At 35.2% G+C, this 57,671-nt stretch carries 58 protein-coding genes, 1 pseudogene, 1 riboswitch and 1 other annotated feature (1 of these 61 running past the window's edge); of the genes and pseudogenes, 19 read left to right on the top strand and 40 right to left on the bottom strand.

Annotation, left to right across the window (positions count from 1 at the left end):
- Both dctA and DEX24_RS05245 read right to left on the bottom strand, forming a co-directional pair.
- Positions 1-1,098, bottom strand: partial view of a C4-dicarboxylate transporter DctA gene (gene dctA / locus DEX24_RS05250; protein WP_109305361.1) — the 5' portion only. It extends 174 nt beyond the left edge of the window; 1,098 of the gene's 1,272 nt are visible here — the first part of the coding sequence; the start codon lies at positions 1,096-1,098; the stop codon falls past the left edge of the window.
- A 228-nt stretch (positions 1,099-1,326) separates the two neighbouring features.
- Entirely contained in the window at positions 1,327-2,370 is a 1,044-nt protein-coding gene (locus DEX24_RS05245) for a DctP family TRAP transporter solute-binding subunit (protein ID WP_109305360.1), read from the bottom strand.
- Between the two features lie 286 nt (positions 2,371-2,656).
- Here DEX24_RS05245 and DEX24_RS05240 point away from each other — a divergent pair, with 286 nt between their 5' ends.
- Both DEX24_RS05240 and arsC read left to right on the top strand, forming a co-directional pair.
- The gene (locus DEX24_RS05240; protein WP_109305359.1) at positions 2,657-2,968 is read left to right on the top strand and encodes an ArsR/SmtB family transcription factor; all 312 of its coding nucleotides are present in this window, start codon (positions 2,657-2,659) and stop codon (positions 2,966-2,968) included.
- Positions 2,969-3,022: 54 nt separating this feature from the next.
- Positions 3,023-3,442: an arsenate reductase (thioredoxin) gene (gene arsC, locus DEX24_RS05235; protein WP_109305358.1), complete on the top strand. Its 420-nt coding sequence runs from the start codon at positions 3,023-3,025 to the stop codon at positions 3,440-3,442.
- Between the two features lie 79 nt (positions 3,443-3,521).
- Here the strand turns inward: arsC and DEX24_RS05230 are convergent, their stop codons facing one another.
- Positions 3,522-4,814: an FAD-dependent oxidoreductase gene (locus DEX24_RS05230; RefSeq protein ID WP_109305357.1), complete on the bottom strand. Its 1,293-nt coding sequence runs from the start codon at positions 4,812-4,814 to the stop codon at positions 3,522-3,524.
- Positions 4,815-5,040: 226 nt separating this feature from the next.
- Here DEX24_RS05230 and DEX24_RS05225 point away from each other — a divergent pair, with 226 nt between their 5' ends.
- The 6 genes from DEX24_RS05225 to DEX24_RS05200 all read left to right on the top strand — a co-directional run bounded on the left by DEX24_RS05225 (position 5,041) and on the right by DEX24_RS05200 (position 9,231).
- On the top strand, positions 5,041-6,633 hold the full coding sequence (locus DEX24_RS05225) for an ATP-binding protein (protein WP_109305356.1): 1,593 nt from the start codon (positions 5,041-5,043) through the stop codon (positions 6,631-6,633).
- A 12-nt stretch (positions 6,634-6,645) separates the two neighbouring features.
- Positions 6,646-7,317, top strand: coding sequence for a response regulator (locus DEX24_RS05220; protein WP_109305355.1), 672 nt, complete (start codon positions 6,646-6,648; stop codon positions 7,315-7,317).
- A 127-nt stretch (positions 7,318-7,444) separates the two neighbouring features.
- Positions 7,445-7,939: a hypothetical protein gene (locus DEX24_RS05215; RefSeq protein ID WP_109305354.1), complete on the top strand. Its 495-nt coding sequence runs from the start codon at positions 7,445-7,447 to the stop codon at positions 7,937-7,939.
- A gap of 149 nt (positions 7,940-8,088) precedes the next feature.
- Complete coding sequence (locus DEX24_RS05210) at positions 8,089-8,544, top strand: DinB family protein (RefSeq protein WP_109305353.1); 456 nt, start codon at positions 8,089-8,091, stop codon at positions 8,542-8,544.
- Positions 8,545-8,794: 250 nt separating this feature from the next.
- Positions 8,795-9,025 carry a helix-turn-helix domain-containing protein gene (locus DEX24_RS17810; RefSeq protein ID WP_109305352.1) on the top strand — a complete coding sequence of 77 codons (231 nt, stop codon included), beginning with the start codon at positions 8,795-8,797 and terminating at the stop codon, positions 9,023-9,025.
- Positions 9,025-9,231: a transposase gene (locus tag DEX24_RS05200; RefSeq protein WP_109305351.1), complete on the top strand. Its 207-nt coding sequence runs from the start codon at positions 9,025-9,027 to the stop codon at positions 9,229-9,231. The genes DEX24_RS17810 and DEX24_RS05200 overlap by 1 nt, the downstream gene beginning before the upstream one ends.
- A gap of 824 nt (positions 9,232-10,055) precedes the next feature.
- Here DEX24_RS05200 and DEX24_RS05195 read toward each other — a convergent pair.
- Positions 10,056-10,973, bottom strand: coding sequence for a right-handed parallel beta-helix repeat-containing protein (locus tag DEX24_RS05195; protein WP_246131438.1), 918 nt, complete (start codon positions 10,971-10,973; stop codon positions 10,056-10,058).
- 596 nt (positions 10,974-11,569) lie between these two features.
- Here DEX24_RS05195 and DEX24_RS05190 point away from each other — a divergent pair.
- On the top strand, positions 11,570-12,172 hold the full coding sequence (locus tag DEX24_RS05190) for a hypothetical protein (RefSeq protein WP_109305349.1): 603 nt from the start codon (positions 11,570-11,572) through the stop codon (positions 12,170-12,172).
- A 66-nt stretch (positions 12,173-12,238) separates the two neighbouring features.
- On the opposite strand, the gene DEX24_RS05185 is transcribed toward DEX24_RS05190, so the two are convergent.
- From DEX24_RS05185 to DEX24_RS05135, 11 genes are all read right to left on the bottom strand, one after another.
- Positions 12,239-13,228 carry a DUF4097 family beta strand repeat-containing protein gene (locus DEX24_RS05185; protein WP_109305348.1) on the bottom strand — a complete coding sequence of 330 codons (990 nt, stop codon included), beginning with the start codon at positions 13,226-13,228 and terminating at the stop codon, positions 12,239-12,241.
- Between the two features lie 118 nt (positions 13,229-13,346).
- On the bottom strand, positions 13,347-13,928 hold the full coding sequence (locus tag DEX24_RS05180) for an anthranilate synthase component II (RefSeq protein WP_109305347.1): 582 nt from the start codon (positions 13,926-13,928) through the stop codon (positions 13,347-13,349).
- Entirely contained in the window at positions 13,925-15,316 is a 1,392-nt protein-coding gene (gene trpE / locus DEX24_RS05175; RefSeq protein WP_109305346.1) for an anthranilate synthase component I, read from the bottom strand. Before trpE ends, DEX24_RS05180 begins: the two co-directional genes overlap by 4 nt.
- 72 nt (positions 15,317-15,388) lie before the next feature.
- Positions 15,389-15,594, bottom strand: a binding site (T-box leader).
- A 38-nt stretch (positions 15,595-15,632) separates the two neighbouring features.
- Positions 15,633-16,376: a hypothetical protein gene (locus DEX24_RS05170; protein WP_109305345.1), complete on the bottom strand. Its 744-nt coding sequence runs from the start codon at positions 16,374-16,376 to the stop codon at positions 15,633-15,635.
- A 130-nt stretch (positions 16,377-16,506) separates the two neighbouring features.
- Complete coding sequence (locus DEX24_RS05165) at positions 16,507-18,210, bottom strand: S8 family peptidase (protein WP_109305344.1); 1,704 nt, start codon at positions 18,208-18,210, stop codon at positions 16,507-16,509.
- Between the two features lie 116 nt (positions 18,211-18,326).
- A complete protein-coding gene (locus tag DEX24_RS05160) occupies positions 18,327-19,022 on the bottom strand; it encodes an ECF transporter S component (RefSeq protein WP_109305343.1) in 696 nt (231 codons plus the stop codon).
- Positions 19,019-20,680 carry an ABC transporter ATP-binding protein gene (locus DEX24_RS05155; RefSeq protein WP_109305342.1) on the bottom strand — a complete coding sequence of 554 codons (1,662 nt, stop codon included), beginning with the start codon at positions 20,678-20,680 and terminating at the stop codon, positions 19,019-19,021. Before DEX24_RS05155 ends, DEX24_RS05160 begins: the two co-directional genes overlap by 4 nt.
- Positions 20,653-21,534 carry an energy-coupling factor transporter transmembrane component T gene (locus DEX24_RS05150; RefSeq protein ID WP_109305502.1) on the bottom strand — a complete coding sequence of 294 codons (882 nt, stop codon included), beginning with the start codon at positions 21,532-21,534 and terminating at the stop codon, positions 20,653-20,655. Before DEX24_RS05150 ends, DEX24_RS05155 begins: the two co-directional genes overlap by 28 nt.
- A gap of 4 nt (positions 21,535-21,538) precedes the next feature.
- Entirely contained in the window at positions 21,539-22,483 is a 945-nt protein-coding gene (locus DEX24_RS05145) for a DUF4430 domain-containing protein (protein WP_109305341.1), read from the bottom strand.
- 82 nt (positions 22,484-22,565) lie between these two features.
- A complete protein-coding gene (locus DEX24_RS05140; RefSeq protein WP_109305340.1) occupies positions 22,566-24,107 on the bottom strand; it encodes an Ig-like domain-containing protein in 1,542 nt (513 codons plus the stop codon).
- A 137-nt stretch (positions 24,108-24,244) separates the two neighbouring features.
- Positions 24,245-24,429, bottom strand: a riboswitch (cobalamin riboswitch).
- Positions 24,430-24,553: 124 nt separating this feature from the next.
- Positions 24,554-24,712, bottom strand: coding sequence for a transcriptional regulator (locus DEX24_RS05135; protein ID WP_109305339.1), 159 nt, complete (start codon positions 24,710-24,712; stop codon positions 24,554-24,556).
- Positions 24,713-24,943: 231 nt separating this feature from the next.
- Here DEX24_RS05135 and DEX24_RS05130 point away from each other — a divergent pair, with 231 nt between their 5' ends.
- Positions 24,944-28,120 (top strand): DEAD/DEAH box helicase, encoded by a 3,177-nt coding sequence (locus tag DEX24_RS05130; protein ID WP_246131436.1) that lies wholly within the window; start codon positions 24,944-24,946, stop codon positions 28,118-28,120.
- 86 nt (positions 28,121-28,206) lie between these two features.
- Here the strand turns inward: DEX24_RS05130 and DEX24_RS05125 are convergent, their stop codons facing one another.
- From DEX24_RS05125 to DEX24_RS05090, 8 genes are all read right to left on the bottom strand, one after another.
- The gene (locus DEX24_RS05125; protein WP_146192966.1) at positions 28,207-28,800 is read right to left on the bottom strand and encodes a hypothetical protein; all 594 of its coding nucleotides are present in this window, start codon (positions 28,798-28,800) and stop codon (positions 28,207-28,209) included.
- Positions 28,801-28,843: 43 nt separating this feature from the next.
- A complete protein-coding gene (locus DEX24_RS05120; protein WP_170112853.1) occupies positions 28,844-29,545 on the bottom strand; it encodes a YwaF family protein in 702 nt (233 codons plus the stop codon).
- 476 nt (positions 29,546-30,021) lie between these two features.
- Positions 30,022-31,209 carry a thiolase family protein gene (locus DEX24_RS05115; RefSeq protein WP_109305335.1) on the bottom strand — a complete coding sequence of 396 codons (1,188 nt, stop codon included), beginning with the start codon at positions 31,207-31,209 and terminating at the stop codon, positions 30,022-30,024.
- Positions 31,210-31,230: 21 nt separating this feature from the next.
- Positions 31,231-31,977, bottom strand: a complete 747-nt coding sequence (locus tag DEX24_RS05110) for a 3-hydroxybutyrate dehydrogenase (protein WP_109305334.1) — start codon at positions 31,975-31,977, stop codon at positions 31,231-31,233.
- Positions 31,970-32,926, bottom strand: a complete 957-nt coding sequence (locus DEX24_RS05105) for a 3-hydroxyacyl-CoA dehydrogenase family protein (protein WP_109305333.1) — start codon at positions 32,924-32,926, stop codon at positions 31,970-31,972. The genes DEX24_RS05110 and DEX24_RS05105 overlap by 8 nt, the downstream gene beginning before the upstream one ends.
- A gap of 17 nt (positions 32,927-32,943) precedes the next feature.
- Positions 32,944-34,254, bottom strand: coding sequence for a GntP family permease (locus tag DEX24_RS05100; RefSeq protein ID WP_109305332.1), 1,311 nt, complete (start codon positions 34,252-34,254; stop codon positions 32,944-32,946).
- Positions 34,255-34,282: 28 nt separating this feature from the next.
- Positions 34,283-34,912 (bottom strand): CoA-transferase, encoded by a 630-nt coding sequence (locus DEX24_RS05095; RefSeq protein WP_307725578.1) that lies wholly within the window; start codon positions 34,910-34,912, stop codon positions 34,283-34,285.
- A complete protein-coding gene (locus DEX24_RS05090) occupies positions 34,899-35,534 on the bottom strand; it encodes a CoA transferase subunit A (RefSeq protein WP_373863574.1) in 636 nt (211 codons plus the stop codon). The genes DEX24_RS05095 and DEX24_RS05090 overlap by 14 nt, the downstream gene beginning before the upstream one ends.
- A gap of 155 nt (positions 35,535-35,689) precedes the next feature.
- Between DEX24_RS05090 and DEX24_RS05085 the strand changes: the two genes are divergently transcribed.
- From DEX24_RS05085 to DEX24_RS05080, 3 genes are all read left to right on the top strand, one after another.
- On the top strand, positions 35,690-36,289 hold the full coding sequence (locus tag DEX24_RS05085; protein ID WP_109305330.1) for a TetR/AcrR family transcriptional regulator: 600 nt from the start codon (positions 35,690-35,692) through the stop codon (positions 36,287-36,289).
- A gap of 144 nt (positions 36,290-36,433) precedes the next feature.
- A complete protein-coding gene (locus DEX24_RS17675) occupies positions 36,434-36,559 on the top strand; it encodes a hypothetical protein (RefSeq protein ID WP_281288187.1) in 126 nt (41 codons plus the stop codon).
- Between the two features lie 86 nt (positions 36,560-36,645).
- Positions 36,646-37,422 carry a prohibitin family protein gene (locus DEX24_RS05080; RefSeq protein ID WP_109305500.1) on the top strand — a complete coding sequence of 259 codons (777 nt, stop codon included), beginning with the start codon at positions 36,646-36,648 and terminating at the stop codon, positions 37,420-37,422.
- Between the two features lie 83 nt (positions 37,423-37,505).
- Here DEX24_RS05080 and DEX24_RS17670 read toward each other — a convergent pair whose 3' ends face one another.
- Positions 37,506-38,405, bottom strand: a complete 900-nt coding sequence (locus DEX24_RS17670; protein ID WP_109305329.1) for a methyl-accepting chemotaxis protein — start codon at positions 38,403-38,405, stop codon at positions 37,506-37,508.
- 469 nt (positions 38,406-38,874) lie between these two features.
- Here DEX24_RS17670 and DEX24_RS05070 point away from each other — a divergent pair, with 469 nt between their 5' ends.
- The 3 genes from DEX24_RS05070 to DEX24_RS05060 all read left to right on the top strand — a co-directional run bounded on the left by DEX24_RS05070 (position 38,875) and on the right by DEX24_RS05060 (position 41,141).
- Positions 38,875-39,723, top strand: coding sequence for a GIY-YIG nuclease family protein (locus DEX24_RS05070; protein ID WP_109305328.1), 849 nt, complete (start codon positions 38,875-38,877; stop codon positions 39,721-39,723).
- Positions 39,724-39,839: 116 nt separating this feature from the next.
- The gene (locus DEX24_RS05065) at positions 39,840-40,079 is read left to right on the top strand and encodes a hypothetical protein (RefSeq protein ID WP_109305327.1); all 240 of its coding nucleotides are present in this window, start codon (positions 39,840-39,842) and stop codon (positions 40,077-40,079) included.
- A 108-nt stretch (positions 40,080-40,187) separates the two neighbouring features.
- The gene (locus DEX24_RS05060) at positions 40,188-41,141 is read left to right on the top strand and encodes an alpha/beta hydrolase (RefSeq protein ID WP_109305326.1); all 954 of its coding nucleotides are present in this window, start codon (positions 40,188-40,190) and stop codon (positions 41,139-41,141) included.
- Positions 41,142-41,509: 368 nt separating this feature from the next.
- Here the strand turns inward: DEX24_RS05060 and DEX24_RS05055 are convergent, their stop codons facing one another.
- On the bottom strand, positions 41,510-42,403 hold the full coding sequence (locus DEX24_RS05055) for an AraC family transcriptional regulator (RefSeq protein ID WP_109305325.1): 894 nt from the start codon (positions 42,401-42,403) through the stop codon (positions 41,510-41,512).
- A gap of 104 nt (positions 42,404-42,507) precedes the next feature.
- On the opposite strand from DEX24_RS05055, the gene DEX24_RS05050 reads away from it, so the two are divergent.
- Entirely contained in the window at positions 42,508-43,416 is a 909-nt protein-coding gene (locus DEX24_RS05050) for a DMT family transporter (protein WP_109305324.1), read from the top strand.
- 178 nt (positions 43,417-43,594) lie between these two features.
- On the top strand, positions 43,595-44,197 hold the full coding sequence (locus tag DEX24_RS05045) for a TetR/AcrR family transcriptional regulator (protein WP_170112852.1): 603 nt from the start codon (positions 43,595-43,597) through the stop codon (positions 44,195-44,197).
- A 102-nt stretch (positions 44,198-44,299) separates the two neighbouring features.
- Here the strand turns inward: DEX24_RS05045 and DEX24_RS05040 are convergent, their stop codons facing one another.
- From DEX24_RS05040 to DEX24_RS05010, 6 genes are all read right to left on the bottom strand, one after another.
- Positions 44,300-45,625: a leucine-rich repeat domain-containing protein gene (locus DEX24_RS05040; RefSeq protein ID WP_281288188.1), complete on the bottom strand. Its 1,326-nt coding sequence runs from the start codon at positions 45,623-45,625 to the stop codon at positions 44,300-44,302.
- A 584-nt stretch (positions 45,626-46,209) separates the two neighbouring features.
- On the bottom strand, positions 46,210-47,025 hold the full coding sequence (locus DEX24_RS05030) for a hypothetical protein (RefSeq protein WP_109305321.1): 816 nt from the start codon (positions 47,023-47,025) through the stop codon (positions 46,210-46,212).
- A 159-nt stretch (positions 47,026-47,184) separates the two neighbouring features.
- Entirely contained in the window at positions 47,185-47,454 is a 270-nt protein-coding gene (locus DEX24_RS05025; RefSeq protein ID WP_109305320.1) for a hypothetical protein, read from the bottom strand.
- A 402-nt stretch (positions 47,455-47,856) separates the two neighbouring features.
- Complete coding sequence (locus tag DEX24_RS05020; protein ID WP_109305319.1) at positions 47,857-48,336, bottom strand: hypothetical protein; 480 nt, start codon at positions 48,334-48,336, stop codon at positions 47,857-47,859.
- Positions 48,337-48,442: 106 nt separating this feature from the next.
- The gene (locus tag DEX24_RS05015) at positions 48,443-49,405 is read right to left on the bottom strand and encodes an acyl-CoA dehydrogenase family protein (RefSeq protein WP_109305318.1); all 963 of its coding nucleotides are present in this window, start codon (positions 49,403-49,405) and stop codon (positions 48,443-48,445) included.
- A 568-nt stretch (positions 49,406-49,973) separates the two neighbouring features.
- Positions 49,974-50,783, bottom strand: coding sequence for a YitT family protein (locus DEX24_RS05010; RefSeq protein WP_109305317.1), 810 nt, complete (start codon positions 50,781-50,783; stop codon positions 49,974-49,976).
- A 971-nt stretch (positions 50,784-51,754) separates the two neighbouring features.
- Here DEX24_RS05010 and DEX24_RS05005 point away from each other — a divergent pair.
- Entirely contained in the window at positions 51,755-52,108 is a 354-nt protein-coding gene (locus DEX24_RS05005) for a hypothetical protein (protein WP_109305316.1), read from the top strand.
- Between the two features lie 20 nt (positions 52,109-52,128).
- Here the strand turns inward: DEX24_RS05005 and DEX24_RS17130 are convergent, their stop codons facing one another.
- From DEX24_RS17130 to DEX24_RS04965, 9 genes and pseudogenes are all read right to left on the bottom strand, one after another.
- Positions 52,129-52,290, bottom strand: coding sequence for a hypothetical protein (locus DEX24_RS17130; protein ID WP_170112851.1), 162 nt, complete (start codon positions 52,288-52,290; stop codon positions 52,129-52,131).
- A gap of 14 nt (positions 52,291-52,304) precedes the next feature.
- Positions 52,305-53,126: a DUF2785 domain-containing protein gene (locus DEX24_RS05000; RefSeq protein WP_109305315.1), complete on the bottom strand. Its 822-nt coding sequence runs from the start codon at positions 53,124-53,126 to the stop codon at positions 52,305-52,307.
- A 453-nt stretch (positions 53,127-53,579) separates the two neighbouring features.
- Positions 53,580-54,152 carry a protein rep gene (locus DEX24_RS04995; protein ID WP_346214703.1) on the bottom strand — a complete coding sequence of 191 codons (573 nt, stop codon included), beginning with the start codon at positions 54,150-54,152 and terminating at the stop codon, positions 53,580-53,582.
- A 30-nt stretch (positions 54,153-54,182) separates the two neighbouring features.
- A pseudogene (locus DEX24_RS04990) lies at positions 54,183-54,404 on the bottom strand (DDE-type integrase/transposase/recombinase); the annotation flags it as partial.
- A gap of 350 nt (positions 54,405-54,754) precedes the next feature.
- Positions 54,755-55,300, bottom strand: coding sequence for a DUF2247 family protein (locus DEX24_RS04985; RefSeq protein WP_170112850.1), 546 nt, complete (start codon positions 55,298-55,300; stop codon positions 54,755-54,757).
- 5 nt (positions 55,301-55,305) lie between these two features.
- Positions 55,306-55,650, bottom strand: coding sequence for a hypothetical protein (locus tag DEX24_RS04980; RefSeq protein ID WP_109305312.1), 345 nt, complete (start codon positions 55,648-55,650; stop codon positions 55,306-55,308).
- A gap of 365 nt (positions 55,651-56,015) precedes the next feature.
- Positions 56,016-56,303 carry a hypothetical protein gene (locus DEX24_RS04975; protein WP_109305311.1) on the bottom strand — a complete coding sequence of 96 codons (288 nt, stop codon included), beginning with the start codon at positions 56,301-56,303 and terminating at the stop codon, positions 56,016-56,018.
- A gap of 156 nt (positions 56,304-56,459) precedes the next feature.
- Positions 56,460-56,726, bottom strand: coding sequence for a hypothetical protein (locus DEX24_RS04970; RefSeq protein ID WP_109305310.1), 267 nt, complete (start codon positions 56,724-56,726; stop codon positions 56,460-56,462).
- Between the two features lie 483 nt (positions 56,727-57,209).
- Positions 57,210-57,512 (bottom strand): hypothetical protein, encoded by a 303-nt coding sequence (locus DEX24_RS04965; protein ID WP_109305309.1) that lies wholly within the window; start codon positions 57,510-57,512, stop codon positions 57,210-57,212.
- Positions 57,513-57,671: the final 159 nt, after the last annotated feature.

The raw sequence follows: 57,671 nt of genomic DNA, 5'->3' as shown, positions 1-57,671 counted from the left end.
TCCTGCAACAGGGATAGCGGGGAAGACGGCTAATGTTGCGGCCAACGTTACAAAACCAGAACCTGTAACACCTGCGGCTCCTTTAGATGTAACCATCAGTACGAGTAGTAGCATTATTTGACTGCCTAATGTCATATCGACACCGTATGCTTGCGCGATGAACATTGCGGCCATAGAAAGATAGATAGATGTACCATCCAAGTTAAATGAATAGCCTGTAGGTACGACTAAACCAACTACTTGTTTAGAACAACCGAATTTCTCAAGCTTTTTCATAATACCTGGTAACGCCGTTTCTGATGAAGATGTACCCAGTACAATTAAAATTTCTTCTTTAATATAGGCTAAAAATTTGAAGATATTAAAACCGAAGAATTTCATAATTCCACCTAGTACTAAAATAATGAATAAAGCCATCGTAATATAAACACCTAACATTAATTCACCTAAGTTTAATAAGGATTTCATACCAAATGAACCAATGGTAAATGCCATAGCGCCAAATGCGGCTAGTGGAGAGATGATCATGACCATGCCAATAATTTTGAAGAAAATTTCAGAAGCGGATACACATACCTTCATTACTGGGGCAGCTGCTTCACCAATTGATGCGGCGGCTAAACCAAATAATACAGCACAAACTAAGATGGGTAACAACTCGCCATTTGCAATCGCACCAAAGAAGTTTGACGGTAAAATATTCATAATAAATGGTATAAAGCCACTTTCTTGTTCAGCTGCGGCTTTCGTAAATGCTGATACTGCAGATGCATCCACATTCGAAGTATCCAATCCTTTGCCTGGTTGTAAAATATGTACAACTATGAAACCAATTGCTAATGAGATTGTTGATACAATTTCAAAGTAGATTAAGGCCTTCCCTCCAATTTTTCCTACTTTTTTCATATCCCCCATGCCACCAATACCAATAACAACGGTTAAGAAAATAATTGGAGCAATTAACATTTTAATTAATTTAATGAAAATATCTGCTAATACTTTTAATTCTACGCCAAAATTTGGAAAGGTAAAGCCGACGATAATGCCAAGTATAATCCCCAATACAACTTGGACTGTTAAGTTTTTTAATAGTTTCATTTGCAACCATCCCTCTACTATGATTTTTTCATCTATTTTGGTACCGCTTACAAACACATCATAATACCTGTGATAGTACAAAGAAATATTTTGGTGATACTGTTCATTTTGATCTTTTTGGTCTTTTTGAAAAAAACTATAAAAAAATCGCATTTAGAGAGAAAAAAATGCTTTTTTTGCTTCTAAATGCGATAATTATAAATTGTCATAGTGAAAATAAAAATGACCTTATTGTTGTAGCACAGACTGTATATCCCTTAAAAAATAGGCGTTTTCCGAATTTTTATATGTTTTATATAGAGGAGAAAAAACTGTTTTCCAGTGATTTATTTGTGTCATAGTAAGTTCTGCAAAATGCATGTTTTCATTTTGCAAAGCTTGATAGCTTAGTTCATTCATTCGTTGTGCATTTTTATAATTGTATGCTGTTGCATCCGCCATGGCCTTTTTAATGGCGTCTTGCTGTTTGCTATTCAAGCGATTGAAAAAATCTTTATTCATAATGACTGCGTAACCCAATAAACCATGATTTGATAATGTAATATGACGATCTTTTTTATAAAAACCTTTGGAATAAATATTGGATAGTGTGTTCTCCATCGCTTTAATACTATTTGTATCAATGGCGTTATATACCTCATCAAATGATGCACGGATGGGTTGTGCTTTCAGCAAGTTAAATTGTTCCTCTAATACTGTACTTGGCATCACACGAGTAACCAGCCCTTGAAAATCACTCGGTTCTCTTAATAAACCGTCTTGTGCAATCATTTGTTTGAAACCATTTTGCCAAAAACCTAACGCGAGCATCTTATCTTGTTGTAACATATTCAATAGATTATGACCGACTCGACTGGTTAACACTTTTTCAACTTGTTCTTCATTATCAAATAGAAAGGGGAGATCAAGCACTTCCCAACTTTTTTCATAAGCAGTCATTTTAGAAAATGTTGGAGCAATCATTTGAACTTTATTGTCTATTAATGCTTGTACTTCAGAATGATCATTATATAACATACCATTTGGAGAGATCTTTACTTGAATTGAATTATCCGAGTATTTTTCAACTAACTCTGCAAATTTAGCTAAAGAACGTCCTTTAGGCGTATCTTCTGCAACGACATGACTAATTGCTAATGTAATTTGATCTTCTAAACCTTGCTGCTCTATATCTGTACTCAACTGTTGTTGTTGAAAGACTTGATTGTCATAACCTATACTAATAATTAGTAGCAAGATCACCGACACGGCAGTTAATATATAGATACGCATAAATCATTCACCTCATTTCCCCATAGAAAATTACTTTCATTAGTATAATATAGTAAGAAAGAAAGGGGAATGAGATTTAATGACAAAGGGACAATTAGTATAATCTTCTAAACGTAACGCTACTTTAATAGCGTACGTAAATACATATTTTTATATTGGAAAAAGGATAGAAAGCAAAGAATTAACAGGTGAATGAGGTCGTTATTCAAGTGTTCAATAGTTGACAGTAGAGGATCTAATAAACGATACTATTATATAAGTAATTGGTTATATAGGGGGTGAGTAGTTGGAGACAATTCATTCAATAGAGCGGCAATTGAAGGCTATTAGTGATTTGAATCGTTTAAAGATTTTAGCCTGTTTAAAAACAGGTGAGCAATGTGTCTGTGATTTAGTAGCGATTTTACAAATTTCACAACCTGCTGTTAGCCAACAGCTACGTAAATTAAAAGAAGCGGGGATAATAGTAGAGAGAAAAAAAGGAACGTGGAAGCATTATCGCTTACATGATAGACAATCATTATATATACAAGCTGTCATCGACGAATTGCCGGCGCTATACAAAGAAAACAGTGAAACATACTATCGTGTCGAGTAATTGACTAAAGGAAGACAATCTATTCACATGATTTTAACTTGAGGAGAATGACAAATGACAAAGACAATTTATTTTTTATGTACGGGAAACTCATGTCGTAGCCAAATGTCGGAAGGTTGGGCAAAAAAAATACTGCCGACAGATTGGCAAGTAAAGAGCGCTGGTATCCAAGCGCATGGTGTCAACCCACAGGCTATAAAAGCTATGGCAGAAGTAGGTATTGATATCTCACATCAGACATCTGACTTAGTCGCTGAAACGCTCTTGAAGTCAGCAACATTAATCGTTACGCTTTGTGGTGACGCTGCCGATAAATGTCCGGTAACGCCTCCTACTGTTAGACGAGAACATTGGGGCTTTGAAGATCCTGCAAAAGCACAGGGGACAGCAGAAGAAAGATGGTTGGTTTTCCAAAATGTTCGTGATGCCATAGGGGAGCGACTGGAACAATTTAGAGCGGAACTAAACGTTTGATAAAAAGGCTATTTACTTCCTGAAAATATAGGAAGTAAATAGCCTTTTTCATTTCTAGGGTAGTTTTATAGACCCCCTCTTAGCAGCACCCGCCTTGATCGCTTGAACAGACACCTGTTTCAGGTAAAGATAACTGAACCTGTTGTGCTGCTTTCATATCTCCGGCTAAATATGCTGCGATGGAGCGGACTTGTTCGTAGCCAGTGGCCATTAAGAAGGTTGGAGCGCGCCCATACGATTTTGAACCAACGATGTAAAAGTTTTTTTCCAGTTGACGCAATTCTTTTTCACCATGTGCGTCCACACTACCACAACTATGCAAATTAGGGTCGATTAAATTTGACAAGGCTGGTACTGCTTCAGTAATAGCATCTACTTCAAAACGTAATTCATGATTAATAGTAAAATTAGGGCGATTTCCTGTATTAACGATCATCTGATCGACTTCAATTCGTTGTGCATCATAACTTTTAATGTGTATTTTATGTTGTAATTCCTCGATCGACTGAATTCGAAATGGCGTGATGACCGTAACAAGTTGCTCTTCAATTATTTTAGCTATGCGCAAACCTAGCTGACCCCTACTCACTAATTGATCATCTCGACCTCCTCCAAAAGCTTGCTCTACTTTGTCTTTTCGTAAAACCCATGTAATTTGTGTATCTGGATAGCGTTTTTTTAGTGCAACCAATTGTATAAGTGAGTTAATAGCAGAATGGCCGCCACCAATAACAGCGATCTTTTTATTTATATAGCGTTCTTTATGCGCAGTAATATCTGGAATCGAATAATCGATTTTTTCGTGTAATGCACGTTCTGCGGGGAGAAATAAACCATTGCTCAGTGCAGGATTAGGATTACCCCAAGTTCCAGTAGCATCTATAACTGCAGCAGCCATAAAAGTTTTTATGTTATTTTCTGTTTTTGTAATAATTTCGAAGGGCATCTGTTGACGATTAGTTGTCTTCATACGATCCGTTTGTTGTCGAGAGATGGCAATCACTTCATGTTTTACATACACATAATCTTTAAATAGCTTAGCTAATGGGCCTAAGTATTTTTCTACTAGTTCCTGACCAGTTGGCAGTTTTTCCTCATTTGGTTGTTGCCAATCAGTTTGTGTTAATAAACGTTGCGCAGCGGCGTCTATATTGTATTTCCATGGGGAAAATAATCTAACATGTTGCCATGATGTTACAGCAGAAGCGACCAATCCTTTTTCAATGATAATAAAAGGGATTTTTCTTTCTTGTAAATGTGCAGCAGCGGCTAAGCCAATGGGGCCAGCACCTATAATTGCCACAGGTAATGATGCACCCTCGTTTGTCTGTTGAGTAGTAGATGAAGTAAGTGGAATTGCTGAATAAGTCATGTGTATGTCTCCTTTTATCATAAAATAGTTGCGCTACTAACTGTAAAATAAACTCAGATAATTTTTAGGTCATTATATAACCAAATGATTATATAAGTGTTTAATTATATAATAAATCTAAAGATGCATTTTGTAAATAATTTTGTTTGATCTATATATGAGTAATCCAAGCGTCGAAAGTTAATGATACAATAAAAGCTGTACATTATAGAAGGGTGCGTAGTCTATGAAGCTAACGATTAATAGACGTATTACAGCATTAATATTCTTTGTTATACTTTTTTCACTGACTGTTGCAGGTATTTTCATACTAGGTAGTGTTATTAAATCAAAGGAAAGTGAATTAACAGAGAAATCTATGCTCGTAGCACGTACAGTTGCCAGCTTACCAGAAATTCAACAAACACTAAATACTAAACAGATGCCGGAAGCACAGAAAATAAAGACAATTAATCGTATTGTAGAAGAAGTAAGAACAATTCAGCAAGCACAGTATATTGTCGTAACAGATATGCATCATATCCGTTATTCACATCCCATACATAGTATGCTGGGCCAAGTGACACAAACACCAGATGATCTCGCTGCATACTCTGAACATTATTATTCCTCTATTGCTAAGGGAGAGATTGGTACGGTGACGCGATCATTTGTCCCTATTATGAATAGTCAACATAAGCAAATCGGCATTGTCAATGTTGGCTATCGTTTACCAACACTTATCGAAATTGTTTTGTCAATGAAGATAGATATCCTTTTTGCAATCCTGCTATCAATGATTTTTGGATTTTGGGGTGCCTATATTTTAAGCCGTAGCATAAAAAAGCAAATGCTTAATTATGAACCGCATGAAATTGCTCAGCTATATATTGAACGTACAGAAACCTTTAATGCGATGCATGAGGGCATTGTTGCGATAGATAATGAACATACGATTACGTTATTTAACAGCAAGGCGCGCAGCATACTGGGAGTTGTTGATCAACAAGTAATCGGTCGTAATATTCGTGATGTTATTCCGGATACACGACTACCGGAAATACTAGACTTGAATCGTCCGCTTTATAATAAAGAACTCTTTGTTAATCAGCATACGATTTTAAGCAATCGTGTCCCCATTATTGTTGAAGGCCAAACAGTAGGTGCAATCGCGATTTTTCAAGATCGTACGGATGTTAAGAAAATGGCAGAGGAATTAACAGGTGTGAAGGAATTTGTACAGGCTTTGCGTATTCAAAATCATGAGCATAAAAACAAGTTACATACGATTGCAGGTCTCCTACAATTAAAAAATTATACACAGGCTTTGACCTATATTGTAGATATTCAAGAAGAACAAGATGAATTAACCGATTTTTTAAATAAGCGTCTTCAAAATCAAAATATAGCTGGTCTTGTATTAAGTAAAATTAATCGTGGGAAAGAGCTGGGCATTCAGGTAGAACTTGATCATCATAGTCAGCTCCAGTTACTTCCTGCAACGCTTGATTTTCATGATTTTGTTATTGTTGTGGGCAATTTAATTGAAAATGCTTTTGATGCATTACAATTAAGTAATCGCCCTGATAAAAAACTATTTATAAGCATTGACCAAGATGAGGCTTATTTATCCATCTTATTAGAGGATAACGGTATAGGTATGAATGAAACATTACAAAAAAATATATTTAATAATGGTTTTACTACAAAGAAATCAACGAATCATGGTATTGGGTTATATTTAATACAGGACATCGTTAAAAAAGCGCAGGGTGTTATAGAAGTAAATAGTATAGAAAATAACGGGACGACGATTTCTATCATGTTTCCGATGGAATAGGGGATACGACAAATGATCACAGTAGTACTTGTTGAAGATGATCCGATGGTCAGACAGGTGAATGAACAATTTTTATCTCAAATAAAAGATATTCACATCATAGGTGTAGCGGCAAATGGTATTGAAGGTCTGCTACAAATAAAAAAATTACAACCACAACTTGTCATTATGGATATTTTTATGCCAAAACAAGATGGTGTCGAGACGTTACAAAAAATTAGAGATCAAGGTTTGCCTGTGGATGTCATTACCGTAACCGCAGCAAACGATCAAAAAACGATTGAAAAGGTGCTGCAATTAGGTGTCTATGACTATATTATGAAACCATTTTCTTTCGAACGCATACAGCAAACAATTAGACAGTATATGCATTATAAAGAACGTATAAGTAAAAAGCAGGAGCTGACACAACAAGAATTAGATGCGATTTTACATCCGAATACTAATAGGTCAGTGGAAGATGATTTACCAAAAGGGCTAAATCGTGCCACAATGAATAAAATATTGCATCTGATGGTGGAGCGGCAAACTGCATTGACTGCAGAAGGCGTGGCAAGTGGTATCGGACTTGCACGTGTGACGGCTCGTCGTTACCTTGATTATTTAGAAAAACAAAAAATAGTGGTCATTGATATTGAATATGGAGCTGTTGGTCGTCCAGTTAATCAGTATCGTCTTCTCTAAAAAAAGCTGATTTTGTCAATCAGCTTTTTTTTATGCTCTACTTTACATCAATTGCCAGTCAAATAAAGTTTTAATTTACTATATTGGGGAATTATCTTGGTAGTTCATTTTATTTGGAGGGGATCCTTTGTTACTATTCGTCATTATTTGCTCAATTATTTTTTTCATTGGTATACCTGTTTGGATGATTGGACTTGGGATTAAGCAGGGAGAACGTAAAATTGATTTGCAAATAGAGCATTTAGAGCTACATATGCCTACTCAAGCAGTCGAAGAAACAAACATCGAGCAACAAACAAAGACTGTAAAAGCAAATGCAGCATCCATTCGTACCACATTAAAAAAATTAGTGACACGTACTAAAAAAATGCCCATTGAAGCGGTTAATGCTACTCAATCAACCAATAAAGGCGATAAAACAACAAGCAAAGAACAGCGGATGATTATTGGGAAACTACAGCAACTCATTGTTGTTCTTCAAGAGTTACCTGTAGCATTGCGTAAAAAATTACCTGGTTATATTTATCCCTCAAAGGATGTTCTATTAGCAGATGAAAAACTCAAAATAACTGCTAAACAAAAATTAATAAAACAGCAAGCAACGCTTAGCTCAGATAAATAAAAAATCGCATTATAAATGGCAATTCAGCTATTTATAATGCGATTTTTTATAGTGTTTCCTAGTTATCGAAAACTACGTTATACTTAAAGAGATGTTCAATAATTCTATTGCTTTCTGAAAATACATATTGAGAGAAGGTGTGATATTTCATGAATGACATTACAGCACAATTGATTATGCTTAAACAATCAATCACAGTATTATTAGAGAATGTGACAGAAGAGACAATGTATAACCGACCCATTCCACATAAAAGATCTATTTTAGAGCTTATTAACCATATATCTTGTATTCCAGCTGCTGATGTTTTACTATCTCAATCGGTTAGTCATCAAGAAATAGATGCTTATTACCATCAAAATTGGCGTATTTCATTGCCTGACATTGTTAATAAATTCCAATGTAATATGGATTCAATGATTCATTATTTTCAAACGCAATCGGTGCTAGAACTTGAAAAAAACTCCACGAGTTATTGGGGTGCCGTTCATAGTCAAAAAGGTTGGGCCCTCCAAATAATAGAACATCTTGTCCATCATCGCGCTCAGCTACATATGTACTTAGATTTTTCTGGTACATTAAAGAAAATTCAATTATTCGATTAGTTATCAGTGCATATGACTAATAACTGTCAATAAAAAGAGAGATCGCCAACAAATACGATTTCTCTTTTTTGTTGCTTTTTCGGTTCTATTCTATATGTTGGGGTATTAAAATGATTCATGTTTTAGACAATTAGAAATAGCGATTGCTTACTACTTGTTTTTCGGCAGGAGTCCTCGCCATTTCTTTTAATCATGATGAACATACCTAAAAATAGACAGAAAAAAGCACATAAAATGGTTTGAACGACTTATGGTTTTGTATTATAAGCGTCGACGCTATGTCTGTTCTTGTGGAAAACGTTTTTCAGAAAAAACTTCTTTTATTGAACGTGATCAACGCTTTTCAAAAGAATGGCATCAAGCGATTCAAATGCTATGCGTTAAATCACCTACATTCCAATCAGTTGCTGAGAAAATGGGGACATTTAGTTCAACTGTTATTCATCGTTTTTTTTTGATCAAGTCGCAGAACAACAATTAGTGTCAGGTGTCACGCTACCAAAAGCGCTCGCAATTGATGCATATAAAAGAGAGACAAATGCAGGTGAATTCCAACTAATCATTGCCAACGCAGAAACACATGAACCGATTGCTATCTTGCCAAATCGTCGAAAAGATACGATAAAACGGTACTTGCAAAGGTTCGGTGATCAAGTAGAAATCGTTGTAATGGATAGGAATCAATGAAACGAAATGCATAGGGTTGCATAGGGTTATAAACGATTTGATCGATTGAGAGCGAAGATCTTACTAACATTAAAGTATAAAGAAGTGGGTTTACATCTGACACAGAGCCACTTTTTTAAACATCTATTCTTTTTATTTTGGTAGGGTCTAATACAATAGAATAGGGGAAAGAGGGCGGAATACCTCGTTGCAGTGGATGATCGCTTCTGGATTTATTCTAGTTTAATATTGCTAGCTATAATGCCACACAAGACCCTATCATATAGAGCTTATTACAGCAGGAAAAGGGATTAGAATACCGAATCGGTTTTACGTAATAATACAGTTTAGAGATTGGTTATACTTGGATTACACCAATATTAGCACATTATTGTTGCGAAGAATTACACTATAGACGAACGCAATAAAATGTTCTTGCACAGTAATTGCTCGACTAGATGCAGTACGTGAAGGCGTTTTAAGATACAATTTGATTTGTCATGATGGCTTTAAACATAGTCCAGTTGTGTTCAGTATAATTGCGGATGATGAACCACAGACTAAATAATATATAGAAAAATTAGTAACAGCATCTAATCAACAACAAGAAATTGTTTTTATTCTTAAATATCTCACTATTACTAGTATACTTAAAAATGAGATACAACTTCCTATAATTTATATTATGTAAACTAAAAAGAAGTTATAACAAAAAAGCTTTCATTCTTTCATTAGATCCTGCACTTCTTCTTATTTGAGCAATTATTAAAAGCAAGCGTTTAAACGATTCTTTATGCAGAAAAAACCACTACTAGTTAATTGTAGTGGTTTTTCTGTACGAGTCTTTATTTAGGTGTACTAATATGAATTTCATTGTTTTCTAAAGTTTTTTTGTTACCGTTGCTAAGCGTATTATAGATAGGTACTGTTGTACCACCATTTGAATTTTTCCAAACGATGAATTGCATGGCGCGTGGAATATAATTAAAGCTATTTTTTTGTATTTTTGGATTGCTAGCGCCGCTCAATAATATACCTCGTGTGTTACGTGTTAATTCAGCATCTTTTGTCACAGAAAATAGATTATTTTCAATAATTGTATTTGACCAATTCATAACACGAATACTGTCAGAAGACATATTTTTAATCGTGTTATTGCGGATTATCACTTTATTATGCAATTGATTTTTCGAGTATTTATGTGTGCCAACTGCACGATCTAAATGATCAAAAAGATTGTTTTCAATTGTTATTTGATCATTTGCTTGATTATCGTATTTACTCCACTTTTGCCCCCACCCCCCTGTTTGACGGTCTGGAGTATCCAAGTTAATCCCCTCCTTGTCATGCCCTTTTACATGTAAAGATTTTTTAAAAGAAGAATTTTTAATCTGCACCTTTTGTGAGGCGTCCATTTCAATAAAGTGACCACCATTCATATTTTTGAAATTAATATGATCTACCAAGATATTTTTATTGTGGCCCATAATAATAGCAAATGTTCTCGGTAGTAATTTCAAATCCATTGTGACAGTCCCTTTACCAATGAATGAAATATTTTTTTCTCCATTAAATTTGCCATAAACGTCTGTTTTATTTGCATAACTAGGTCTGATTAACTGAAATAATGTACTCGAAGGCATAAATGATGCATTACCTGTTGTAGAACCTTTGACAATCTTCACACCATCTGCAAATTCTATTGTACTATTGGACGGTATATACAAGGTATTTGAAATAGTATATGTTCCTCTTTTGAGCACTAATTTACCACCTCTTGTTTTTTCAAGTTGTTCTAAATATGACCGTAGGATGAAAAAATGTTTTGTATTCTTATTATAATTTTTACTATTCATGTAGATTGAATCGAATGTTTTGGACGTTGGTGTAATCGTGTATATAGGTTTAGCTATTGTTTTTGCATGTACGTTAAACGTATATGCGGTAGTCACAACTAGAAAAATTACGATGAATAAGGTTAATTTTATCTGTGTTTTTCTGCGATGGCCCATAGGATTATTCACTCTTTCGTTAATATAAGATTATTTCAATATAACTTCCTCTGTTCATTTAGCCTACAATAATTAGAAATTTTTAACAAGTGATTGACTGTACAACTAATGAATGGAATCGTGCAGTATATATCACTGGCTATAAAAGGGCATTTTCAAATGATTGATTTTATTAAAAAAACATCTATTCTATTCATTATTTAATTTTTTTGAACTATTTTTACTAAATATGCTATTTTAGCTACATAAGAACAAATGTTCTTTTTTGTTAAAATAAAAAGTATTTGTCGTAAACTCGCTTTATTCGTTATACTAGTTTAATAACATATATGAAAGGATTTGACGTTATGGTATCAATCGAAAAATTAGTTGAAATAGCTGAGGAAGCAAAAGAGAAAGGTGATTACGATCAGGCTTTGACTGTCTATGCGCAAGCCATTTCTATTGAATCTTCAAATAGTAATCTGTATAGAGGTTATGGGCAAATTGCCTATTTAGTAGGTCAGCATCACTTTGCCGTTGCAGCATACTTATCTGCTCTACATATTGAAATAGCAAAAATTGAACATTTTGGTTTCACAGATGATACACAAAAAATGTATGAGGAACTTCCACAAAATCTACGCGACCAACTGCCTAAAGTTGGTGGGTTCATCATGTATTATGATACGAATACATTGCGTCATTTAGCACATGCTCTTATCGATTTTGATGAAGATGCCATACAAGCAGATGCCAAGCTACTAGCCTTTAAAGAGATTTATGCTGCAGAACTTGCTGGCAATGAAGCACTACATACAGAGTTGTTAGCAATGTTTAATCGTTCTTCAATGGATGCTGTTGAAGAAGATGCATCATTCTATATCCAAATTGGTAAAGAGTTAGCATTACATTGGATTAAATGGCATGAGTTGCATAGTTTAGATGTCGGCAAGTTATATTTTCCTTAAGTCGACCACGATAGTGCCAAATAAAAGCAGCCACAACCTAGTCATTTGACCGTGTTGTGGCTGTTTTTATATTTCGCTTAAAATAAAATCACCAGATGTCGTCTTAACATTCAATTTATTTGTGGCTGCACCGATACTATTCGTTGACTGTTTACTATTTAGTCCCTTGATATCGAATTGCTGATCACCTGATGTTTGAGAAGAATGAATACGTAAATTGTCTATTTTTCGATTTACATGTAATTCAAAATCACCAGACGTCGATTCTGCTGAAATATCTGACAATAGTTCTTCCGTTTGAACCACTGTATCACCAGATGTACTCATGAATTGTGCTTTTTCTCCATCGCTAATATGAAGCGAATTGCTACCGCTTGTACTGTTAATATCAATGGCATTTGCGGTAATATTATTGATTATCTTATCACCGGATGTTGAATTGGCAGTAAACTGTTGTGCGTTGAGATGGTCGCCTTCAATAGTGCCAGAAGTTGAAGTCAAATGAAGTGCATCCGCAGCTGTATTATCAATATCTTGTAAACCAGAAGTTGACTCAAGTGTTAATTGATCTGCTGTTGTATTTGTCATTTTTATATTACCTGATGTTGATTTGAAATTGATTTCAGTACTTTCTAATGCCTCGGCATTGATATTTCCTGAAGAAGCTTCCACGATTATTTTCGCCCAGTCTTTGCTCGGAATTAATATTTGTAATTTCAGAGAAGCATTCGAAATACCAGAAGTAAACGGCCATTTTTCATCGCCCATCTTATAACTAAGCGCTAGCAAATCACCTTGGGTTTTAGCATCAATTTTCAAGTTTTCTACATAGGATTTTTTCGCCTTGCCAACGATTCGAATCGTCAATTGTTCATTATCAGTAGGCTGTATCTCAACATCCAGAGATTTAGATACAATCGCAAGTTGCGACATTGTTGATACATCAATGTCTTGTGTTAAGTAAACATCTTTCTTATTCATAATATTCAATGAGACATATGCAATAATTGCAAGAAGAACAAGAATACTTATAAATAAAGTAATCACTCTTTTCATTCTTTCCCTCCCGTTCTAATGTGTATAGATCTAGTATATATATAAATAAGGCTATCTGCCAAATTTATGAAAAAAGCAATAGATCATCGAGCTTCCTCGTCATCTATTGCCCTTCGATCTATTTAATAACGGTTAAACTGTGTAAAAAGTTGCTAATCATTTGATCCCCCTCTGCAGTACCGAAGGATTCTGGGTGGAACTGCAGTCCATATACTTCTTTCGTCCGATGTTTAATGGCCATTATCTCACCATCTTCAGCTGTTGCATGAATGAGTAAATGACTATGTGGGAAACTTTGTTGCTCAACGACAAGTGAGTGATAACGCATAACGCTTGATGAGGCAGAAACTTGTGTCAATAAACCCGCTCCATCATGCTCTAAAGTTGATGTTCGCCCATGCATAATTTGCTGTGCACGGACGATTTTCCCACCAAAAGCTTGTGCAATTGTTTGATGACCAAGGCAAATACCAAGAATCGGATAATCATCGGATAAATAGGTTACAATATCTAAACAAATTCCAGCATCATCTGGTGTGCCAGGCCCAGGCGATAAGACGATGGCGGTAGGATTAAGTTGGCGAATAGCTGCTAAGGACAGCATATCATTTCGAATGATTTGAACTTCTGCTCCGAGCGCACCAATTTGCTGTGCTAAATTGTACGTAAATGAGTCATAATTATCGATTAATAAAATCATGCCATCACCTCCAGTAGAGCTTTGGCTTTATTGACGGTTTCTTCAAACTCCTTGAGAGGTTGCGAATGATAGACGATGCCCGCACCAGCTTGGACATAGGCATATTGATCTTTTAGTACCATCGTACGGATAGCCAATGCCAAATCCATATTACCAGTTGGCGAAATATAACCTACAGCACCAGCATATACACCTCTTTTTTGTTTTTCGAAACGATTGATAAGTTGCATGGCTCTTATTTTTGGTGCCCCCGAGACAGTTCCAGCCGGCAAACAACTTGCGATTACATCTAATGGATGAATCGTATCAAGCAATTCACCAGTTACTTCTGATACGATATGCATCACATACTTATAACGTTCAATCGCCATGTATTTTTGAACAGTTACCGTTGAAGTTTTTGATAGCTTGCCAATATCATTACGCCCTAGATCAACAAGCATACGATGTTCAGCTAATTCTTTGTCATCGGCTAACAGCTCTTTTTCATAGCGTAAATCCTCTTCTACTGTCGCCCCACGCGGTCGAGTACCTGCAATTGGATTTGTCGTCACAATACGATTCTCGACCTTTACAAGGCTTTCTGGTGATGTTCCAAGTACCGTATAATCAGCAAAATCTAAGTAATACATATAGGGTGATGGATTTGCTTTACGTAACTGACGATATAGATGCATCGCATCACCTTCATAATGTGCTTTAAATCGTTGCGATAGGACAATTTGAAACAAATCACCCGCTTCGATATGTGCTTTAGCATCGACAACAAGTTGACAAAAATCTGCTTGTGACATCATCGCAGTAAACTGTGGCGCGTGCTCCGTGCTCACAAGTGGCTGAATCGGTTGGATCAATTGCTTTTCAAGTACCATCGTGCGTGCGCGTAAGTCCGCTTGTGATAACCCCACATTAAAGAGGTCAATACTTGCAATATATAGTTTTTGTTTTAAATGATCAATCATAATAAATGTTTCAAAAAATAACATATGCATATCAGGCATATCAATCGGGTCTTCCAAAAAGTCCCCGATTTGTTCATGATAAAAAGCCGTTTCATAACCGATATAACCAACGGCCCCCCCGTAAAATGAGAAAGGCAGTTCACTATTATCAATCGGTAATAATTCTTTTAGGCGATGAAAAGGATTAACCGAGGTTTCAACGCTTTTTTGTCCCTTATCGATAATTGTAATTTCTTTATTCACTGCGATAAACTCCATTGAAGGGTTCGTAGCGATAAATGAATAACGACCGCTTTCCTCGTGTTTAGCAGAGGATTCAAATAAAATTTTCTTCTGGCCACTTAAAGCGTGATAGATAGAAATGGGGGTATGCATATCCCCCTCCATTTCTGTTTGATAATATGCTCTTGTCGTTGTTACTGTCATTTTTTTTGCTCCTCTCAGCTCTACTCAACTCATTTCTTGAAACAAAAAAGCCCCCATAGAGAAAAAATCTCTATGGAGGACGAATAAATCCGCGGTACCACCTCAGTTGTGACCTTTGTCACCACTCGCAAGTAACGGTTGCCGCCGGATGTCTCTACTAAATTTGTTTCAAGTCATCACTCAAAGGTCCATTCCAATTCCCTACTTTACTAGCTCACAGCACCGCTAGCTCTCTTTAAAAGCATAAAAACTGTACTACTCCTTCTCAAAGTGTTGTTTGTATTATACGACGAACAATTTATAAATTCAAAGGTTTTTATTGAGGTTGACGTAAAAATTGCAGCATATATGTTAAAAAACGACGATTAGCTGTTATTTGCGCCGTTAAATCAGTAGCAATTTGTTGCTGGAATTCAGTAGCAGCATCCGTACTCTTTAAATGACGTTTTGTACGTTTTTCATCTGGCCACTCTCCGATTAAGTACCCCTTCTCCTCTAATTCCGATGAAATCGTATACAGATAGCTATTAGAAGGTGACCAGCCAAATAAATCTTCTAGCTGAGCAGCAACATCCGCCATTGAAAAAACAGTACGCTTTTGTCCTAGTTTAAATGCAATATAACGCACGGCATCTTTCACCGAAATGAGTTTTGAAAAATAAGCGCGAAATTCTTCTGGTAACGCATGGTTTGGTTTAGGTGGTTTTTCCCCGTTGCGTGTCAGCTCGAAATAAAAGCGATTTAACACAGTTACGATTTCGTGAAAACGCTCATAATATAATTCTTCATATCGTATTAAACGTTGCCTTCCCTGATCCGTAATATCATAATACACTTTACGTTGCTGAAGGGAGCTAGTAAGAATAGCCTCCGCCTCTAATTGTTTAGCAACGCGTGCGACATATTCATACCCTACCTTCCGTCCGGGAAAGTTTTCGATAAAACGTTCATAAATTTCAACGGAATAACAAGGTTCCTTTGCTGTTTCATGTAGCCAATATAAAGCAAGCGTATCTTTTACGCTAAAACCAACAGCCTGTTGAAAATTTTTTTCTGCCATAGAGAAATCCCCCCTTCTTTTCATTTAATTTTACCATTTTTTAAGGATTATATGGATTTTTAGTACGAATCATTGCTTCATGAAATAAAAACGTATAGTTGAAAGAAATTTTTTTCAACTATACGCTCGATTAACGCAAACGAATTACTTTTATTTGAGTGGCTTTAGAGCGATTCCCCTCTTCATCTACAGCAATAAGTTTATATTGATAATGAATTTTTTTCTTTAATACCGTCGTTGAAATGAATTTAGTATTTACGGTTTTTCCAATATAACGATTATTCTCATAGATTAACATATGACTAAAATCAAGATCCACAGGTTTCTTCCACTTAAGTTGTACCACATTTTTATTGGAAATGACCCCTTGCACATTAGTTGGTATTTGTGGACTTGTTGTATCGCGTAGCGTTTTGAATGATACAGTTGATGGTTGTGATACATCTTCGTCATCCGACATATAACGCACGGCCAAATGATGTGTCTTATGAGCTTGCAATTTAGGAATAAGAATCGTCTGTTTTTTTGTATAGTAATGCGTACGATTATTTAATGTAATCACCGTACGCCAATCTTTATAGACATTCGACTTATTGACAGTTAACTTCACGCTATGGTCTGTTATTTTTTGGACTTTTAATGTGGGCGAAGCCTCAATTATTTTTGGGGAGGTACTTATAAAAGTAGGTACACCAAAGCCATAAACTTTATCGCGACCATTGCTGCCTAAATCGATAACGGATTTTTTTAATTTTTCGACAATCATTTTATTTGTACTAAATGGATATCTTTGCTTTAACAATGCAAGAAGTCCTGTTATATGAGGTGCTGAAAAGGAAGTACCGTAGGCGTAAACAAGTGAACCATCTTTATTAATAGCAGGTATTTTTTCGCCCGGAGCGGTAAAATCGAGAGTCGCACCACTATTGGAAAAACTACTGAAATAGAGAGACTTATTAATAGAACCAACGCCAATAACATTAGTATAACGTGCAGGGTAAGTTAAGTTTGTATTTAAGCCATTATTGCCGGCTGAAGCGACGATGAAAATACCCTTGTCAACAGCTTGATTGATAGCTTGTTTGAGTGCCGGATAATCGGTTTGTAGTCCGGAAGATATATTAATAATATCCATCTTATTAGCAATAGCCCAATTGATAGATTTTACAATATTAGATGCCTTACCCGTTGACGCACTACCATCCATATATTTTACAGAGTAAATGCTCGCATTTGGTGCAAGTCCAACAACTGGTGAACGACCAATGAAAAATCCATTTGGTTGTGCAGCGATGACAGAAGCAACAGCCGTACCATGACCGGAACCCTCCTTACCGCGATCGATTAAATCCGACTCATTAATCGATTTTGTAGTTGGATCATCAGGTGAAAATGAAATAGATCCCTTAACTTTTGCTAACTCCTCAACCTTATTGATGCCGGTATCGATAACCGCTATTTTAACCGCTTCACCTGTTATGCCAAGTTTCCAAGCAGTCTGCGCTTTCATTACGTTGACATTCCAAACCGGGGATACCTGAGCAATTTGTGCAAGTAATTCCCTTGAGTTGCTTTGTAAGTTCGTCTGTTTGTCTTCTTCGATTGTATGGCCAAACGGAAGTTTATGTAACTTGGCTACTTGTTGTGGTGTAATCGTTGCAGAAATCAGATTCACTTCTTCAAGTACATCAGCATTTTGTTGAAGGATCGTCATAATCGATGCCAATTCAAACTGATTATCATAATGAATCATGACTTCCTTAGCTGCGACATGCGAAAATGGTTGCAAGATCATGGTCGAAGCAATGGTTATTACTATCATTAGTCGTCTCATTTTATTCTCCTTATCTCATTCTATATAACTATAATTATCCCTATTATAAGTTAATAACCGTGACTTTGGGAATAAAAAAGTATACCATCAACAATTTAACTGTTGACGGTATACTTCTAATGATGTTGCATAATGCCATATTTCACTTTGATTCGCTCCAATTTATCACCAATTGGTTTATACATTAGCAATAGAAAGACGACATTTGATAAAGCATACATAAAGGTAAAAGGTAGTGCTGTACCTGCTGCTGCAAAATATCTAGTCCAATTAAAGGATCCATCGTAAGACATCACCGTCCAAATGTCCATGATCAGTGAAAACAGCACACCTGCGATAATGCCATAGACAATCAATGTCGCCTTATAGTTCATTAAGAAGGTTTTTCCGAGCAAACCCGCAGCATAGCCTAGTATGCCCCAAGTAAACATTTGAAATGGCGTCCATGGACCTTGACCAAATAGGATATTTGAAGTAATCGCTGATACAGCGCCTGTTAAAAATCCAGCCTCTGGACCTAATTTAAACCCGGTAATGGCAGCAAATGCTGTTACTGGTTTAAATCCCGGAAGCCATGCAAAAGCTGCGCGACCGGCAACGGAAATAGCTGACATAACAGCTATGACAAGAATTTCACGTGCATTTGGTTTCCGTCTTTCAAAACTCAAGAAAAATGGAATGCATGCAATGAGCACCACAATGATAGAAATAATAGTATATTTCCCATCATTAAATAAGGTTACACCAACGATTAAGATAAGAGGAATGACAATGAATAGTAAAATCAAGGACAGTAGTTGTTTTTTCTTCATCTGTGTACACCTACATGATGCTGTGTATTGCATAAAGCAGCAATTTGTTCCATCGTAACTGTATGTGTAAAGAGATGACGACTCATGCGATGAGCGGCGGTTGTATAAAAATGATTGCCACTATAAAAAGTCACTGGTTCAGCTTCCGACACGATTTGACCATCAAAAAACATGGCGCATCGTGAGCAATAGGCTGCAGAAAATTCAATATCATGTGTCACCATAATAATCGTAGTTCCATGTTGTTGCAGGTCATATAAGATTGCAGCAAGTATTTTTTTTGAGTAACCATCTAGCCCCTTGGTTGGCTCGTCCAACAATAAAATTTTAGGTTTTTTTAGTAATACTTTACCAAGTGCGACCTTTTGTTGTTCGCCGCCACTTAAATCATAGGGGTGCGCTGTAAGTAAATGCTCAATTTGCAATAACTCAACGACTTGTTTTATATCTTCGGTTTGATTGGTCATTTGCTGAAACTCTAATGCTACTGTTTTCTCTACTAATAAAGTAGTCGGATCTTGAGGTAATAATGCAATTAAACCATTATACAATTCTGTGGCACGATATGTCTTCAGTGCTTTACCAAATAATTTGATGCGACCTCTATGTGCTTTAAGTAGACCTGATAGCAAATTTAATGATGTCGACTTACCAGTACCATTACCACCCAAAATAGATAAAAATTCACCTTCAGCTACTTGTAATTGCAAGCCTCTGACAATATCTTCTCCATTTTTGTCATATCGAAACCAAACATCTTCAGCGTTAATAACAAACGGTTCTTGTGGTTGTTTCTCTACTTCAATAGGGAGTACATCTACCGCTTCATAATGCTGTGACAACCATTGTGCACCTTGACGTATAGTGAGTGGTACTTCATCGTTATGTCCTAATGTATGATGCAAGCGAATCGATGTTGGCAAACCAAGTAACATCGGATGATGTACGGATAACTGCTTTAAGGCTGCAGCAGCTTTACTTGGTGTATCATTTGCTATAATGCGCCCCTGATCCATGATAATGACGCGATCAGCAAGTGGGTATACCTCCTCAAGGCGATGTTCTACTAATACGATTGTTAAACCAAGTTCTTTATTCAATTTATGCAGTATGGCGATAAACTCGCTCGCTGCAATTGGATCAAGTTGCGATGTCGGTTCATCTAAAATAAGAAGTTCAGGCTGCATTACCATGATACTTGCTAAGTTTAAAAGCTGTTTTTGACCACCGGATAAATCCATAGTGTTTTTTCGGAACCAATTTTGAATACCAAAAAAACTAGCCATTTCAGCAACGCGTCTGCGAATTGTCATGGAATCTACACCCAAATTCTCAAGACCAAATGCCAATTCATGCCACACTTGATCTGTGACAATTTGATTTTCTGGATTTTGTAGTACATAACCAATTGCAGAAGCGGCTTGACGTGGAGAAAGGTCCGCTAAGGGAATATCATTAAATAAGATGTCTCCTGAAATTTCACCATGAGGTGTTAATTCGCGTTTTAATTGCTTTAATAATGTGCTTTTTCCACATCCTGATGTACCACAAAGTACCACAAACTCACCTTGTTCTATTTGTAGATTAATCGTGTCTAAACTTGCTATACGCTGCTGCGGATAATGAAAACTTAAGTTGTTGATTTTAATGAGCGCCATTTTAATGCCTCCTGAATTTCGATAATGATAGGTATGCAAACAAGAATTGTATAAGAGATCACTACTAGGATTGTCGGTGTATTCAATTCAATTGCTGTGAACGTTGGATAATAGTCGAAGTGAGTCCAATTTAAATAACTCATCATTACTTGCATAAGAAATAAGACACTTATACAAGCAGTTACAATACCATCATAGCGATCAAACTTGAACAGATGGAATGTCGTCCGATTCTTAAGTCCGTAACCACGTGCTTTCATTGAATCTGCCGTTTCAATAGCATTTTCTAATGCCCATGAAATCAAGATAGATATAATGCGCATCAAAGAACGCAATCGTTGCCATAATGAGCCACTTGTGGCATCCATACCAATTGTTTTTTGTGCATGCGCAATCACCGTTATTTGATGAATAAAACGTGGAATTAAACGCATCGTTACTGAAATGAGTAAGGCAACAGCTGGTGAAATTTTCCCAAATAAATAGAGAAACTTATCAGATGACATTAATTTATTGAAGCTTGTAAACCAAAAAATAACGGCGAGTAACATAATGGACATAGCAAAACCAAATACGATTGCTTCTACTGTAATCGGTCGATGATTGACATAAAGGATGATTAACTCACCATCATGTGTCATAAGTGGATTGATGAGTGCGGCGATGAACATAAACGGTACCAACCATTTCGCTGTTTTAAAAAAGGCTGTTTGATCTATGAACAAAGCCAAAATAATGGATGCGCTGAAACTAATTATAAGCAATACAGGTTGCATATAAAACATCGTCAAACCAATAACGGCGAAAAAATAGAGAAAAATAACGAATGGATGATAGTCATAAAATGATTTCATTTCATCACCAACCAAGGTCCGAACCAGCATTGATACTGTACTGTAGTGAAATGCTGTCGCCATCTTTCAATTTATAAGCTGCAACACCAACCGGTGCTTTCACGCCGTTCACAGCATACATCCAGCCGCTCATCCCACCCGCGTCCTTCTCATAGACATGATTAATACCAGAAATATACATACCAAAGCTCGTTTGACGATAATCAATATGAATAGTATTTTGCTGTGTTGCTTGCAAAATCACATCAAACACCGAATCACCTTTTTCAAACTCCACACGTGAATTCGGTATGACAAGACCATTTGATGGTACGTATTTTTCATTTTGTAAAGCTGGTGGCAGCAGAGCATAATTATCTTTTTCAAGTAATACTTTCATGCCAATCGCAATCGTGGCATACATTTTTTTCTGTGGTTTTTCAACCGGCGGTTCACTTGGTTTACTCGGCTTTTCTAATGGCGGCTTAGGTACCGTCGTATTACCGGTAGGTTTTTGTGGTTTGATCGCCGGTTTTTCTAGTGGTTTTGTCTGAGATGTTGGCGATTTTGTTGGAGAAGTTACCTGTTTTTTCTCTACCTTCTCCTTCGGTTGAGTTGTATTTTTCTTCTCACTTTCTGGTTTTGATTGTATGGGCTTTTGTTTGACAGTTGTAGGTTCATCAACAGTTATAAGTGCTGGAATCGTTGCAACGCTTTGATTTGATTTTTTCTGCGCATCATCTAATGCCGGATTTTTCGCAGATATAGTGGCATCACTAACTTTTGGTTTTTCTTCATTCGTTGATTTTTCTTTCTGTTGATTTTCAACAGATTTTGGCTCATCAACAGCAATAACTTTTCCCTGTTGTTCCTTTTTCTCATTCTCAAATTGTTGCACAGTTTGAATAGTACAACCTGCTAATAAGAATGTTGCACATAGTGCAAGCAAGACAGATTTAGTGTATTTCATAGCAAGACCCCCTTTATATAGCAATAGGGCGTTAGAGTATTAGCTCTAACACCCTATTACGTTCCCCAAGACTCGTTAAAAACTACTTTTTAACAGTGACAACTACTTTCTTACTCGTATAGTTTCCTAATTTCGTATACAACGTTATTTTGGTAGATGCTTTTTGTTTAGGTACTTTAATGGTAAACTTACCCGTCGTTTTACTAGCAGTAGCTGAGTATGTTTTCGACGCAATTTTCGCATATACCTTTAAGCCCTTTGTTGCTGTGCCTTTAACGGAAGTTGCACCAGCTTTTACAGTACTCGCTTTTGGTGTTGCCGGCGTTAATTTATCGATTACTGTATAACTGAATGCTTTGGATTTATTACCTGCAAGATCTGTAATATACACCTTTACTGACTCTTTAGCGTTTAAAGAAGTAGGTAATGTATAAGTGAATTTACCTGTCGCATTAGCCGTTAATGTAGCCACTTTTTTAGAAGCAATGTAAATTGTAGCTTGCGCGTATGGCTCTGCAATACCGGTCACTGTTTTAGCCGTATTTGTAACAGCGGCCATTTTTACTGTTTTTGGTGCAACTGTATCAAATTTTAAATTTGTCGTAGTGGCATCAGATGTGTCAAAGAAAGTGGCTCTTTCCGTTGCATAACGATCATAGGCTACCAAACCAGCAAAACCACTGTATGTTGTATAGTTATTTGGTTCATGATCACCTGGTTTTACAAAGAATCCCCCTGTATTTTTGTCAAAGTTCAAGAGAATATTTGAAATGGCCCAATTTCCCTGTGGTTTAATAAAATCGGATGCTGTTTTAGGATTCCAACCATTTTCTGTTAAAGCGAAAATAACCTGTGCCTGAGAATCGGCACTATTGCCTCCCCATGGCGCATAACCAGCATCCTTTGTTAACTTCGTTTGGATATAATCAAATCCATCACGTACAGACGCTTTGATTTGTGCATCTGCTGTATAATTTGCAAGAGCGATTAGAGCCATCGCGGTCATATCTTCACTAACACCATTTGCTGATTTAGAGTCCCATGAAAAACCACCATTATCAAATTGTGTAGAAGCTAAATGATCAACCAACGATTTATGAGAGACAGCTGCATACTTGTCACTGTCTGAGTAATTATAACTTTTTGACTCTAATGCAATAATGGCATAAATATAGTTGGATACCCCTGTTGAGTTCTTATTTTTTTCAACTAACATTTTATCACCAAGTGTATCAATCAGGTTGTAACCCGCAACATTACGAGGGTCCTTCCCCATCGCACTAACAGCGATTATTTGTTTAGCAAACGCACCAGCAGTTAGTGATGCGAAAGCCCCTTTTGTCTCCATCGCCTCTTTTTCCACTAGTTTATAATAATTGTCGTAATAATTTTTTGCTACTGGATAGTTTGAGCGTGCGAATGCGATCACCGTATCAACATTATATAAGTTCGGTTGTTGTGTAATGAAGTAATTATATGTTTCCGTAGCTTGTAAAGGTGTTTTATAATCAACCTTTTGTACCGTTGGATTTTTTGCCTCTGCCTGCAATGATAAAGCTGGAATTGCTGATAAAGTCATTGTTGCTGCGATTGTTGCGGGTGCTAACCATTTTTTTGTAAACATCATTTTTCCCCCTACTATTTTTTAAGGACTTAGGCGCAGTATATGATTATACAAAAAATAAAAACCTCACATCAAAATCGACGTGAGGGAATATGTATGTATACAAGTAAAAATGCCCCTAATCCTCCCCTCGAAGATTGGTACGGTAAGCGAAAGCAGGTCTCCTGGCTTGATGATCATCTTACTCTGACAACTTCCCGTATATCTTATACAGTGTTGAACGTCATTTCATCCCATCTTACAGTAGCGGGGCTGCATCGGATTTTCACCGATTTCCCTATTATCTAGTGTCTCCACTAGCACTTTCACTTTATCAACTATGAAGTTGTATATATGAAGTATTTCATACGAACTAACGAATGTAAATACAAAATTCAGAAATAATAAAAAACGACAAAATAAAAAGTATAAGAAGACAAGTTTGTCGCTTATACTTTCAACAGTACTTATCGAGCGTCCAAATAGTTCTTTTTACTATGTGCATCATAAGCATGTAATTGCTCCTCAGTTAAATACTTCAGATATAAGTAATACGTCATCGATTCCAACCCGTAATTTTCACAAGCCTGACGATAAATCTCGTAACCTTCTTTGTAATTTTCCATCTATAACCTCTCCTTTGTTGTATAACAGATTTTATATTTTGTTATAATATATAACAGATTATTTCATATGTCAACTGAATTTTCAAATAATTCAGTGTTTGGAATGAATCTATTTCTCTTACATACGTAAATATTACTACATCATTAGGTTTACATAATAATATTATTGTAATTAAAAGTAGTCGAGTTGGTAGATATGGTATGATTGACAGACTAAAGGAGTCGATTAGCTTGGTTATACATACTAAAAATATTAAAGAATTATGTGGTACTGTGTCCTACAAGCGTGGCGAGGCTTTTTTTAATGCACAAAAGGTCTTGATAACCAATTACTCACCTACTTTTACAGAAGCAACCGTACAGGGTTCTGAAGATTTCCACGTCGTTATTCGCATTGATAATTTCCAGACAATTCAATCAAGCTGTAGCTGTCCGACCCTCATTGGTTTTGATAAAAGTTGTCAACATATTGCTGCGGTATTAATCGCCATGAAACAGTTTTCTGAAGATATGACAGCTGTTCATATTGCCGCAATTAAACAGGGTGTCCCCGCAAATCTAGATACTTTATTGCAAATGAAACATACGCTTCCAAGTCATCAACAACTACATTTTGAAAAACGTCCACGTGCTAGCGTACAGTTTATACTAACTGCCCTATTTGCGCCCAATGGTACTTTACTATTTGGCATGGAATTATATATAAACTCTATTCATATTACAAATATCCGCATGTTTTTAGCTGCCATCCATGCAGGTATACCCTATATATTACAAGATGGCCGGACATTTTCTATCGTAGATTACTGTTTTATCGCTTCAGATGATCAATTATTAAAACAGTTACTGCAAATCGTGCGAGATGAGCAGTTATTTGCCGCTTCAAAAGAGGTTGAAGAAGATGCATTATTAATAATTCCGCCCTCTTTTTGGGTACATATCGTGACTTTATTAAAAAAAGCTGTTCATGTGACTATGTCGATAAATAACACATTAATTCAACCGTTTCATATCGTTGCAAAGAAACCACCCTTTGAGTTCTTACTAGATCGACGACATGAGCATTTTTCATTGCAAATAAAAGGTTTTGAAAATATGCGACATTTCCCTGCATATGCCATCGTATTTAACGCAGATACATTGTATCAACTTACGCCTGAAGATAGTATGCAACTAAGTGAAGTAGAGCAACTAATCGCCGCTTCCACTGAACAAGAAATAGAGATTCCTGCCAACCAAATTGACTGGGCATTGCAAAAGTTACTTCCTAGTTTGCGTAATATCGGAACGCTTATTCAATCTGAACGCTTTATAAAAGAACAACAGGAAGTACCTTTAGTTGCCGAATTGTATTTAGACCGCATTCATAATAAGCTATTGGCGAGCATTGAGTTTCGTTATGAGCATTTTACAATTCAACCTCTATCCGATGAAGTATTGCCTACCATGTCTATTATCCGTGATTATGATAAAGAAATGGCCATTTTAGATATCATGGCTGCTAGTGGTTTTTCGAAAACTGAAGCTGGTTATTTCATGCAAAATGAAGAAGCAGAATATCATTTTCTCTACCATATTCTACCTGAAATTCATAAGCTAAGTCATGTTTTCGCCACTTCTGCCGTTCGAAGTCGCTTAGCTAAAAAATCGACCTTTCCAAAAATAATCGTCAAAGTAAAAAAGCAACGAAGGAATTGGTTGGAATTCAAATTTGAAATGGACGGTCTGACAAATAAAGAAATAAAAGAGGTATTGCAAGCAATTGAATTCAAACAAAAATATTATCGCTTAAAAGATGATTCTTTACTCTCTTTAGAAAGTAGAGAAATAGATGAAATAAGGGAATTTTTACTTGCGGAACCGCTGCAAGATGACCATTTTGAACATACATTGGATCTGCCACTTTTGGATGGCTTGAAATATCTTTCATCCGATGACAATCCAACTGTTTTTCAAGCGGATCAATCATTCCGCCAATTACTATTACAAATGGCAGACCCGACTGCTGCTGCGATTGCTATTCCATCAACATTAGCGCCTATTTTAAGAGATTATCAAAAGACGGGCTATAAATGGATGAAACAATTAGCAAGCTTTGGTTTTGGCGGTATTTTAGCCGATACGATGGGATTAGGAAAAACACTACAAAGTATCGCCTATATTTTGTCTGAAATAACGGTTTTGCGTGAAAATAAGCAACAAATCCTCATTGTTTGTCCCTCTTCATTGACCTATAACTGGCTACAGGAAATAATGAAGTTTGCTCCAGCTATTCAAGCTATTGTCGTAGATGGCACACGTAGTCAACGCAAGGAGTTAATTGACAATACAGTATATATTGATGTCATCATCACATCCTATCCACTAATGCGACAGGATTATACACTCTATGAAGCGCATCACTATCACACCATCTTTTTTGACGAAGCACAGGCTTTTAAAAACCCATCGACCTTAACAGCAAAATCTGTGAAGACATTACAGGCAGATCATCGCTTTGCTTTGACAGGTACACCAGTAGAGAATCGTCAAGAAGAGTTATGGGCCATCTTTTACGTTGTCTTTCCCCATCTATTTCACGGCTTAGAAGCTTATAGCCAATTAAGCCGAAAAGATATTGCTAGAAGAGTCCGTCCATTCATGCTTAGACGATTAAAAGAAGATGTATTATTGGAGTTGCCGGCTAAAAAAGAAACTTTGCAAGTATCTGTACTTAATAGTGCGCAAAAACAGTTGTATACGGCCTTTTTAGCCAAGCTTAAACATGATGATTTTAAACATCTTGATCAGGATACTTTACGTAAAAATCGTATTAAAATATTGGCAGGTATTACGAGATTACGTCAAATTTGTTGTCATCCTGCATTGTTTATCGAAGGTTATCAAGGAACCTCAAGTAAATTTGAACAGTTAGTGCAGTTATTACAGGAAGCGAAGCGATCCGGTCGACGCGTTTTAATATTTTCACAATTCACCAAAATGTTAGACATTATTGGTCGTTACCTTACGAATAATGGTGACCCTTACTTTTATCTAGATGGGCGAACTCCTCCAATGGAGCGCGTACAACTATGCAATCACTTCAATGAAGGTCAATGCGATATTTTCTTAATCTCATTAAAAGCAGGTGGTTCTGGTCTTAACCTAACAGGAGCTGATACTGTGATTCTCTATGATTTATGGTGGAATCCCGCTGTGGAAGAACAAGCTGCTGATCGTGCGCACCGCATCGGACAAAATAAAGAAGTGCATGTTATTAAGTTAATTACGCAAGGCACTGTGGAAGAAAAAATCAATGACCTACAACAGGAAAAAAAAGATTTAATTCATGATATTATTGAAGCGGGGCCATCCACTGCAGCTTTTTTAACGGATGATGATATACGAGCCATACTAGATTTTAATTAATAAGTCCACTAGTGCCACGCATTCAAATAGAACGCAAAAAACAGCAACCTCATGTCTTTTTATCGACATGAGGTTGCTGTTTTTGGTTATTGAGTAGGTGCTGCGACACGATCAATAACCGTCGCTTGTTGTATAAGTTGTTCTACACTATATTGTTGCTGGTTTGCATATACTCTTTCAGTAAAATCGGCTGTGGATAGTGTTTTATAGTTCATTTGTAAAATAGCGCGTAATACATGTAACGAAAAGTCATTACCTAATTTAATAATGCGATGGGCTGCGACAATATTACTGCGATTATCAATAAGTATAATCTGCGCCAGAGAACCACTTCCATCGTCTTTTTGTAGTTGCTCTAAGGACTCGCTACTATCAAAATCAATCGAATATCTATCATTTAAATTGGCATAGTAAGCGATATCCATTGGTGGTAAATTAGTCAGACCATCTTGAAAAGTCAATGTGATATGCAAAATATCCCGTAGCACGACCATAGACAGTTGTAGCTCACCATTTTTGATTGTTGTTATTTCTTCTAGGCTCGGCTCATCGTAAGAGATGAAAAATGCATAACCCATTTCTGAATAAGTCATCCATACTTGCTCATCACCTGCTTTAACGAGTATATTTGCCGGTAGCATAAGTCCTTCTCCTAGTATCATCTCTTTGTCTTTTGTCATTGTAATCACCAACCTTTATCTCTAGTTTAGTATGAAGTATTATTCATGGAGCCGTTGGTTTTCGCATGAACGGGAGATACAAAATAATCCAAATAACACAGACAATTCCAATCAAAGCAATTATATAACCTGGATTACCGAAAAGAGCTTCCAAAGGAACTAATGGCGATCCCGGTGACGGTGTATTGATGAACAAAAAATTTGTATGATACATTTTATTAAATAGATAAATAGGCGGTACAATTAGTATCAGTAATAACACAACTCGCCATAGCTGTGTCACAGCAGGGCGATATTTTTTTGCTGCCAGACGCATAACCGGATACATGATTAAAAAAGTATGAAAGATAAAGCTGAAAAATGACATAAAACTCCATACCGGTCGATCTGTCCAGTTAGCAAATAATAACGCTGCAATGCCCGCGGGCAAACAAAGTGAATAAAGAAACTCATTTGTAGTTTTGTCATGAAAATAACTATTCCACAGAATGGCAAACATAGCTAAACTACAGAGGTGAAAAGGAAGATACTCCACAGTAAAGTCCCCATGTTGCCATAAATAATAGTTTTTATAACACTCAAAAAGGATTAAAAACCAAGCGATGCACCGCTCCATAACTGTTTGTAAATGCGGTTGAAGCCTCTTATAAAGTAATGTACCTAAAATGATTAGTCCCGTTATAATTAGTAACCATGTAAAATGTGTCTGGTCATATAATGTAAAGCCGTTCTTTATAGTATTCACTCCCCTAAAATATCTTATTTGCATACTATTCCTTTCTCATACTAACATGAAACAATATGGAAAATAAGGTTCCATTGCAAAGTTTAAACAAACAAAATAAGCTTCTATTTTTTGTATTTTACACTGAAATACCAATCAATTGTTTACAGATAAAAAAATAAAGTCTAAGCAAATGAAAAAATACTTTGTCATTTTAAAAACCTTATTTTTTTACTAATTATACCCTATCATTACTTTAAAGTGATTGCTGATCAAAAAATAAAGAGGGTGTAATTACTGAGTAGTAAAGCATTTTTATCTAGTGTTCTTTAGATATTAAATTTGTACAAGTGGCGATAAAATTAGCAAAGATTTTGAACATATACTATGAACGGTTGCTAGTAAAATTTCCTAGAACAATCGTAAAAGCATACAACTGACACTTCAAAAAACAAACAAAAAGAGAAATTACTTTGGTAATTTCTCTTTTTGTTTATTTAGTTAAAATCGGGATTTTCTAAAAGTATGGCGATACCTTGACCACCTCCGATGCATAAACTGGCTATACCATATTGCAAATTACGTCTTTGCAATTCTAATGCTAATGAATACGTAATACGTGTACCACTGGCACCAATAGGATGACCTAATGCGACAGCACCACCATTGACATTCACTTTTTCTATTGGCAGTTCCAATTCTTTCATAACAGCTAATGATTGTGCTGCAAAGGCCTCATTCAATTCAAAAAGATTAATATCATTCAAAGTTAACGACGTTTTTGCTAAAAGTTTGCGAATCGCAGGAGCTGGTCCAATACCCATTATTGTCGGGTCTACACCAGCAACAGCCGAATCAATTATTTTAGCAATCGGTTTTAATTTATGTTCAATCATATATTTTTCAGATACAATGACCACAGCTGCTGCTCCATCATTAATTCCGCTCGCATTTCCTGCCGTTACCGTCCCATCCGTTTTAAAAGCTGGTTTTAATTTTGACAACGCCTCTAAAGAAATGTCTTCTCTAATATGTTCATCTTCCTTCACTTCAATAACGCCTCGACGTGTCCTAACACACACTGCTGTAATTTCTTCAGCAAAGCGACCACTCTGATATGCTTTTGTAGCACGTTGATGCGATGTTAGTGTAAATTCATCTTGTTCTTGTCGACTAATATTATAGTGAAGTGCTAGTTTTTCTGCTGTCATGCCCATGCCGCACTCAGCTACTTCATCATAAAGTGTACCCCAGAGCATATCAATTACTTGTGGTGCTTTATTTGGTGAGCCAAAACGAGTACCAACTAATGATTGTGGCGCTTGACTCATATTTTCTGTGCCCCCAGCAATTAAAACTGACGCTTCTCCAAGCTTAATTTGTTGAAATGCTGACACGATTGATTGTAAACCAGAACCACATAAACGGTTGACAGTGAGCGCTGTACTGCCATGTGGCAAACCACTTTTCAAAGCGATATGACGTGCTAAGTATGCTGAAGATGTTGTTGTTTGAATAATATTACCAAAAATTAATTCTTCGATGTCGTTTGCTGATATATTTGACCGCTTTAAAGCTTCTTTCACCACTATCGTTCCTAAATCGATATCTGTTGTATTTTTTAATGCGCCGCCGAAAGCACCAAATGCTGTACGGCTACCGTTAATAATATATGCTGTCATAATTGTTCACCTCCCCCTTTCTCATTACATGCCACCTGATACACTAATTGTTTCCCCCGTAATACCTGATGCATACTTAGAAGCTAAGAAATACACGCTATCTGCTATTTCTTCACTTGTTATAAAGCGTTTCATTGCTTGTTTTGGATAAACAATTTCTGCTAATGCTTGTTCTTCACTCAAACCATGACGATCATGTAAATCAGTTAATTGTTTTTCAAGCAGTGGTGTTTTCACTGGACCTGGCAATACGGCATTAACGTTAATCCCAAATGCTGCACCTTCCAATGCAGCGACTCGTGTCAATCCAATAACGCCATGTTTTGCAGCGACATATGCAACCTTTTCGGGCGTTGCCATGACACCATGAACCGAAGATATATTAACAATGTTACCAAAACCCTGCTTTTTCATATGAGGGAAAATGGCTTTTGTCATTAAGAATGGGCCTTTTAACATAATATTTTGTAAATGATCCCACTGTTCCTCTGGAAAATCTTCTATTTTAGCACGATATTGTACACCAGCATTATTGATGAGTGCATGGATTGTATGTTCCTCTGTAATTGTTGCAATCGCGAGTTGAACAGATGGACTACTTGCAACGTCTAATTCAATCGCAGTCACTTTTCCAGGATACAAATTAGCAAGGTTTTCCGCTGCTCCCAAATTTAAATCTGCTGCAAAAACAAAGTCACCTGCTTCTATAAAACGTTTGACCATAGCAGATCCAAGCCCACCAGCAGCACCAGTGATGAGTATATTACGCATTTATTTTCCCTCCATTCATTTCTTTAAATGTTTTTAATTGTTTGATCAACGAACGATCTCTAGCAATCACAAGTTCGTCCAAACCTTTACCTGGATAGTCAAAAAAACCTGATGATGATTTGACACCCAATTGCCCATTGACTACTTTTTCTTCTAAGATATCAAATTTTCGCACATTTGATTCAATTTCTGGTTGCAACTGTGCAAGAACAATTCGCCAAACATCTAAACCACCAAAGTCCATAATTTTTAAAATGCCACTTGAAGCGTATCGGAACCCTGGCCCCGCGAATAACACTTTTTCTAAATCCTCTTCCGATATCACACCATCTTCAAGTAAAGCCAACGCTTCACGCGCTAAGGCTGTTTGTATTCTATTCGCTACAAGCCCTGGTACTTCTTTGTGCACTTCGATTGTCACTTTCCCCATATCTTCCATGAACTGAGCGACTTCATCATAAACAGTTTGCTGAGTTTCATGTCCTTTTAAAAGCTCTACTAAAGGTACAATATGTGCTGGATTGAAAAAATGTGTCAATAAGACTCGTTCCTTATGATGTACCACGTTTTTTGTAATATCTGACAATTTTAAACTAGATGTATTGGAAGTTAAAATTGCTTGCTGGTGACAAATTTGATCTAATTCCTTAAAAATTTTTTTCTTTAGTTGTAAATTTTCAGTAGCAGATTCGATAACTAAATCACAGTTAGCCACTTCACTAATCGTTGTTGTAAAGGTGATGCGTTGCATAATAGCTTCATCCGAATCTTTAAATAAATATCCTTCTTCTTTAAAGATTTTTAAATATTCACTTAATTTTAACTGTGCAAATCGTAAGGCTTGCTCATTTGAATCAACAAGGATTACCTTGGTACCATTTGATACAAGTTGAAAGGCTATGCCAAAACCCATTGTTCCTGAACCTATAACGCCGACTTTTTCAATCATTTGTATACCTCCTCAAATTAATAAAATAATATAGCTGCAATCAACATTGGAATACTTGCCAATAAGGGAGCTATTACAGAAACTACAAAAATATGTTTATATGCGTCTTTATGCGTAAGCTTTGAAGCAACTAAAATTGTGATGACCCCTCCATTATGTGGTAATGAATCCAAGCCACCTGATGCAACAGATGCAACACGGTGCATCGCTTCTGGATTTAATCCTAGCTTTAAATAAGTAGATGATAACGCTTCCATAGCGATTGCTAACCCACCACTTGATGAACCCGTAATGCCCGCTAAAGCCGTCGTTGCGATGAATAACGAAATAATAGGGCTTCCTGGGATACCACTCATCGCATCATTGAAAATACTAAAGCCTGCTGTAATAGCAATGACGGAACCATAACCAACATCCGCACTCGTGTTAATAATCGGCAAAATAGCCGATGTAGCGCCTAAATTAATAGTATCTTTTTTAGCCACAATATAATTCCAAAATAATATAGAGGATAATACAACCACGCCCATTAATGTATAAATAATTTCAAAATTAAATAGATTTAAGGTTAGTAGCAGTGCTACTGGTGGAACCAAACTAATAAATGGATTGGGTAGTTTACGATTTTTATAAACATCTTCAATTATATCCATTTTATCTCGATCTGGATTTTGCATACCTAGATAAGTTTCATTGCGTTTTTCAGAACGCTTTAAAGCATGTTTCATATACCATAAATTAAGGGCAATCACGCATACAGCAGCGATAATTCCAAGCATAGGGGCTGCAGTAACGGTTGTTCCGAGATATTTAGTCGGAATAATATTTTGAACAGATGGCGTACCTGGTAACATTGTCATTGTAAATGTCCCAATTCCAGTAAAAAAAGGGGCCATAAATAAATGCCAAGGTATATCTAATTCTTTAAATAGCGGCTTAGCTATCGGCAGTACAGCAAATATTACAACGAATAAACTGACACCACCATATGTTAGAAAGGCACATATAATCATAATGGCAACTAACACTTTATATTTACTATCTTTACCAATTATACGCAAAAGTAAATTAGCAATTTGGCGTGCAGCCCCACTATCATCCATCATTTTTCCAAACATCGCTGCAAATAAGAAAATCAGAAAGTAATTTTTAACATATCCGATGAACCCACCCATATACGTTTCTTGAAATGTTTCTAGTATTGGTAAACCATTTGCTACCATGACAAATAAACTGACAACAGGTGCTATTATGATAATACTAAATCCTCGCAACGCTAAAACAATTAGTAATGTTAGTGAAATGACAATGGTTATTAAACTCCACATACAGTTGTCTCCCCTATCTCCGGTTCAGCTATTTTGTAAGTTGAACTGGAATTCTTTCTTGTAATTCAGCAAATGATAAAGCCCCATAAATCGCAGTTACATACACTTTTTCACCTATGAAAGAAAAACTAGCATATTCAGTTACAAATTGTTCGACTCGGCGTTCACCACTTGAATCCAATGTTAGCTTTGGTACGAGCTTAGAAGCGCCTGATTTATTGAAGAGCGTACTTGCAACAATAACTTTTTTTGCACCAGCCACTAAATCCATAGCACCACCAACCCCTAATATAGGTTGATTTGGAATAGACCAGTTCGCAATCTCTCCATACTGATCAACTTCCAATGTACCTAGAACTGCAACATCCACATGCTTTCCACGAATCATAGCAAATGAGAAAGCGCTATCAAAAAAGGAAGCTTCTACTGTAGTCGTTATTGGATTTTTACTCGCATCGATTAAATCGATATCGATATCTAGATCAGATGGCGGTGGTCCCATACCTAGTAAACCATTCTCCGTTTGTAAATAGATTTTTTTATCACCAATATATTTCGATACAAGTGTTGGGATGCCCACACCTAAATTAACAACATCACCATCTTGTAATTCATTCGCAATACGCTGAGCAATGATTTCACGACTAGTTGCTGTCAATATAATGCCCTCCTTCTTTTTTGTACGTACTTTGGACGATATAATCGACAAAAATATGCGGTGTAATAATTTCTTCTGCGCGTAATTCTCCAATTTCCACAATCGTATCTACTTCCGCAATAACAATTTTTGCAGCAGTTGCCATCAACGGATTAAAATTGCGGGCCGTCGTATGATAAACCAAGTTGCCTGCTTTATCTGCTTTAGCAGCTTTAATTAAAGCGATATCTCCAGTAATCGCTTTTTCAAATAAATAACGCTCACCATCAATTTCTCGTACTTCCTTTCCAACAGCTAAACGTGTTCCTACAGCAGTTGGTGTATAAAATCCTCCTATACCAGCTCCTCCACAGCGAATTGCTTCAGCTAAAGTTCCTTGAGGCAAAAGCTCAATCGCTAATTGACCGGCTGACCATGCCACGATTGCTTCTGGGTTAATCGTAAAAAAAGAACCAATTACTTTATCGATTTTGCCAGCCGTAAAAACCTTATGCAATCCTTGACCGCTGTCCCCTAAATTATTGCTTACGACTATATAATTGCCCGCTTGAAAAGTTGCCACAGCATCTAAGATAGTGAGTGGTGTTCCTGATAGGCCAAATCCGCCAACAAGTAATTTCATCGAATCTTTAAAAAGAAATTCTAAGTCTTTTACATCTCTAATAATAGTCAAATATACCATTCCTCTCCTAATAGACTAGACTGTGGTCTAATGATATGTTTAATAGTAAGAATAGTCAATTTTTTTAAAAAATACATCTTTAAGGAGAATAAACATTGAATAAAGAGAATAAAACGTCAAAAGGAATACAAACTAGACAACATATTATGGTAATTGCTTTAGAACTTTTTAAAGAATATGGTTACGAAAATGTCTCAGTTGATCGTATCGTTAAAGAAAGTAATACCTCAAAAGGCTCTTTTTATCTACATTTCCCTTCAAAATCTAGTATTTTCATGATGCGCTTTAAAGAGATGGATGAATCCTATAGTGATATTTTTCTGCAATTAAAAGAACAACAACTACCAGGTATTGAATTGTTAACGACGTTTTTCTGTGAAGTATTAATAGCCCTTGAAACAGAGCTTGGTAAAGAATTAATGCGTGTTATCTATTCGGCTACCATCGTTAGTAATGAACATACTTTTTTCACCAACGAACATCGCCAACTATTTGTCATCATACGTGAAATTATCCAAATTGGTTTTGATGATCAATCAATTACTACAGCGCAGTCAGACACCATTTTATTTCAGATGATTATACAATCTATGATGGGCGTTATTTACAACTGGGGCTTAAAACACAGCGGAGAAAAGTTAGTAGAGTTAGGTAGACCACTCATTATGCAACTGGTTCGTACAGTACATAATTAGTGTATATTATGTCGTTAAACATGCTAGTTTATTTGTCAGTTCGACATTTTTTCAATGCATTCTGTGAATAGTATTGTTTTCAATCATCTATTATGTATACACTTGTATAGGGTTTTCCTAAATATATTTGAAAGGAGTTAACTTATGTACTTACTTCCAGCCATTCTTTTACTTGTTATATTGTTAATCGTTACTTGGTTGTTTTTATCACAGTATTTTGAAGTTGTTGGTCGTAAAATTATGAGGTTTTTCAATACATTATTTAAGTAAATTATAAATATATAATGAAATGAGTGGAAAGTAACGTGAATACGAAAAAAATATTAGGCGCTATTGTGATTGCCATTTTATTGGTAATGACAGCAATTGGCATCATTTTAAAAACAGAACGCATCCCTGCTGGTGAAGTAGGCGTTGTCTATAATACCAAAGGAATTGAAGACCAAGTACTATCGACTGGATGGCATATTACAGGCCTACTCGATAAAACGATTGAATACCCTGTTAAACTTCAAACAATTAAAAATAATGATATTAAAGTGTCAACAAATGATGGTAAATCGATTGAAATGGATTTTGCTTATAATTTCACGATTGATCCGGAGAAGGTATCCGATCTTTTCAATAAATTTGGTGCGGTAGATATCGATACAATTACCGATAACTATTTACGTACGCGCTTATGGGAAGCGGCCCGTACGACTATTTCTACGTATAATGTAATTGAAATTTACGGTGAAAAATCATCCGATGCAAGCGCAAAAATTCAAGATACTTTTTCAGAAGATATCCGCCCATTAGGCTTTACAGTAACTGACTTGACAATTGGTGTGCCAAAAGCGGATGAATCTATTCAAAACGCTATTGATGAGCGAGTAAAAGCATCTCAACAGCTTGAAAAGAAAAAGACTGACTTAGCAATTACAAAAGCGGAAGCGGAACGAAAACGAATTGAAGCAGAAGGCCAAGCAAAAGCTAATAGAATTATCTCGAAATCTGTCACAAAAGATATTTTGACACAACAGTATCTAGAAAAATGGGATGGTAAAACGCCATTAGTAACAGGTGATGCAAATTCGATGATTCAAATTCCGATTGATGAAGCTATTCAAAGTAACAAAACAGAGAAATAAAAAATTGTGAAAGTTATTGTTATGAACTCTAAAATTTTTTTAATGCATAGGAAGTGGTCAGGGTTGACTCTCTAGAGGTGGGTTTATTGATTAACAATAATTTTTGATATTTCATCTAATTCTTCTACTTTTGCCATCAATAACTGAAATTCATCTGTCAACCCGCCCAATTCTTCCGTTGTTTGTTTCATATTGACATGAATTTGTTCCGTTCCGACTGCATGCTGATCAAGATTTTTTAAAATATAGGATGTTGTATCTTTCACTTCATTGATAGATTTTGTGACTTCATTTGATAACTTACGTACTTCCGAAGCCACTACATTAAACCCTTTGCCATATGGACCAGCGTGAGCCGCTTCAATTGCTGCATTTAAAGCTAATAAATTGGTTTGACTCGCTATATGATTGATTGTTTTCGTTATGGTTGAAATAGATTGTGCATTAGCAATTAATACTTTAATATTCTCGAAATTTTCTTGTAGATCTTTTTCAATTTGTTTAATCGTCACGAGCATACTATTAATATGATCCGTACGTGCCTTATAATTATCATGCAAATAATCAACAGTATCCTTTAACGAAGATTCGACATGTTTCAGTTGATTTTGTTTTTCCGTCACATCAATAGCAATTTTAAAGACACCTGTTACTTGCCCTTCGGATAATATGGGCATATACGTAGCATCGATCCATGCAATATCACCATTTTTTTTTCGTCGTTGTACGATACCTTTAAAACAATTCCCACCTTTTAATGATGCCCAAAACTGGCGATATTCCGGTGCATTCGCATATTCTGAGAAACAAAGATTCGCATGATTCATCCCGATTAATTCAGCTTCACGATAATCCATTGTTTGAGCAAATGTATGATTTACGAAAACAATTTTTTTGGTCATATCAAATTGTATAACAGCTAAATTCGCAAAAATCGCCTCTGTTAAATCTTGTGAATTAATGCCTGAAGATACATATGTCATTGAAGCTCACCTCTACTATTTAGTTTATTATTTGGCGTTTCTTAGTTTTTGCCACCTTGTATGGTAACTGATTATATTTAACTATAACTATTAACACTGTATGAATAGTATAAAGTACTATATGGAATACATCAAATAGGTATTTATACACTTTAAATGCTATATCTAAATTTTAGGACTGAATAGAATAAAAAGATGTAAAAAATAGCAAATAACAGCTATTTTTTATTTAGATTATTTCATTAAAATTGATTATCTGACGAATAAAGTCATTTTAATTATGTTTTTTTTGGTTTGACCCTCGAAATAATCATAGTCATCTATACCCATAATTTAATAAAATGAATATTTTTTTTAACTACTTAGGTCATTTATTTTAAATAGTTCTCTGTCCTTTTCTTCTATGTTTGCTAGTAGAATATGAAGGGTAAAGAAATACGTTATTTAAATGCCTAAGGAGATGACTAGTATGACTGAACATTCTCTGTATTTAGCAGATTTGTTTCCAAGAGCTTCATTACAAGCATCGCGTGTTAAGCTCATTCGCTATAATCTAAATGATCCGGGTGCTGGTGCTGCCGGTGCCGTCAATTTATTGTTTGAGTACGCTCAATTACAAAAGCCAAAGTTTTATGAAAAAATTGATTACGTCTTGGTCTTTATAACTGCTAAAGGCGATTCCGCGAAATTCATAGGTTGCTATTCAACGACATATTTAGAATTATCGGTATCTGTTGATTTATTTCCTAAAGCTTTTCCGATAGAGCTGTTACGCAACCCTACTAATGTTTTTCACCCTTTAGAGAAAACATCACTTTTTAAAGATCTTGAAAATAGATTGTATATCGACTGGAATACAACGAAGGATATTTGGTATCAGACAGCACTAATTGATAAACCTATACTCTATATTAAAAATAGCGATAAATATGTATATGAAGGAGCGCAATCGATTCTGCTCACCTATAAAGATTTACAAGAAATCCTGTCTGACCCCCTCCTCTATTCCTCTTGGCATAAGGCATTACGAACGATGTCTGCCATTTACTTAATAACGGATTTAGAAGAAGGTACACATTTTATCGGCGCATCCTACGCACCACATAATTTATTGGAAACATGGGCCTATTTTACGGAAGATGTCAGTGGTGGTTTTGATGGAATTAGTCACTATTTGGCCAGTAGACCGCAGCGTTTTAAAAGTTTTCAATTTTCAATCTTGCAAGTACTGCCTTCTATGATTGAAGCAGAAGATGTTCAACTCATAATTGAATTATACAAACGAAAACTTGGTAAAAAAGCGACTGTGATTTTGTGAAAAAAACGCCATATACTTGATCTTTTTATCCTATAAAACTAGCGGAGTACTTGCATCTACTACTAAGCGATTGTAAGATAAGCTAGTAGCCAGTATAGGACGGAAAGAGGTATTTCATGAATCAGCAAGACAAGGTTGCTTACCTTCAAAAAAAAGTGAAACAAATCGGTGGTATTTCCATTGCAACATTACTGTCTGTTGTATTGGCTTTAATTAGTAGAAACTATGTTCATTCAAACGTAGATCATACGCTATGGTCGATTATGTCCATTATAGCTATTGTGGTAGCAAGCCTTTGTGCCATACTATTACTGATTATTGTAATCAAACTTATATTGACAATGTTTAAAAACTAAAAACCTCGTTACAACGTAAATTTGCGTTGTGACGAGGTTTTTTTGTTGTTATTTTGTTATACTATAAAACAGTTACATAATCTTACAAGGTCAGGTGGTTTTTTACAAATGAAAAAATGGGGATGGATTAGTGGGATTATACTCGTAGTACTAATTACTGCATATTTTTTAATTGGTAATTTCTTTTATAATTTAGCATTAAACCCACACACAGATAAAGATTTTATGGAAAATAACGATAATTTAAAGCAGTCAGAATTTATTTCAAAAGAAGCCATTCAAAAACTTGAATCTGATGACAAAGTATTTGAATTAAAACATCCTGCAACGGAAATTTTCATTACATCAAAAGATGACTTAAAACTGCAGGCACTGAAGTATACGCAAGAAAAACAAAGTCATAAATGGATGATTGGTGCCCATGGTTATGGCGGCGAAAATATCTTTATGACAAGATGGAATCGTCATTTTTATGCTAAGGACTATAATATTATCGTGCCTAATTTAAGAGGTCATGGTAGCTCTGAAGGCGATTATATTGGCATGGGATGGGATGATCGTAAAGATATCGTTCAATGGATTGATTTGGTGGTAAAAGAAGATCCTCAAGCGGAGATTGTCCTATTTGGTTTATCGATGGGTGCAGCGACTATGATGATGACATCTGGTGAAGATTTGCCAGCGAATGTAAAAGTAATTGTCGAAGATTGTGGGTATACATCTGCAGCAGATGTTTTTACATATCAACTGGATCAACTATACGGTCTACCACCATTTCCTGTTATAAATGCAGCGAATACGATGGCACAAATAAAGGCCGGTTACTCGATTAAAGAAGCATCTGCTCTCCAACAGCTGAAGAAAAACAAAACACCTATTTTGTTTATTCACGGAGATGCTGACACATTTGTACCATATAAAATGGTAGATACGCTGTATGATGCGACAACAGTTGAAAAAGAGAAACTGATTATTAAACATGCGGGCCATGGCGAAGCAAATGAAATGAATTCTGCGTTGTATTGGTCGTCTATTTGGAAGTTCGTTGATCGATATATGTAAGGTGAATCTTTAAAAATGTTGAGGTGAATGAAATTGGATTTTCAATTTCATTCACCTTTTTCCTTTAGCCCAAATGTACACCAACTTCTTTATACATTAATAGTAAGAAGTTTTCTGCTCCAAATCGATTACATCATTTATAACCATACACATTTCGTTTCTGTTACCTTATGGTAAAACAGGTTCATTTCGTTTTTTAGGTGGTTAATTTTTTATATGCAATCATCATATACTTTAGAGATCATTGACTGACAAACTGGACACATAGCTGAACGCTTGGCCCTCTGTATAAAAAGAGATTATGTGCCTGCTACTTCTTTGATTTTTGTGACTAAAACATCTTTGATGGCAGATTTCCTTTAATTCTTTTATTGACGACGTGTAACAAGAGATTTTCGATAAGTTAGTGGTGTCATAGCCATCGATTTTTTGAATTTTTCTATAAAATAACTGGTACTATTAAAACCTAATTCATAGGCAATTTCAGTAACAGTTAATTCTAATTGCTGTAATAACACCAAACTTTTTTGAATCCTATAGGTAATAACATAGGTTAATGGTGTTGTTTTCAGTGATGTTTTGAAATATCTACAACATTCGGATCTACTTAATTGTCCTACGCTCGCAATTTTTTCTAAGGTGATTTTTTCAGAATAATTAGCATGTATCCATTCAATCATATTTTTTAATCTGGTTTGTTTTACTAGATTCACATCATGTGTTGTTACTTTGCATGCATTTCCGATAATATTTTTCCAAATCAATGTAAAATTTATTGTTAGATCCACCTCATAGTTTAGGGGTTGATTATCCACTAATGATTTTATATCGGCTAGTAAGGTAAGTATTTGCGCTCCCCAATGATCATGCCTGTTAATAGCGATGAACGCTAGATTAGTGGCATGAATATAAGGGGCGGTATGCGTCACATAGAGTTCTTGTGAAATAATAAAATAGGGCGAGATATTCAAACAAATATAAGTGCAATTCGTCCCTGGTTTTTCGGTGGCTGAATGCAAAATACCACTGTTAACAAATAAACCACAACCTTTTTCAACTTCAACTCTTTGGTCATCTATTTGAAAAACAGCAATACCATGTATCACCAAAACAAATTGTAGCTCTTCATGCCAATGTAAAGGTATATAGCCATTAATAGTAGCAGCAATAGTTGTTTCATAACAAGCAAAAGAAAGATTCGTCATTCGATGTTTTGTTAGTTCATGAAAATCCTGATTAATATGAAATTCTTTCCGTTTCATGCTCTCACCTCAATATAGTTATATTTTATCATACATTTTAAGTATAATTGAGCCCTGCACAGATGTATGATAACACTATTATTATATAGTAGGGTGGGCATGAGATGAATCATTCAAAAAGATCGACAGGATTACTCCTCGTCATTTTAGGAGCAGTATTTTGGGGAGTAGGTGGAACTGTTGCACAAAAACTTTTTCAAGACTATGCAATAGATGTAAATTGGCTCGTTACAATCCGATTATTAATTGCTGGATTTTCATTATTAATTTTGCAATTCTTTCTAAAAGAACGTGCCCAAATAGTACAGATTTGGCAGAACAAAAAAAGGGCATGTCATTTAATTATTTTTAGTTTATTTGGTGTATTAGCCGTGCAATATACGTATATGGCTTCAATAAAAAATGGCAATGCCGCTGTCGCAACATTATTACAATACTTAGCACCAACAATTATTGTTATTTATATGTTGTTAAGAAAACAAGAAAAATTAAATATTAGAGATATAATCGTTGTAACCCTTTCACTATTTGGTTGTTTGTTACTATTAACTAATGGAGATATTTCAACCTTATCTGTATCTAATAAAGCTATTTTGTGGGGTGTTTTATCCGGTATTGCTTTAGCTTTTTATACGTTGAATGCTGCGCATTTACTGCGCCAATTTGATTCACTTGTTGTTGTTGGTTGGGCTATGCTAATTGGTGGTTTTCTATTAAGTTTTGTTCATCCACCTTGGCAAATGAATTTTACAGCATTACCTTTAGTAGGCTATTTCTATTTATTTTTCATTATATTTTTTGGTACAATGCTCGCTTTTTGGTTTTATATAGAAAGTTTACAAAGCCTATCTCCAAAAGAAACAAGTCTACTAGGTAGTTTAGAACCACTAGCAGCGGTACTGACTATGGTTTTTTGGTTAAATGAACCATTTGGTATATTTCAGTGGTGCGGGATGTTTTGCCTATTAAGTGTCATGGTACTGCTTGCTTTTGGTAAGAAAACACCTATATAAATGAAAAATGTTTCTACATGTATTTTCAAATAGTAGAACTCCTTACGAGCCGTTCTACTATTTGAATTATTATATGATTTTGAATACAATTTTCATCACACAATTCTACTATCTTAGAATCAAATTACAGTAGAATATGTTATACTAAAAAAAATATATGGGAGAAGGTGCTCTTCAAGTGGTACAAACTGACCCTCGTCAAATTAAAACACGAGAAAAATTACATCGTGCAGCATTACAACTGTTTTCGGAAATGAAGGGCGATCCATCGATAAAAGAAGTGTGTGAAACAGCTCAAATTACGCGCCCTACTTTTTATAATCACCACAGTAGTGTGGAGGATTTAAAAGAGTCGATGATGCTAGGTATGTTAGCGCAAATGAAAGATTCTTTGTCGATTAAAGATCAAGCAAAGATCGAATTTTTAGTTCCAGATGAAATGCCAAGGATTTTCGAAAAACTATTTCAACATTTTGAAAAAAACCTCTATTTTTATAAAACCTTCCTTGTTGAAAGAAAAGAACCAACCATCAGTGACGGCGTTTTAGAGGTTTTAACCGATTATATTTCAAGTGGTATGGCTTTAGTACAACCTGAAAAAGACTATATTGCCCCGGAACAATTAATTATTAACTATGTGGCGGGCGCATATTATCAAACGATTATTTGGTGGATCCAAGATAATAAACCGCTCCCAGCCATCGAAGTCTACTCCAATATGATTTCATTATCATTACATGGTCCATACAGTAATCTATTGGAACAGTTTTCGACTAAATAAACCTCACGGAACAATTCTATTACAACAAGATTTTTAATATCTATTTTTCTTCAAAATAAAAACCCGTTGTTCAATTTACTGAACGACGGGTTTTCTTTAAATTTATTGTTCTTTATTTACTTTTTTTCTGCGTACGAAGAATAAACCCAGTAATGCTGTTGCAACACCTGTAATGCCTAGTCCTTTTGTAATTTCAGAACCAGTTTGAGGTAATAAAGTCGTTGTACCCTCTTCGATAGTAGTCACGATGTCACCATCAGGAGTTGTTCCTGTGCTACCATTTCCACCACCAGTGGTTGTACCTGTCCCATTGCCATTGCCATTGCCGTTTCCATTGCCGTTTCCATTGCCATTTCCACCGCCATTTCCACCGCCGTTTCCATCATCATCAACAGTAAGTGTATATTTGAAATTACCTGTTACAGCATTATCACTATCATTCGGATAAATGCCTGTTCCTTCAGAACGCACACGTAAGTTGATGCTACCTGACTTAATTACTTTATCACCAGAAAAATAATCTGATAATTTAATTTCATTGCCTTTATCATCAAAATAACCTTCAAAAATAAATTTATGTTCTGGAGATAGTTTTCTCCCTGATGCTAGTTCAAGCATAGCTAGCAACTCTTTTTCTGTCAGCATTTCTTTTTTTGAATCAATTGCTTTCATTACTTCTTTTGTATTCCATTGAAGTTGATCTTGTTTACCTACTTTGAAAGATTCATCTCCAACTTTCACAATACCACCCGTTTTAAGAAGGTTGTTTTCAAGCGTTAATTCTTCTACATTTTTCAATTTAAGAAGACTATTAGGTAGACTTGTTAATTGATTGTCATTCAAGTACAGCTCGACTAATTTCGTTAAATCACCTATGCTATCTGGTAAACGAACAATATTATTGTGATCTAAATAAAGTACTTCTAAATTAGCCAATTTACCAACTGAATCAGGTACTTTATTTAACTGATTATGGTGTACTGATAAATGTTCTAATGCTTGTAAATTACCAATTGATGCTGGTAACTCTTTTAGTTTGTTGTCATGGGCCGTTAAACTTGTTAGATTTGATAATTTACCGATTGAATCGGGTAGCTTAGTTAACTCATTATTATGCACATATAATTCTTCAAGATTTTTTAAATCACCAATTGATGCTGGTAATTCTTTCAGTTTATTATTTTGTAGCTCTAGTAGCTTTAAGTTTTGTAGTTTTGAAATATCAGCTGTTACTTTTGTAATGTCATTGTCGTTTAATGATAATATTTCTAAATTTTCTAGTTTTGTTAGCACTGTTGGAACTTCCGTTAATTTATTATCACTTAAGTTCAATTCTAAAAGTTTTTTCAAATCAGCAAAAACATCTGGTATTTTTGAAATGGTATTACCTGCTAATGATAAATATTCTAAATTTGTAAATAATTCAATTCCTTATGTCGATAGGTAAGCCTTTGCTACGCTCCAGCTTTTCCCCCGACCCACACCGTACGTGAGACTTTCACCTCATACGGCGTTCCATCGAGCTAAAAAACCCGACTAGAGCCCATCCCTTCGCCTCTTATTATCAAGGGTTCATAGGTACTATGACTCCGCTCTCACATAGATAAATTAGCTTTAGTAGGCAAGTCGCCATTTATTTGCTAAAACCCGTAGGTTCTATGCTTTCCACGTTCCATTTCATCTATCTTTTTTACAACCCTTAGGTTCCTCCTACAGCCTTAATCGCTTGAATATGCCTGTAACATATTATGGTCACTCATGATATCGACATTACTTGACCACACGATTAATACTACAAATATGTAGCATTCCAACTTCACGGAGATTCGTCTTCCTAACCATAGATTGCTTATAGACACCCAACTTATCTGACTGTTGATCGTCATTCAGTCGACTTCACCGAGCTTCATACCTTCTTATAGGCATGTCGGAGTATTAGTGAGGATGCTTTAAGGCGTTACCCTATCATTTCATCCTTCAATGAAATAGTTCTCTAGTATTTATACTATGTCTTAGCTTTTCACTAAGAAACGTGTCGCACCGATATTGGAAATTCCTGCTTCATCGAATGTAGCAGAGTTAATATATTCAGCCATTTCTTGCGTGAAGATTGTTGAATCATCAATTGGAGTACCATTTACTTCTTCGAGTTCTTCTACTAGTAAGGCAACCACTGCTTTCGATAAATTACTATCTTTAAACGTATCTTTAATCGATGAACCATATGATTTTGCTGCTGCTTTTTTCACAGCCTTCACTACAACTGGTGCTACTTTAGCTTGTGCTTTTACCACGGGTACTTCTTTTTTTACAGTTACTGAAACGGCCGCTTTTTTCAGTGCTACAACAGGCGGTTTGACAGTTGTTTTATCTACTGTATTTACAGCAGGCACTTTAGGTGTCGTTACCGGTGCTACTTTAGCAGGTTCCTCTTGAACGGGCTCCACCTTTTGAGCTTCGTCTTGCACTGGCGGTTGTGTTACCGCTGGAGGTGCTGGTACTTCAACTTCAGCAGGTGTTTCTACCACAGGAGGTGGCTGTGATCCTATCGGTTGCTCCGCGGTCACGTCAGGTGGAGTAAGCTCTGCTGGTTTTGTTATCGGTGCAGTTGTTTTAGAGGGTTCTGCCACCGTTTGTTCAGGAGCTTGAGCTTGTTGAGGAGCATTTGTTACTGGTGTTGATGTGACTTTAGGAATAGCAGGTGAATTTTCTGAAGTTGGTGCTTCTTGACCAACTTGTTCCTCCGCATGTCCTACAAGTGGAGCAGCTGCAATAGCCCCCAAAATAGTAGTAACGAGCAATGCATGTTTATAAACTGATTCTTTCATGTAATACCTCTTCTCTTCTGTAGTAGTATGAACTGCCCAATCATCTGCTTATCTAAGTTTTAGAGTACACCACCTTTTTAGATCGAAAAAAAAGTATAAGATCTAGTTTCCTAGACCTTATACCCCATATTGACATAAATATTAACATTTTTTGAAAATTTAATTATTGGCAGCTTCAATCAAAGCTTGCTTCATATAGCGCATACATACTAATGCACCCAGTAATAATCCGACACAAACAAAGAAAGTCCATGGACCAAATGTATGTGTATAAAATGATATTAATACAACAATTCCAATCATGTAACTAAATATTGGAGTTAGTAAAGACTTGAAACCATTAAGACCCTTTTGTTTTCTCTTAGCAACTAAAGCTAATAAAGATAATACCAATATAGCAATCATTAATAAATACATTGAATCATTCAATTTGAAAAACCCCCTAAATACTTTTACATTATTTAGTGAAGTATAGCATAAAAAAGGATGAAAACCTTGAAAACGTTCGATATTTTCTCTTTTAAATTATAATTTCATTTCAGTGTATTTACTGATACAAATGATAAAATTCTTCTATCATTGCGCAATTTTTATTTTTCCAACGAACATTAATTGTTGGAAAGGTTGTGTTACAAAGTTTCTCAATTAATATGATAGAAGGTAGAATTAGAAAAAACAAACGATTAAGAGATTTCAGATGATTCATTTCATACATGCATGATACAAAAAAGCCAAAGAGATGCAAACCTCTTCGGCTTTTCAGTGACTTATGAAATCAATCAATTACTAAGAGTTTTTGCATAAAGCGTAACTAAGAAATAGCAATACTTTTTAGTTTTTAACGTTGCAACAGAACCATTGGAAAGTTTCTTGATTCATTGAGGTAATTCGAGTTATTTCATATTCTTCAAATGTTTTTAGTAGGCGCAAGCAGGCCAATTGTATTTCTGATGATAAGTCCATTGTTCCTAATAGTAAATATGGAATTGTCCAATCATAGAGCGTTTCCATCAGCATTAATCCTTCAATAGAAGCAAGTCTTACTTTCCAACTATAATGACGACTAAACAAAGCATAATACTGCATCTGTTGCAGCTGACTATTCAACTGCATTTCTATAGACATCAATGGTTCATTGTATATTTTACGTGGGATATGAATATTTTCATCCCCTAGATCCACTTTAATATAATGTGCACATTCGATGGCAGCATTCATTTTATTTTGTAGGCTATTCGTACTTTTACTTAGTTTATGTGGGAAAATATTCACTTTCTCTAGGGTGATTGCATGTGCAAAATGGTTTGTCATCTTATTCACTCCTTTTGTACCTAGTGTAAGCAATAAGTTTTAAGCTTATATGTAGCTACTATTAAGAATTAAAAAAGCTCGACATCTATGCGAGCTTTTTACTGTATTATGAAAAACTACTATTTCCTTTTAATAATTGTTTGGCAATCGTTATTTTTTGAATTTCAGTTGTACCATCTGGTATGCGCATCGCGCGCGACCAACTCCAAGCTTTCACTAACTTCAATTCATTTGTAATACCCATTCCACCATGTATTTGCATGCAACGATCTATTACACGTTGGGCCATTTCAGTACAATAAGCTTTTACCATTGATATTTCTTTAATTGGTAATTGTTTGTCATTGTCCATTTTCCAAACACAATTTAATAGCATATTACGTCCCGCATAAATATCCATTGCGCAATCGGCTAGCATAATTTGAATGGTCTGATGACTACCGATTTTTTGACCGAATGTTTGACGTTCATTTGAATAATCCACTGCTTTTTGTAATGCCCATTGTGCGACACCGACACAATTTGCAGACATAACAATGCGCCCAACGTCTACCCCTTCTAACGCTTTATCAAAACCATTATGTAATTCACCTATAATATATTTTTTATGTACTCTAGTATTTTCATAAACTAAAATACCAATTTCACCACCCAAATTACCGAGCGTAGAAATGACTGATGTATTTGTACATGTTTTACCATCAACTGGCACTAGAAAACAACTAATCCCTCCTTGACGTTTATCAAACGATGCTTGATCTGTTATGGCAAAGGTCATCGCATAGTGAGCGTAGGGAGAATTAGATATTGAACCAAATGTATCTCCTTCGCCGCCAAGAGATGAATCTCCAAACATATTGTAAAAACCAGCAGCTGTAGATACTTTGCGCACTTCTAAAAACGCTTGCTGTACTTCTGCCGACAGATAGCCATTCTCGTCGTAAAACAAACGTTCATTTTCTAAATAATTTTTATAGTGTTCTTTCAATGGAAAAACATCTTGTTCAATAAATTTATGAATAGCAGCAATTACATCATTAATTTCTTGCGCATTTTTAAAATTCAACATCGGTATTCACCTTTTCTATTATAATTTCCAATAACAAGTACAATAGGCATAGTATGAAAAGAAGGACCAATAGCGGGTAGCGAAAAAGCTATATTGCTCATTCACGCTAATTGTAACATATCTTACATTTAATTCCATTAATATACATTTTTATTTCTTTTCTTTTTTAATGCCTTTAGTGAATCGTAGCGATTTATTGATAGAAAAAGACTGGGACGTATTGTGGTCTCCATCCAAATAACAGGTAACACCATTTGTTTCATGAAGAGCGCTTCATTCGTTCGATTTTTGTAGTAGATGCTAAATTTTTAAAAAATAAAAAGAGCCTGGGACAGAACAAAAATAGTCTGTCTCCCATATGAATCGTCAAATCAATTGAACGCGCAGAAAGCGTTTTTCGAAGCGGAAATGGATTGAAATGAAATAATCCCGTATGATTTCGAAAAATCATACGGGATTTTCTGTGTTGAAAATACGTTTGTCTCAGGCTCTTTTTATTTTAGCTAGGTTTTTGTCCTAGCTTCATTCCTTTTAATTTTTACTGCGGTTTGGTCCTAAACTCTTTTATTTATGCTTTATGGAACATACCTACAACCTCAGCTGTTTGCGTAATATTAACAAATGCCTGTGGATCTGTCTTTTGAATCATTTCTTTCACTTCAGCTAGTTGATACTTTGTAATGACTGTCATTAAAATTTTACGTGGTTCACCTGAATATGCGCCAACACCATCAGTAATAGTAATACCACGGTAGAGATTTTCAAGTAATATATCTTTCATATCATCACCTTTAGCTGTGATGATTGTTAATGTTAATTTAATATGATTCGTATGAATTGTGTCGATTACTTTACCTGTTACATAGATTGTTACAAGTGTCATCAACGCTGCATCCCAACCAAAGATAAAACCAGACGCAATGACGATTACACCATTCATAGCAGATAGGAGCGAACCGATTGGGAAATCTGTTTTTTTGGCAATAAGCATTGCTATAATGTCGAAACCACCTGATGATGCTGAGGCACGAAAAACGATACCAATCCCCACACCAGTAATAACTCCACCAAATAAAGCAGCTAATAGCGGCTCATGTGTCAATTCGATTATTGGTATGATATAAAGGCTTAAAGATACAACAATTACGGATAATACTGTATAACTGGCAAAACGTTTTCCGAGCTTCATTACCCCTAATATTAGCAACGGAAGATTTAATAAGAAATTTAGTATGCCGGTATCAAATGGATACAATAAACCAAGCATAATGGCAATACCACTAAGACCGCTACTCAAAATATGATGTGGAATGAGCAACCAATTGTACGCAAAACCAACTAAGGACGATCCGATAATAATCATAATAATATTTTTCATTTGTTTCTAACCTCTATTCCCCTTTGATTCAAAACATGTATATACATACATTATAGACATGTTTTTACCGTTTGTTATTTAAAAGTTTTTTCAGATAGTTAGATAATTTACGTCCAATAGCCTAAATAGGTCATTACCTAAGAAATTGTGTTATAATTTACCAAATTATCTATGGGAGGTTTTCTTATAGCGTTAGCCATTCATCTGCAAAATAACAAGTTCAAATACGTTCAAGTTTATAAGCAATTTAAAAATAGCCGATTACAGATGATAAACTACCATCTAAACGCAAATCGAGTCAAGAACTAGTCCATCATATGAAAGAAGCCAATGAACAGATTGAAGCAGAGGGATAGATATTTCCAAAAGAGCGAAATGGCTATTATATGGCACCATTTGATTATGATTGGTAAGGATGCTTTTCCTTACCGTGATTGGTGCGAGGCAAGAAAGATAGCATTTCAAAAAGAATGATTATGGAATAGTGATCCGCGTGGTGAATATGTATTACGGCGGCAAATTGCAACATATATTGCAAGGGCGCGCGGGTTTCAATATAGCTCCGTTCAAGCATTTATTTTTAGTGGACGACACAATAAGCAGCGTTCATCTGTGAACTTTTAGAAGGACCTTCTGTTATTAGCAAGAATTCCTCTTTGAAACGTGCCGAATCTATCTTGCAACGCCTATGCAAAAAAAAATTGAATATAGTGCACTTGATGACGCTGGAGTACAAGTCCCACGTAGTCATACCAATTTCGATGCTGTTGCAAAATTTGATTTCTGCTTAAAATTCAGAAGAAAAATCACTTTCAGAAATTAGAAGGACCAGATGGAATTTTGTTAATTTTTAAACTGTGCAACAGAATCGAATAAAGTTATACTAGTTAATACTTTACATAATTTCAAATTCCTATCCTTTTTTCTATTTGTTATAATAAATAGAAAATACATGAATTGGACGTGTTTAAATGGAAAAAAAATTATTGATTATCAGTTTTTTTATTTTTATCACTACGATCTACTTAGATTTCTTTAAACCAAATATAAACCTTACCATACTTCTTTTCATACTTGTAATAACATTAATTTTAAGTACACTATTTTCTAGAAACTCTAAATATGCTTGGAAAATAAATACTAAAAATGAATTAATTTTAACGATTTCAACATCAACTATTTTGATGATTTTAATAATTACATTTTATCTATTAGGTGGCTATTCTCAACGTGGTATTAATCCAACAAACTATATAATATGGATTCTTTATTTTTTCACTTTATTATCTGCATATAAAAGATTCACAAAAAAACAAAAAGAATAACCAAAAAACAGTCAATTCATTTAAAAATTGACTGTTTTTTGGTTATTCGGACAAGGTATGATTTTAATTAATATTCCATCTGGGTCAGTAATTTCATAGGCATTGTTCGGTTCATCTCCGATTTGAATAGTTTGTGAATCAATTGAAATAACTGGATAAAAATCTTTAAACTTCGGTTTCAAATTAGTTCACTCCTTTATGTATAGTCTTTCATCATTAGAATTAATTTATCTTTCACAATTTCAGCCACATATTTTTGATTGGCTTCTTGCTCTAAACGAAAGTAAAGACTCCCTAAAAAATTTTTAACATTAGATATAATTTTGTACTCTTCATGCCAAATTTCAGTTTTTTCCCAATCCGTAAAACTATTAACCCAATTCTCAAGCAATTCTATATTAAAAGTATTTTTTTTCAAAATTGTAATCACAGCTGTTATCAGTCTTTCATCTTCTAAATTAGTGTAATTTATGGTTTTTGTACTTATCACACTTCTAACAACATCCAAAATCTGTGATTTTTCGGCAATTGGTAAATCATATTTAGCTAACTCATTTAATGCATCAGCAGCATGTGCTAATGCATGTGCCCAACCTTTCTCGGGAACATAGCCTCTTAAATCTTTTTCACATTGAAGGTAACGTATAAGCTTTTCCTTAATTTTTAAAATATCCTTGTCATGTAGAAAAAAAAATTTTTGATCCGCCATAAGAATAAGCGGTATAAGTAGCATTGAAAATGATCGTGTAAAAACTGAATCTGAATTTGATTGCCCTATATTATAAAAAAGATGCTGCTCATCCAATATGGTATCTAATATTCTTTGAAGAACGTTTACTGATAAGTAATCTTTTAGTATCCAGTTTGAAAAGGTCGTATAAATAAGATCGTCTCTTAATTCACAATCAACAGACCCAATATTATCTAACATCTGTTCGATAATATTTTCAACATTAGAACTCTCGGGTATGCTATATTCATTGTTTTTTAAAAAAATAAGTTCTTTTTTCAATTTCATGTAATTCACTTCCTATTATTGATTAAGGAGAGAGTGTCAATATTTATGTGTAAATGACAATCCAACCTTTTCATAGTATCTGATCATTTTCGAATATTCCAATAGTTTCAATAACAGTATAATTTCTTATAAATTGAGTGAACACCCACACAAAAACAACTAGAAAAAGCATCACGGCAATATCTCTCAAACTCATAGACATCATAATCTCCCTTTTTTATAACTATACTAATTAATCACATTTTAATAATTAAAATTCAATAATAACAATTATTATCATAACACTTTTTTTAACACTTTCATTCCAAATTTTCAATAATAAAGAAATTTCTGCATTAGTTAATGGTGCTAATGAAAATAATATTGATTATGAATTAGTGATTCACAATCAATATTTAAACACATACAGTTTTAAAATAATAAACTATGAAACCCAAAATACTAAATAATAATCTAATAAATATAATAATTTTTCATTGCCCAATTCCAATGTGCAACCACTGAATAAGCTTTTTCATCTTCTTCCGATTCATCATCTACTCGAATAAGATCTCCTTCTTCCACATCATCTAAATTCAATTGTTTATGTATTTCTTTCAACAAACCACCATAAGCAACCATTCGTTTTCGATATAATCCTTCTTCAAGATCCTTCACTACTTCTAAATCATTTTCCAAATTCCCACTTAAATAATCTGCATCTTTTACCGAATATTTTGCTGTTTCTTGTACTGCTGCTTCGATTGCAGTGTATTCTATTTCTTGATTTCTTTTTTTATTTTTTACAGTTTCAATATGTACAACTGGCTTATAATTTAATTTCATTGCTTTTTGCCAAAGATTCGTCCATTCTTCTTGTGAAATATAAGCACCTTTCGTATTAAAATAAGCACTTTCAACACAAATTAATATATGCATATGCTGATTATAAGAACCATCTAATTTATTTGTCGTTACCTCTGTTGCACGCATAAAACCAACTAAGTTTTGTTTTACCTTTTTAGGTTCTGTTGCAAAGTTTAAAATAACAAATGATTTGCCATTAGGTTTCTCCCTTTAGGCAGAAACTCTGAGTAGTTGATTTATTTCTCGTGTCACTGAAAAACCAAAAAGATTGAATTCTTTTCGGCTAGACTTGTATAAGGCATGTATCGTCTCAATTCCTTTAATCGTAGATGAGGCAGTCCTTATGGACTGATAGAGTTTGTGTCTTTTCTTGATTGGCCGATGATCTTGTTCAATGATATTATTCAAATATTTATTGGTTCGATGTGTCGTTATTTGAAATCTCCTATCGTTTATTTTCACTTAATTCTACCTGATATCATGCTAATTGAGAAACTTTGCAACAGAACCATAATTTATCTCTATTTCTAAATAGCATCGTATATTTTTGTACTTACACATAAACTTTAAATTAAATATCGGCAGAATAAACAAAGCTTCTCACTTGACCATTGACATCGGCTTGTGCTGCTTGCGGGAGGATTTATCTTCCTACTTAGCTCTCCTTCCTTTATTCGTTTCAAATGTATATGACATGAATGTAAGTTATTGATAGGGAGTGCAGTGTAGAAAACAAAATGATAGGAATCTCATTAAACCTTTTCATACTTTGCAACAGAACCCTATTTATTAAATGCTTTTTCTGATTCAACCAAATATTTTTCAATCGCTTCCAAATAACTCATTGAATCATCTGCCTCATCACTGTACCCAATAATTCCCGCTAACTCAACAGGATATTCCAAATCCTCAAATAATACTAATAACACTTCAAAGAGCCCATTTAGAGGAATGGGAGGGGTATCGTTAATAAAGACCGGCGTTCCTCGATTTGAGAAAAGCCAAAAAATTATAAGATAGCCCCATTTTCTTTTCATCTCATTTTCATTTTGTACAGCTTCTTCTTTAACAATTTGTGTTAGTAAATTTTCTACTAAAGAGAGTTCCGAATTATATAAACTTGCTAATTGAAAATGAAGTGATTTAGAATCTTCACTTGAGCTTATAGTTGCAATAGCGTATTCTATTGCTGTTTGTTTTGAAGTATAACCTGTAAGAATACCATATTGTAATTCTCTCCAAGTAAGACTATTTACTTTTTCTCTAATGAAACTATAAGGAACTTGAATCGATAGAGAATTTTTCCTCTTTCTAGTGTTATCATTCATTAATCTCATCTCCCATTATAACCTTGAGGTTTCCCAGTATATCCTTTACCTGGTCTAAATACTTGATGTTCAACTTGACCTTTCTTATTTAAAATATACTCTGCTATTCCTTTTTTTCCGTTTACTGTTGTTTTCACTTGTAAAAGAGTTTTCTCTCCTTGACGATCTGTAAACTTGTATATTTTCCCACGTTTTAATTGATTTGAGGATAAGTAACTTGGAGCTCTATGATAAGCATCATTTTTTTGCAGAACCGACGCGCTTCGCCTTTTTAATGAAATTCGCAACACTAGATACTGTAAATTTGATATATTTAGTTTTTTTATAGTTTTTGTACCCCACATAAACATAATAAATGCCCACCGGAATAAATTGCGCAAATTCACCATTCGGATCCACATTCATCACTGGATTGCCATTCGCATAGCTATAACCATTCTGTGACAGTGGTTCGTCATCACCTGGATGTGGGCCTCACACGATTTGAGTGCCATCGATGTTCGCACAGGACGTGCGGAATTTAGTCGATGTTCTGCTAAGAATGTACCGTTTGTTGGGTTATAATAACGAGCTTGTAAATAATAATTCTTTATTTCTTCGTCATAGTAATAACCTGCGTAACGCTGTCGTCTGGACGACGATTGGATAAACGCTACGACAGGACGTCGTTTCTAGCGTTTATCTTCTTCGCTTTTGCCCATGTCCCCTTCGACCGTTAATACGTTTCCATAGGCATCGTATGTGTATGCACCGACTTCTTGATCTTCACTATCACGGCCTCATAGGATGTGAGATCCATCGACGTTCGCACAGGACGTGCGGAACTTAGTCGATGTTCCTTAATTAGTACGTCTCCACGATGGTTGGTAATGAATTGATACGCTTTCGTTTCAAATGTACCTGATTCATTTTGCTTCTTGATAATCATACCAAGTGGTGTATAGCCACTCCATTCATATGAACGGTATTCCGTAACAACATCCTTTACTTTCACAACTTCCATATCCAATACTTCACCATTATAGAAGTATTCATACGTTGTATCGCCAACTGTTTTCGTTAAACGTAAGCCATTCTCATCGTATGTGTACGATGCGATGATTTGGTCATCTAGCGTCGTTCCTTTTGTTAAGCGTTGTTGCTAACGCATAGTATTCTTTTAGAGACTTTTGATATCGAAAAATTGAATTACAAATATTTTATCAGTAATTCCATCTTCTATGCTTCCATAACTTTCTATCTTATAATTTTCTACATCAATAATCTCCGTTAGATAAGATGGAATTTCTGATCTTACATCTACTAAATTCGTCAACTTTTTATAAGGAAAATTATCTTCATTTGGATTCGGTGAATGTATAAATAATGTATCCATAGAAGCATCGTTACTAGATATTTCAATCCACATTTGATAAGATTTCCCCAATTTTCCAATTCCCCTTTTAACTCATGAAATAAATTAAATAAACCTTTTAAATGTTGTTTTCTTATTTTTATAGAATAATTTCCATATCCATAATAATCTAAATGCGTATGCCAAAAATCAAACCAACTATTTTCATCAAAATCCAAATCATAATTTTTTATATGTGTTTCTTTTTCTAAATTGTGAAACTATCGTCGTTTCCCTCTAAATGTTTTCATTATTAATCTCCTTCTTTTTATACTTTAAATCCTCGATTTTAAATATGGTCCACACCATCGTTGTTTTCTTTATATGTTGTCGCTTCTTTTACTTTAAAATCTTTTCAGTAAGCGGTCTGCCGAAAAACAAGCAAAGCGTCTGTTTGAAACATATATTGCCCTATTTCAGTCAACCCCGTCTTTCGGTGAAGAACCTATATATATCCAACTTTTATTATCTCTATTAGCAAATCGAAATAAATAGTAATAAATTAATTTGATTTATTTATTTATTTCTATTATTTTCTTTTTCTAAAAATCGGTAGAATTTTTCTTGTGTTTTTTTGTGACGACTCAACAGCTTTACATAAATATCGCTACTTAATTTTTTTCTAACATGTTTATTTGCAAAAAATAAATGTCTAAATTTATCGTTAGAATATAATTCATCAAACCAAGAATACTTTAACAACCTCTGTATATTCGCATCTATTTTTTTAGTATTTAATCCAAAATTCAAAATTGGAGCGACGGGACTTAGAATTGCTAAGATAAAAATTGGTATACAGATTAATATTTTTTTTAACACTATATCACTCCCTGACTTAGCGAATGGCTTGGTTCTGTTGCAAAGTTTAAAATAACAAATGATTTGCCATTAGGTTTCGCCCTTTAGGCAGAAACTCCGAGTAGTTGATTTATTTCTCGTGTCACTGAAAAACCAAAAAGATTGAATTCTTTTCGGCTA

It is taken from the genome of Kurthia sibirica (assembly GCF_003143975.1).
GTDB lineage: Bacteria > Bacillota > Bacilli > Bacillales_A > Planococcaceae > Kurthia > Kurthia sibirica.
Note: the sequence above shows the minus strand (reverse complement) of the source record. Positions and strands in the feature narration are given on the sequence as shown.

Bases quoted from the DNA above. Each gene is read 5' to 3' on its own strand.
- DEX24_RS05245 (WP_109305360.1), bottom strand. From the start codon at position 2,370: ATGCGTATCTATATATTAACTGCCGTGTCGGTGATCTTGCTACTAATT.
- arsC (WP_109305358.1), top strand. From the start codon at position 3,023: ATGACAAAGACAATTTATTTTTTATGTACGGGAAACTCATGTCGTAGC.
- DEX24_RS05230 (WP_109305357.1), bottom strand. From the start codon at position 4,814: ATGACTTATTCAGCAATTCCACTTACTTCATCTACTACTCAACAGACA.
- DEX24_RS05225 (WP_109305356.1), top strand. From the start codon at position 5,041: ATGAAGCTAACGATTAATAGACGTATTACAGCATTAATATTCTTTGTT.
- DEX24_RS05220 (WP_109305355.1), top strand. From the start codon at position 6,646: ATGATCACAGTAGTACTTGTTGAAGATGATCCGATGGTCAGACAGGTG.
- DEX24_RS05210 (WP_109305353.1), top strand. From the start codon at position 8,089: ATGAATGACATTACAGCACAATTGATTATGCTTAAACAATCAATCACA.
- DEX24_RS17810 (WP_109305352.1), top strand. From the start codon at position 8,795: ATGGTTTTGTATTATAAGCGTCGACGCTATGTCTGTTCTTGTGGAAAA.
- DEX24_RS05190 (WP_109305349.1), top strand. From the start codon at position 11,570: ATGGTATCAATCGAAAAATTAGTTGAAATAGCTGAGGAAGCAAAAGAG.
- DEX24_RS05185 (WP_109305348.1), bottom strand. From the start codon at position 13,228: ATGAAAAGAGTGATTACTTTATTTATAAGTATTCTTGTTCTTCTTGCA.
- DEX24_RS05180 (WP_109305347.1), bottom strand. From the start codon at position 13,928: ATGATTTTATTAATCGATAATTATGACTCATTTACGTACAATTTAGCA.
- trpE (WP_109305346.1), bottom strand. From the start codon at position 15,316: ATGACAGTAACAACGACAAGAGCATATTATCAAACAGAAATGGAGGGG.
- DEX24_RS05170 (WP_109305345.1), bottom strand. From the start codon at position 16,376: ATGGCAGAAAAAAATTTTCAACAGGCTGTTGGTTTTAGCGTAAAAGAT.
- DEX24_RS05165 (WP_109305344.1), bottom strand. From the start codon at position 18,210: ATGAGACGACTAATGATAGTAATAACCATTGCTTCGACCATGATCTTG.
- DEX24_RS05160 (WP_109305343.1), bottom strand. From the start codon at position 19,022: ATGAAGAAAAAACAACTACTGTCCTTGATTTTACTATTCATTGTCATT.
- DEX24_RS05155 (WP_109305342.1), bottom strand. From the start codon at position 20,680: ATGGCGCTCATTAAAATCAACAACTTAAGTTTTCATTATCCGCAGCAG.
- DEX24_RS05150 (WP_109305502.1), bottom strand. From the start codon at position 21,534: ATGAAATCATTTTATGACTATCATCCATTCGTTATTTTTCTCTATTTT.
- DEX24_RS05145 (WP_109305341.1), bottom strand. From the start codon at position 22,483: ATGAAATACACTAAATCTGTCTTGCTTGCACTATGTGCAACATTCTTA.
- DEX24_RS05140 (WP_109305340.1), bottom strand. From the start codon at position 24,107: ATGTTTACAAAAAAATGGTTAGCACCCGCAACAATCGCAGCAACAATG.
- DEX24_RS05135 (WP_109305339.1), bottom strand. From the start codon at position 24,712: ATGGAAAATTACAAAGAAGGTTACGAGATTTATCGTCAGGCTTGTGAA.
- DEX24_RS05125 (WP_146192966.1), bottom strand. From the start codon at position 28,800: ATGACAAAAGACAAAGAGATGATACTAGGAGAAGGACTTATGCTACCG.
- DEX24_RS05110 (WP_109305334.1), bottom strand. From the start codon at position 31,977: ATGCGTAATATACTCATCACTGGTGCTGCTGGTGGGCTTGGATCTGCT.
- DEX24_RS05105 (WP_109305333.1), bottom strand. From the start codon at position 32,926: ATGATTGAAAAAGTCGGCGTTATAGGTTCAGGAACAATGGGTTTTGGC.
- DEX24_RS05100 (WP_109305332.1), bottom strand. From the start codon at position 34,254: ATGTGGAGTTTAATAACCATTGTCATTTCACTAACATTACTAATTGTT.
- DEX24_RS05090 (WP_373863574.1), bottom strand. From the start codon at position 35,534: ATGAAATTACTTGTTGGCGGATTTGGCCTATCAGGAACACCACTCACT.
- DEX24_RS17675 (WP_281288187.1), top strand. From the start codon at position 36,434: ATGTACTTACTTCCAGCCATTCTTTTACTTGTTATATTGTTAATCGTT.
- DEX24_RS05080 (WP_109305500.1), top strand. From the start codon at position 36,646: ATGACAGCAATTGGCATCATTTTAAAAACAGAACGCATCCCTGCTGGT.
- DEX24_RS17670 (WP_109305329.1), bottom strand. From the start codon at position 38,405: ATGACATATGTATCTTCAGGCATTAATTCACAAGATTTAACAGAGGCG.
- DEX24_RS05070 (WP_109305328.1), top strand. From the start codon at position 38,875: ATGACTGAACATTCTCTGTATTTAGCAGATTTGTTTCCAAGAGCTTCA.
- DEX24_RS05065 (WP_109305327.1), top strand. From the start codon at position 39,840: ATGAATCAGCAAGACAAGGTTGCTTACCTTCAAAAAAAAGTGAAACAA.
- DEX24_RS05060 (WP_109305326.1), top strand. From the start codon at position 40,188: ATGAAAAAATGGGGATGGATTAGTGGGATTATACTCGTAGTACTAATT.
- DEX24_RS05055 (WP_109305325.1), bottom strand. From the start codon at position 42,403: ATGAAACGGAAAGAATTTCATATTAATCAGGATTTTCATGAACTAACA.
- DEX24_RS05050 (WP_109305324.1), top strand. From the start codon at position 42,508: ATGAATCATTCAAAAAGATCGACAGGATTACTCCTCGTCATTTTAGGA.
- DEX24_RS05030 (WP_109305321.1), bottom strand. From the start codon at position 47,025: ATGAAAGAATCAGTTTATAAACATGCATTGCTCGTTACTACTATTTTG.
- DEX24_RS05020 (WP_109305319.1), bottom strand. From the start codon at position 48,336: ATGACAAACCATTTTGCACATGCAATCACCCTAGAGAAAGTGAATATT.
- DEX24_RS05015 (WP_109305318.1), bottom strand. From the start codon at position 49,405: ATGTTGAATTTTAAAAATGCGCAAGAAATTAATGATGTAATTGCTGCT.
- DEX24_RS05010 (WP_109305317.1), bottom strand. From the start codon at position 50,783: ATGAAAAATATTATTATGATTATTATCGGATCGTCCTTAGTTGGTTTT.
- DEX24_RS05005 (WP_109305316.1), top strand. From the start codon at position 51,755: ATGGAAAAAAAATTATTGATTATCAGTTTTTTTATTTTTATCACTACG.
- DEX24_RS05000 (WP_109305315.1), bottom strand. From the start codon at position 53,126: ATGAAATTGAAAAAAGAACTTATTTTTTTAAAAAACAATGAATATAGC.
- DEX24_RS04985 (WP_170112850.1), bottom strand. From the start codon at position 55,300: ATGAATGATAACACTAGAAAGAGGAAAAATTCTCTATCGATTCAAGTT.
- DEX24_RS04980 (WP_109305312.1), bottom strand. From the start codon at position 55,650: ATGTTTATGTGGGGTACAAAAACTATAAAAAAACTAAATATATCAAAT.
- DEX24_RS04975 (WP_109305311.1), bottom strand. From the start codon at position 56,303: ATGGAAGTTGTGAAAGTAAAGGATGTTGTTACGGAATACCGTTCATAT.